46 protein-coding genes are annotated in these 45,488 nt (G+C 71.8%); 28 read left to right on the top strand and 18 right to left on the bottom strand.

Annotation, left to right across the window (positions count from 1 at the left end; translation table 11 throughout):
* Positions 1 to 275: 275 nt before the first annotated feature.
* Positions 276 to 833, top strand: coding sequence for a maleylpyruvate isomerase family mycothiol-dependent enzyme (locus tag VGX25_RS30180; RefSeq protein WP_326921335.1), 558 nt, complete (start codon positions 276 to 278; stop codon positions 831 to 833).
* On the opposite strand, the gene VGX25_RS30175 is transcribed toward VGX25_RS30180, so the two are convergent.
* Positions 809 to 1,912, bottom strand: a complete 1,104-nt coding sequence (locus tag VGX25_RS30175) for a globin domain-containing protein (RefSeq protein ID WP_326921334.1) — start codon at positions 1,910 to 1,912, stop codon at positions 809 to 811. The genes VGX25_RS30180 and VGX25_RS30175 overlap by 25 nt on opposite strands.
* A 559-nt stretch (positions 1,913 to 2,471) precedes the next feature.
* On the opposite strand from VGX25_RS30175, the gene clpB reads away from it, so the two are divergent.
* From clpB to VGX25_RS30130, 9 genes are all read left to right on the top strand, one after another.
* Positions 2,472 to 5,078 (top strand): ATP-dependent chaperone ClpB, encoded by a 2,607-nt coding sequence (gene clpB / locus VGX25_RS30170; RefSeq protein ID WP_326921333.1) that lies wholly within the window; start codon positions 2,472 to 2,474, stop codon positions 5,076 to 5,078.
* Between the two features lie 54 nt (positions 5,079 to 5,132).
* Positions 5,133 to 5,840, top strand: coding sequence for a hypothetical protein (locus tag VGX25_RS30165; protein WP_326921332.1), 708 nt, complete (start codon positions 5,133 to 5,135; stop codon positions 5,838 to 5,840).
* Positions 5,841 to 5,871: 31 nt separating this feature from the next.
* A complete protein-coding gene (locus tag VGX25_RS30160) occupies positions 5,872 to 6,651 on the top strand; it encodes an SDR family oxidoreductase (protein ID WP_326921331.1) in 780 nt (259 codons plus the stop codon).
* A 9-nt stretch (positions 6,652 to 6,660) separates the two neighbouring features.
* On the top strand, positions 6,661 to 7,326 hold the full coding sequence (locus tag VGX25_RS30155) for a DUF3137 domain-containing protein (protein ID WP_326921330.1): 666 nt from the start codon (positions 6,661 to 6,663) through the stop codon (positions 7,324 to 7,326).
* Between the two features lie 62 nt (positions 7,327 to 7,388).
* Positions 7,389 to 7,958 (top strand): orotate phosphoribosyltransferase, encoded by a 570-nt coding sequence (gene pyrE, locus VGX25_RS30150; RefSeq protein WP_326921329.1) that lies wholly within the window; start codon positions 7,389 to 7,391, stop codon positions 7,956 to 7,958.
* 114 nt (positions 7,959 to 8,072) lie between these two features.
* A complete protein-coding gene (abc-f, locus tag VGX25_RS30145) occupies positions 8,073 to 9,677 on the top strand; it encodes a ribosomal protection-like ABC-F family protein (RefSeq protein WP_326921328.1) in 1,605 nt (534 codons plus the stop codon).
* 12 nt (positions 9,678 to 9,689) lie between these two features.
* Positions 9,690 to 10,334, top strand: a complete 645-nt coding sequence (locus VGX25_RS30140) for a LemA family protein (RefSeq protein ID WP_326921327.1) — start codon at positions 9,690 to 9,692, stop codon at positions 10,332 to 10,334.
* A gap of 9 nt (positions 10,335 to 10,343) precedes the next feature.
* Complete coding sequence (locus VGX25_RS30135) at positions 10,344 to 10,715, top strand: DUF2784 domain-containing protein (RefSeq protein ID WP_326921326.1); 372 nt, start codon at positions 10,344 to 10,346, stop codon at positions 10,713 to 10,715.
* A complete protein-coding gene (locus VGX25_RS30130) occupies positions 10,712 to 11,359 on the top strand; it encodes an RNA methyltransferase (RefSeq protein ID WP_326921325.1) in 648 nt (215 codons plus the stop codon). The genes VGX25_RS30135 and VGX25_RS30130 overlap by 4 nt, the downstream gene beginning before the upstream one ends.
* Here the strand turns inward: VGX25_RS30130 and VGX25_RS30125 are convergent, their stop codons facing one another.
* The 5 genes from VGX25_RS30125 to VGX25_RS30105 form a co-directional block, all read right to left on the bottom strand.
* Positions 11,360 to 12,007, bottom strand: a complete 648-nt coding sequence (locus tag VGX25_RS30125) for a hypothetical protein (RefSeq protein WP_326921324.1) — start codon at positions 12,005 to 12,007, stop codon at positions 11,360 to 11,362. It lies immediately after the preceding gene.
* A gap of 55 nt (positions 12,008 to 12,062) precedes the next feature.
* Positions 12,063 to 12,755, bottom strand: coding sequence for a response regulator transcription factor (locus tag VGX25_RS30120; RefSeq protein ID WP_326921323.1), 693 nt, complete (start codon positions 12,753 to 12,755; stop codon positions 12,063 to 12,065).
* A gap of 98 nt (positions 12,756 to 12,853) precedes the next feature.
* Entirely contained in the window at positions 12,854 to 14,788 is a 1,935-nt protein-coding gene (locus VGX25_RS30115) for an ATP-binding protein (RefSeq protein ID WP_326921322.1), read from the bottom strand.
* A gap of 59 nt (positions 14,789 to 14,847) precedes the next feature.
* On the bottom strand, positions 14,848 to 15,174 hold the full coding sequence (locus tag VGX25_RS30110; RefSeq protein ID WP_326921321.1) for a hypothetical protein: 327 nt from the start codon (positions 15,172 to 15,174) through the stop codon (positions 14,848 to 14,850).
* A 220-nt stretch (positions 15,175 to 15,394) separates the two neighbouring features.
* Positions 15,395 to 17,569, bottom strand: coding sequence for a molybdopterin-dependent oxidoreductase (locus VGX25_RS30105; RefSeq protein WP_326921320.1), 2,175 nt, complete (start codon positions 17,567 to 17,569; stop codon positions 15,395 to 15,397).
* Between the two features lie 138 nt (positions 17,570 to 17,707).
* Here VGX25_RS30105 and VGX25_RS30100 point away from each other — a divergent pair, with 138 nt between their 5' ends.
* The 4 genes from VGX25_RS30100 to VGX25_RS30085 all read left to right on the top strand — a co-directional run bounded on the left by VGX25_RS30100 (position 17,708) and on the right by VGX25_RS30085 (position 20,656).
* Positions 17,708 to 18,790, top strand: a complete 1,083-nt coding sequence (locus VGX25_RS30100; RefSeq protein WP_326921339.1) for a glycoside hydrolase family 76 protein — start codon at positions 17,708 to 17,710, stop codon at positions 18,788 to 18,790.
* Positions 18,791 to 19,540: an SDR family oxidoreductase gene (locus VGX25_RS30095; RefSeq protein WP_326921319.1), complete on the top strand. Its 750-nt coding sequence runs from the start codon at positions 18,791 to 18,793 to the stop codon at positions 19,538 to 19,540.
* A complete protein-coding gene (locus tag VGX25_RS30090; RefSeq protein ID WP_326921318.1) occupies positions 19,537 to 20,160 on the top strand; it encodes a nucleoside/nucleotide kinase family protein in 624 nt (207 codons plus the stop codon). The genes VGX25_RS30095 and VGX25_RS30090 overlap by 4 nt, the downstream gene beginning before the upstream one ends.
* An 85-nt stretch (positions 20,161 to 20,245) precedes the next feature.
* Positions 20,246 to 20,656, top strand: coding sequence for a VOC family protein (locus VGX25_RS30085; protein ID WP_326921317.1), 411 nt, complete (start codon positions 20,246 to 20,248; stop codon positions 20,654 to 20,656).
* Here VGX25_RS30085 and VGX25_RS30080 read toward each other — a convergent pair.
* On the bottom strand, positions 20,649 to 21,269 hold the full coding sequence (locus VGX25_RS30080) for a DedA family protein (RefSeq protein WP_414636033.1): 621 nt from the start codon (positions 21,267 to 21,269) through the stop codon (positions 20,649 to 20,651). The genes VGX25_RS30085 and VGX25_RS30080 overlap by 8 nt on opposite strands.
* Positions 21,270 to 21,380: 111 nt before the next feature.
* Positions 21,381 to 22,376 (bottom strand): alpha/beta hydrolase, encoded by a 996-nt coding sequence (locus VGX25_RS30075; protein WP_326921315.1) that lies wholly within the window; start codon positions 22,374 to 22,376, stop codon positions 21,381 to 21,383.
* Between the two features lie 167 nt (positions 22,377 to 22,543).
* Here VGX25_RS30075 and VGX25_RS30070 point away from each other — a divergent pair, with 167 nt between their 5' ends.
* Positions 22,544 to 23,944: an FAD-binding oxidoreductase gene (locus VGX25_RS30070; protein WP_326921314.1), complete on the top strand. Its 1,401-nt coding sequence runs from the start codon at positions 22,544 to 22,546 to the stop codon at positions 23,942 to 23,944.
* On the opposite strand, the gene VGX25_RS30065 is transcribed toward VGX25_RS30070, so the two are convergent.
* From VGX25_RS30065 to VGX25_RS30050, 4 genes are all read right to left on the bottom strand, one after another.
* Entirely contained in the window at positions 23,907 to 24,542 is a 636-nt protein-coding gene (locus tag VGX25_RS30065) for a DedA family protein (protein ID WP_326921338.1), read from the bottom strand. The two genes, VGX25_RS30070 and VGX25_RS30065, sit on opposite strands and share 38 nt — an antisense overlap.
* Positions 24,543 to 24,594: 52 nt before the next feature.
* Positions 24,595 to 24,903 carry a hypothetical protein gene (locus tag VGX25_RS30060; protein ID WP_326921313.1) on the bottom strand — a complete coding sequence of 103 codons (309 nt, stop codon included), beginning with the start codon at positions 24,901 to 24,903 and terminating at the stop codon, positions 24,595 to 24,597.
* Positions 24,904 to 24,913: 10 nt separating this feature from the next.
* Entirely contained in the window at positions 24,914 to 26,062 is a 1,149-nt protein-coding gene (nagA, locus tag VGX25_RS30055; RefSeq protein ID WP_326921312.1) for an N-acetylglucosamine-6-phosphate deacetylase, read from the bottom strand.
* A 96-nt stretch (positions 26,063 to 26,158) separates the two neighbouring features.
* Positions 26,159 to 26,758: a SigE family RNA polymerase sigma factor gene (locus VGX25_RS30050; protein ID WP_326921311.1), complete on the bottom strand. Its 600-nt coding sequence runs from the start codon at positions 26,756 to 26,758 to the stop codon at positions 26,159 to 26,161.
* Positions 26,759 to 26,792: 34 nt separating this feature from the next.
* Here VGX25_RS30050 and VGX25_RS30045 point away from each other — a divergent pair, with 34 nt between their 5' ends.
* Complete coding sequence (locus tag VGX25_RS30045; protein ID WP_326921310.1) at positions 26,793 to 27,077, top strand: YciI family protein; 285 nt, start codon at positions 26,793 to 26,795, stop codon at positions 27,075 to 27,077.
* On the opposite strand, the gene VGX25_RS30040 is transcribed toward VGX25_RS30045, so the two are convergent.
* On the bottom strand, positions 27,071 to 27,535 hold the full coding sequence (locus VGX25_RS30040) for a pyridoxamine 5'-phosphate oxidase family protein (RefSeq protein WP_326921309.1): 465 nt from the start codon (positions 27,533 to 27,535) through the stop codon (positions 27,071 to 27,073). The genes VGX25_RS30045 and VGX25_RS30040 overlap by 7 nt on opposite strands.
* Positions 27,536 to 27,674: 139 nt before the next feature.
* On the opposite strand from VGX25_RS30040, the gene VGX25_RS30035 reads away from it, so the two are divergent.
* The 3 genes from VGX25_RS30035 to VGX25_RS30025 are packed head-to-tail and all read left to right on the top strand — an operon-like array spanning position 27,675 to position 30,206.
* Complete coding sequence (locus VGX25_RS30035; protein ID WP_326921308.1) at positions 27,675 to 28,664, top strand: alkaline phosphatase D family protein; 990 nt, start codon at positions 27,675 to 27,677, stop codon at positions 28,662 to 28,664.
* On the top strand, positions 28,648 to 29,316 hold the full coding sequence (locus tag VGX25_RS30030; protein ID WP_326921307.1) for an alkaline phosphatase D family protein: 669 nt from the start codon (positions 28,648 to 28,650) through the stop codon (positions 29,314 to 29,316). Before VGX25_RS30035 ends, VGX25_RS30030 begins: the two co-directional genes overlap by 17 nt.
* A gap of 38 nt (positions 29,317 to 29,354) precedes the next feature.
* The gene (locus VGX25_RS30025; protein ID WP_326921306.1) at positions 29,355 to 30,206 is read left to right on the top strand and encodes an LLM class F420-dependent oxidoreductase; all 852 of its coding nucleotides are present in this window, start codon (positions 29,355 to 29,357) and stop codon (positions 30,204 to 30,206) included.
* On the opposite strand, the gene VGX25_RS30020 is transcribed toward VGX25_RS30025, so the two are convergent.
* Positions 30,196 to 30,480 carry a DUF427 domain-containing protein gene (locus VGX25_RS30020; RefSeq protein WP_326921305.1) on the bottom strand — a complete coding sequence of 95 codons (285 nt, stop codon included), beginning with the start codon at positions 30,478 to 30,480 and terminating at the stop codon, positions 30,196 to 30,198. The two genes, VGX25_RS30025 and VGX25_RS30020, sit on opposite strands and share 11 nt — an antisense overlap.
* A gap of 77 nt (positions 30,481 to 30,557) precedes the next feature.
* On the opposite strand from VGX25_RS30020, the gene fbaA reads away from it, so the two are divergent.
* Both fbaA and VGX25_RS30010 read left to right on the top strand, forming a co-directional pair.
* A complete protein-coding gene (gene fbaA / locus VGX25_RS30015; RefSeq protein WP_326921304.1) occupies positions 30,558 to 31,592 on the top strand; it encodes a class II fructose-bisphosphate aldolase in 1,035 nt (344 codons plus the stop codon).
* Positions 31,592 to 31,999, top strand: coding sequence for a DUF3151 domain-containing protein (locus tag VGX25_RS30010; protein ID WP_326921303.1), 408 nt, complete (start codon positions 31,592 to 31,594; stop codon positions 31,997 to 31,999). Before fbaA ends, VGX25_RS30010 begins: the two co-directional genes overlap by 1 nt.
* Positions 32,000 to 32,011: 12 nt before the next feature.
* Here the strand turns inward: VGX25_RS30010 and VGX25_RS30005 are convergent, their stop codons facing one another.
* On the bottom strand, positions 32,012 to 32,581 hold the full coding sequence (locus VGX25_RS30005; protein ID WP_326921337.1) for an HNH endonuclease family protein: 570 nt from the start codon (positions 32,579 to 32,581) through the stop codon (positions 32,012 to 32,014).
* A 207-nt stretch (positions 32,582 to 32,788) separates the two neighbouring features.
* On the bottom strand, positions 32,789 to 33,427 hold the full coding sequence (locus VGX25_RS30000; RefSeq protein ID WP_326921302.1) for a hypothetical protein: 639 nt from the start codon (positions 33,425 to 33,427) through the stop codon (positions 32,789 to 32,791).
* Between the two features lie 70 nt (positions 33,428 to 33,497).
* Between VGX25_RS30000 and VGX25_RS29995 the strand changes: the two genes are divergently transcribed.
* On the top strand, positions 33,498 to 34,787 hold the full coding sequence (locus tag VGX25_RS29995) for an adenylosuccinate synthase (RefSeq protein ID WP_326921301.1): 1,290 nt from the start codon (positions 33,498 to 33,500) through the stop codon (positions 34,785 to 34,787).
* 52 nt (positions 34,788 to 34,839) lie between these two features.
* Here VGX25_RS29995 and VGX25_RS29990 read toward each other — a convergent pair whose 3' ends face one another.
* On the bottom strand, positions 34,840 to 38,058 hold the full coding sequence (locus VGX25_RS29990; RefSeq protein ID WP_326921300.1) for a tetratricopeptide repeat protein: 3,219 nt from the start codon (positions 38,056 to 38,058) through the stop codon (positions 34,840 to 34,842).
* Positions 38,059 to 38,095: 37 nt separating this feature from the next.
* Positions 38,096 to 39,199 carry a glycerophosphodiester phosphodiesterase gene (locus VGX25_RS29985; RefSeq protein ID WP_326921299.1) on the bottom strand — a complete coding sequence of 368 codons (1,104 nt, stop codon included), beginning with the start codon at positions 39,197 to 39,199 and terminating at the stop codon, positions 38,096 to 38,098.
* A gap of 97 nt (positions 39,200 to 39,296) precedes the next feature.
* On the opposite strand from VGX25_RS29985, the gene VGX25_RS29980 reads away from it, so the two are divergent.
* From VGX25_RS29980 to VGX25_RS29955, 6 genes are all read left to right on the top strand, one after another.
* Positions 39,297 to 41,348, top strand: coding sequence for a TRAP transporter permease (locus VGX25_RS29980; protein ID WP_414636031.1), 2,052 nt, complete (start codon positions 39,297 to 39,299; stop codon positions 41,346 to 41,348).
* Positions 41,335 to 42,408 carry a TAXI family TRAP transporter solute-binding subunit gene (locus VGX25_RS29975; protein WP_326921298.1) on the top strand — a complete coding sequence of 358 codons (1,074 nt, stop codon included), beginning with the start codon at positions 41,335 to 41,337 and terminating at the stop codon, positions 42,406 to 42,408. Before VGX25_RS29980 ends, VGX25_RS29975 begins: the two co-directional genes overlap by 14 nt.
* Before the next feature lie 29 nt (positions 42,409 to 42,437).
* Positions 42,438 to 43,703 (top strand): phosphoribosylamine--glycine ligase, encoded by a 1,266-nt coding sequence (gene purD, locus VGX25_RS29970; protein WP_326921297.1) that lies wholly within the window; start codon positions 42,438 to 42,440, stop codon positions 43,701 to 43,703.
* Between the two features lie 111 nt (positions 43,704 to 43,814).
* Positions 43,815 to 44,219 carry a PE domain-containing protein gene (locus tag VGX25_RS29965; protein WP_326921296.1) on the top strand — a complete coding sequence of 135 codons (405 nt, stop codon included), beginning with the start codon at positions 43,815 to 43,817 and terminating at the stop codon, positions 44,217 to 44,219.
* Positions 44,167 to 44,850, top strand: a complete 684-nt coding sequence (locus tag VGX25_RS29960; RefSeq protein ID WP_326921295.1) for a DUF3558 domain-containing protein — start codon at positions 44,167 to 44,169, stop codon at positions 44,848 to 44,850. Before VGX25_RS29965 ends, VGX25_RS29960 begins: the two co-directional genes overlap by 53 nt.
* Positions 44,851 to 44,860: 10 nt before the next feature.
* On the top strand, positions 44,861 to 45,488 hold a 628-nt coding region (locus VGX25_RS29955; RefSeq protein WP_326921294.1), incomplete at its 3' end, for a PPE domain-containing protein.

The raw sequence follows: 45,488 nt of genomic DNA, 5'->3' as shown, positions 1-45,488 counted from the left end.
GCTTCGGATGGATGGTCGGGTTGCGCCGGCGGCTGGCGGTTGGCGGGGTGGTTGGGCGGGGTCCCGCGTTCGGGTAGGCGTGTGACGCGTTCGCGCGGGTGGGTCTCATGGCCCGGCGGTGGCGCTTGGATGTGGGGGTGGGCGGTGGGAAGGGCGATCATGGGGGTATGACGTATCGGGATGTGCGGCGGAATGTGATGGGGTTGTTGGGGGATCGGGCGGATGCCGGGGGGTTGGGGGTGCCGCAGTGTCCGGGGTGGATGGTTCGGGATCTGGTGGGGCATCTGGTTGAGGTGTGCCGGATCGTGCTGGACGGTCGGGGGTCGCCGATCGATGCGGGGGTGGGGGATCCGGGGGTGGATGTGGCCGGGTTGCTTGCGGAGTGGGAGGTGGTCGGCGAGGCGGTGGACCGGCTGATGGCGAGCGGTGGGACGCGGTGGGCGGGGCCGTTGGTTCTGGATGCGTTTACCCATGAGGTTGATCTGCGGTATGTGTTGGGGGAGCCGGTTTCGGCCGAGCATCCGGCGTTCGAGTGGTGCTTCAAGCTTGCGGTCGGTGGGTGGGGCAGGTCGTTGAGCGCGCGGGGGTTGCCGGCGGTCCTGGTGAGCGTGGCGGGGATGGAGCGGGTGGCCGGGGAGGGGGAGCCGGCGGTCAGGGTGCGTGGCGAGCGGTTGGACGTGTACCGGGCGTTGGTGGGGCGGCGGACGTATGGGCAGATTGCCGCGCTGGACTGGAGTGGGGATCCGGGGCGGTGGTTGGGGTGCTTCGAGTGGGGGCCGTTCACGCCGCCGGAGCGGGTGGTCGAGGGTCAGTCGACGGTGAAGGGGTCGTAGCTGATCCGGTCGAGCGGGGTGCCGGCGACGAGCATGCGGGAGACGGTGGAGCGAATCATGGCGGGGGAGCCGGAGACGAGCACGTCGCGGTCGGCCCAGGCGCCGTAGCGGGTGACGACGTCGGCGAGGGTGCCCTGCTGCATGGTGGCGGGGTCGGCCTCGGACTCGAGGACCGGGACGACGGTGAGCCAGGGGTTGGTGGCGGCGATGGCCAGGAGGTGACCGAGGTCGTAGAGGTCGGCGCGGACGCGGCCGCCGTAGAACAGGTGGACGTGGGGATTTTCGCCCCATTGAGCCAGGTCCTCGATGATGGCGCGCATGGGGGCCAGGCCGGTGCCGCCGGCGATCATGACGACGTCCCGGCCGGAGGTGCGGTCGACGCGCAGCCGGCCCATGGCGGGGCCGATCCGCCACACGTCGCCGACCTGGGCCTCGGCGACGATCGCGCGGCTGACCCAGCCCGAGGGCACCGCGCGGACGTGGAACTCGAGCAGGCCGTCGGAGCGGGGCGGGGTGGCCGGCGACAGGTAGCGCCACAGCCGCGGGCGCTGCGGGATCTCGACGGACAGGTACTGGCCGGGTTGGTAGGGGACCGGGTGGTCGGGCTGGAGGCGGACGATGGCCAGGTCGCGGGCGCGGCGTTCGTGCGAGACGAGGGTGGCCGACCACCAGGCGGGGCCGTCGTCGGCGGCCGCGGCGTCGAGCATGGCGCGGGCGACGATCGTGTAGGCCTCGGCCCAGGCGTGCTCGACCTCGACGGTCCAGGCCTCCCCGGCGTAACGCTTGATCGCCGCGAGCAACGCCATGCCGAGCGGCTCGTAGTGGCGGCTGACGACGCCGAACTTGCGGTGGTCGCGGCCGAGTTGGCGCAGGAACGGGACCAGCTCGTCCGGCCGGTCGATCATCTGGACGATGTGGACCAGCGCCCGCAGGAAGCGGGAGCGCTGGACCTGCATGTTCAGCGGGAAGAGCTCGCGGATCTCGGGGGCGATGCTGAACAGGTTGGCGTAGAACGTCTCGGCGACGTGGTCGGCCTGCGGTTCGACGACAGCAAAACTCTCGCGGACGAGTCGCACCATGGTTGCGACCGCCGCAGGCTGCTCATCGCTCTGCTGCGGAGTGGGGCTCACCAGCGCCTTGGGAGTCATCGTGGTCGGGGCACGCTGCCGGTTCTGCACTGCTCGGGCGCCCAAATCTAGACGCCGCGATGCTCGAGCAACTATCCCCCGACGGTGTGGATGTTAGACCGATTCTCGTCAATCGGAAGATCTTGATAGCACGTTCGTGTGACTTTCTGCTACGGAATGCGCGTGCGGCTAGGCCAGGTGAGTGGATGTTGGCAGACTCGATCAGGGCGGACACGCGGCGCCGGCGCCTACCCGGGCCATCGCTTGCGGGCCCTGGCTCACTCGAGTGGCGCTTGACAGTGCCCGAGCCCTCACGCTGTGGATACCGTGCGTCGGGCCCTGTGGATAGAGACCTGGGGATTGTGGACAGCAGGGCCGGGACTGTGGACAACCGGTTGGTACATCCGGGTGAGTTGGGCGCGAACTGGCGAGGGTTGAGCGGAACCGGCTCAACTTTTCTGCCGTTGTAGATGATGACGAGCGAGGAACCGGACGACCCCTGAGGTGAGGGATGGACGCTTTCAATCCGACCACGAAGACCCAGCAGGCGATCTCATCGGCCGCCCAGGCCGCGTCGGTGGCGGGCAACCCCGACATCAAGCCGGTGCACCTGCTCGGCGCGCTGCTGGCGCAGAGCGACGGATTGACCGTTCCCCTGCTCACCGCGGTCGGGGCCGACCCGAACCAGGTCCGCAAGGAGGTCGACCAGCTGGCCAACGCGCTGCCGTCGGCGACCGGTGCCACGGTCTCCGCGCCCCAACTCGACGGGCAGGCGCTGCGCTCGGTCACCCACGCGCAGAAGCTGGCCACCGAGCTCGGCGACGAGTACGTCTCCACCGAGCACCTGCTCGTCGGCCTGGCCGCGGAGGGTGGCCAGGTCGCCGACCTGCTCCGCCGGCAGGGCGCGACGCCGGACGCGCTGCGCGAGGCGTTCGTCAAGGTGCGCGGCTCGGCCAGGGTGACCAGCCCCGACCCGGAGGGCACCTACAAGGCGCTGGAGAAGTACGGCGTCGACCTCACCGACCGGGCCCGCAAGGGCGAGCTCGACCCGGTGATCGGCCGGGACGCCGAGATCCGCCGGGTGGTCCAGGTGCTGTCCCGGCGCACCAAGAACAACCCGGTGCTGATCGGCGAGCCGGGCGTCGGCAAGACCGCCATCGTCGAGGGCCTCGCCCAGCGGATCGTGGCCGGCGACGTGCCGGAGTCCTTGCGCGGCAAGCGGGTCGTGGCGCTGGACCTCGGCTCGATGGTGGCCGGCTCGAAGTTCCGCGGCGAGTTCGAGGAGCGGCTCAACGCCGTGCTCAAGGAGATCACCGACTCGGCCGGCCAGGTGATCACGTTCATCGACGAGCTGCACACGATCGTCGGCGCCGGGGCCACCGGCGAGGGCTCGATGGACGCCGGCAACATGATCAAGCCCATGCTGGCCCGCGGTGAGCTGCGCATGGTCGGCGCCACCACGCTCGACGAGTACCGCAAGCACATCGAGAAGGACGCCGCGCTCGAGCGGCGCTTCCAGCAGGTCTTCGTCGGCGAGCCGTCCGTCGAGGACACCGTCGGCATCCTGCGCGGCCTCAAGGAGCGCTACGAGGTGCACCACGGCGTGCGGATCACCGACAGCGCGCTGGTCGCCGCGGCCACCCTGTCCGACCGCTACATCACCGCCCGGTTCCTCCCGGACAAGGCCATCGACCTGGTCGACGAGGCCGCCTCCCGGCTGCGCATGGAGATCGACTCCCGGCCGGTGGAGATCGACGAGGTGGAGCGGGCCGTGCGCCGGCTGGAGATCGAGGAGATGGCGCTGGCCAAGGAGGACGACCCGGCCTCCAAGCAGCGGCTGGCCGCGCTGCGCGCCGAGCTGGCCGAGAAGCGCGAGACGCTGTCCGCGCTGACCGCCAGGTGGCAGAACGAGAAGGGCGCCATCGAGCGGGTCCGCGAGCTCAAGGAGCAGCTCGAGCAGCTGCGCGGCGAGTCGGAGCGGGCCGAGCGCGACGGCGACCTCGGCCGGGCCGCCGAGCTGCGCTACGGCCGGATCCCGGCGCTGGAGAAGGAGCTGGAGAAGGCCGAGAAGTACACCGCGGCCACCTCCGAGGCGCCGGTGATGCTCAAGGAGGAGGTCGGCCCGGACGACGTGGCCGACGTCGTGTCGTCCTGGACCGGCATCCCGGCCGGGCGGCTTCTGGAGGGCGAGACCGCCAAGCTGCTGCGCATGGAGGACGCCCTGGCCGAGCGCGTCGTGGGCCAGGCGGAGGCGGTCCGCGCGGTGTCCGACGCGGTGCGCCGGGCGCGCGCCGGGGTGGCCGACCCGGACCGCCCGACCGGCTCGTTCCTGTTCCTCGGCCCCACCGGCGTCGGCAAGACCGAGCTGGCCAAGGCGCTGGCCGAGTTCCTGTTCGACGACGCGCGGGCCATGGTGCGCATCGACATGAGCGAGTACTCCGAGAAGCACTCGGTGGCCCGGCTGGTCGGCGCGCCGCCCGGTTACGTCGGTTACGACCAGGGCGGGCAGCTGACCGAGTCGGTGCGCCGCCGCCCGTACAGCGTGGTGCTGCTCGACGAGGTGGAGAAGGCCCACCAGGACGTGTTCGACGTGCTGCTGCAGGTGCTCGACGACGGTCGGCTGACCGACGGCCAGGGCCGGACCGTGGACTTCCGCAACACGATCCTGGTGCTCACGTCGAATCTCGGCTCTTCGGCGTTCGCCGAGAAGAACGCTGTCAACCTCGACGAGCGGCAACAGAAAGACGTGGTGCTGTCGGTGGTGTCGCGGCACTTCAAGCCGGAGTTCCTCAACCGGCTGGACGACGTCGTGGTGTTCCACCAGCTCAGCACCGAGGAGCTGACCTCCATTGTGGACATTCAGGTGGGCAGGCTGAGCCGCCGGCTGGCCCAGCGCCGGCTCATCCTGGACGTCACCCCGTCGGCAAGGGACTGGTTGGCGCTCAACGGCTTCGACCCGATCTACGGCGCCCGGCCGCTGCGCCGGCTGGTCTCGTCGGCGATCGGCGACCAGCTGGCCAAGGGCCTGCTCGCCGGGGACATCCGGGACGGGGACACCGTGCTGGTGGACGTCACCGACGACAACTCCGCCCTCGTGGTGTCCCGGGTGGCCGCGTAAGACTCGCGCCCCGGCGATCTTGGTTTGCGCGCCGGTACGACTACGCTGCCCACCGTGGGAGTTCCCGCCTGGGTCTGGTTCACCGTCGCGGCGGTCGCGGCCGTGCTCGGCGGCGCCTTCCTGCTGCGCGATCGTGCCCGGCTGACCTCGCGAAACCGGGAGCGGCAGCGCTGGGCGGCGTTGCGCGGCTGGCAGTTCGCCGAGACCGACCACGTCCTGCCCACCCAGTGGACCAGCGGCGCCATCGCCTACTACGGCGGCGGCATCGCCCGCGACGTGGTGGCCGGCTCGACGTTCACCGCCGACGGGCGGCGCCGGGTGTACGTGTTCGACCTCGACACCGGGGGAAAGATCGGCGCGGTGATCGCCGCGGTGCAGTGCCGCCGGGTGCACCCGGTCGTGGTCGAGCTGTGGCTGCCCAACGTGCCGTTCCAGCGCGAGCACATGCCCGAGCTGCTCGGCCCGGTCGGCCAGCGCTACGCGTTCGTCTCCGACATCACCACCGCCCGCGGCCTGATCACCCCGGACCTGGTCGACGCCACCGAGGACATCGGCGGAGACATCACGGTGGCCTGGATCGAGGGCGGCTGGGTGCTGGCCAGCGCCCCGCCAAGCGCCGGCCCGTCCCGTCTCGAGCGGCTGCTGCGCGGCATCGGCGAGCTCGCCGACGTCATCGACCCGTTCGACGCCGAGGTCGACCCGGTCGGCGAGCACGAGCCCGAGCACGAGCATCCCACCGGCCGGCACGGCGAAACGACCTGAAGCCGCGGCGACGATCCGATAGCGTCGCGGCATGTCGACCGCTCTTGTCACCGGGGCCACCGCGGGCATCGGCCTCGCCTTCGCCCGCCGGCTCGCCGCGGAGGGCTACCACCTGGTCGTGGTCGCGCGCACCAGGGAGCGGCTCAAGGAGGTGGCGGCCGAGCTGACCGCCGCGCACGGCGTGGACGTCCAGGTTATGGTCGCCGACCTGTCGACGGCGCGGGCCCGCAAGCGGGTCGAGGAGCGGCTCGCCGACCCCGACAACCCGATCGACCTGCTGGTCAACAACGCCGGCTTCGGCACGGCCGGCACGTTCGTCGACACCGACATGGAGCTGCTGCAGGCGCAGCTCGACGTGAACGTCACCAGCGTGCTCCGGCTGACCAGAGCCGTGCTGCCGGGCATGGTGGCCCGGGGACACGGCGACGTGATCAACGTGTCCAGCGTGGCCGGGTTCTTCCCCGGCCCCGGCCCGACGTACGCCGCGACCAAGTCCTGGGTGACCACGTTCTCCGAGGGTATGGCGATCTCCCTGCGGGGAACCGGGGTTCGGGTGGTGGCGCTGTGCCCCGGCTTCACGCACACCTCGTTCCACGAACGGGCCGACCTGGGCGAGCCGGACGTGCCGGCCCGGTTCTGGTTGGCGGCCGACCGGGTGGTCGCCGACTGCCTGACCGACCTGCGGCGCGGCCGGACGGTCTCGGTTCCCGGCCGGCAGTACAAGGCCCTGGTCGGTGTCGGCCGGCGGCTGCCCCGCCGGCTGGTGCACCGGCTGGTGGCCAAGGCCGCCGCCGGGCGCGACCGCACCTGAGGCGGACCCGTGGACTTCTGGGTGCTGTTCGCGCTGGCCGCGGTCGGCCTCGGCATCTGGAGCGTGGTCAAGTGGCGCCTACGCAAGCAGAGGATCGGCGAGCTTTCGGCGTTCGCCGCGCAGCGTGGCTGGCAGTACGAGGAACGCGACGACTCACTCGCCGACCGCTACACGGGTACGCCGTTCGGTCGGGGTTCGAGTCGCAGGGTCAGGCACGTGCTGTCCGGGCAGCACCGCGGTCGGCGGGTGACCGCCTTCGAGTACAGCTACACCGAGGGCAGCGGGGACAACTCGACCACCTACACGTTCACGGTGGCCGCGCTGGCCACGCCGGCGCACCGGCCATGGCTCGAGGTGAAGCGGGAGGGCCTCGGTCGCAAGCTGCTCGGCCTGATCGGGGTGCGGGACCTGCAACTGGAGAGCGACGAGTTCAACGAGAGGTTCCACGTCGACACGGCGGACGCGAAGTTTGCCTATGACGTCCTGCATCCGCGCATGATGGAGTGGTTGATCGGGGACCGGCGCGCCGCCGACCTCGGCTGGGCGTTCCGGTTCGAGCAGGGTGACCTGGTCACCTGGGCCAAGGGACCGCTGGAGATCGACAAGCTGATGGGCATGCTCGACTACCTGGGCGAGATCCTCGAGCAGGTGCCGAGCTTCGTCTGGAAACCCTAGTCCGCCTCACCGGGCGTTTCGCGCGCGGTGCCGGGGCGGCCGGTGTGCCAGGCTGGGAACTTGTGCGGACTGGAGCTGTTCCCGGAGTCGATCTCGGCGCGAAGCGTGAGCTGGCCCGGCTGGTGACCGAGCTGGCCGTGCTGCACGGCCGCTTCGTGCTCGCCTCCGGCAAGGAGGCCGACTACTACATCGACCTGCGCCGGGCGACGCTGCATCATGCCGCGGCCCCGCTGATCGGGCGGCTGCTGCGGCAGCTCACGGCCGACTGGCGCTATGTGGCGGCCGGCGGCCTGACGCTCGGCGCGGACCCGGTGGCGTGCGCGATGATGCACGCCGCGGCGGCCGCCGGCGAGGTGCTCGACGTGTTCGTGGTGCGCAAGAGCACCAAGGAGCACGGCACGCAGCGGCGGATCGAGGGCATCGAGGTGGCCGGGCAGCGGGTGCTCGCGGTCGAGGACACGTCCACCACCGGCAACAGCGTGCTCACCGCGGTCGACGCGCTCACCGAGGCCGGCGCCACGGTCGTCGGGGTGACCACCGTGGTCGACCGCGACACCGGCGCGCGCCAGGCGATCGAGGCCCGCGGCCTGCCGTACCGCTACCTGCTGGACCTGTCCGACCTGGGTCTGTAGCGCCACGTCGAAAATCCGGTGCGCAGGCGCCGGGGTCCGTGGCATGGTGGAGGTATGCGCCTCTGACGGCATTCCCATGAGTCCTCTGTGGAATGACCGATCGGGGGTTTCGCCATGTCTACCCAGTTGACGCTGCGTGTCGTCAGCAAGTCCTACGGCGACCGGCGCCTGTTCGACGCGGTCTCGCTCACCGTGCGTCCGGGCGAGCGGGTCGGCATCGTCGGCGAGAACGGCGCCGGCAAGTCCACGCTGCTGCGCCTGCTCGCCGGCTTCGAGGAGCCGGACGACGGCGAGGTCGTCGTGGTCGCGGGCAGCCTCGGCCACCTCGCCCAGACGCCCACCCTCCCTCCACATCGGACAGTGCGGGACGCGGTCGACCGCGCCCTTGCCGACCTGCGCCGGCTTGAGCACGAGCTGCGTGCGGCCGAGGCGCGACTCGCCGAGGTCGGACCGGCCGGACTGGCCAGGTACGGCGACCTGCTCACCGAGTTCGAGCTGCGCGGCGGGTACGACGCCGACGCTCACGTGGACCGGGCGATGCACGCGCTCGGCCTGACCGGCGTCGGCCGGGACCGGACGCTGGGCAGCCTGTCCGGCGGGGAGCTGGCCCGGCTCGGGCTGGCCTGCCTGCTGGCCGCGCGGCCCGAGGTGCTGCTGCTCGACGAGCCGACCAACCATCTCGACGCCCACGGGTTGACCTGGCTGGAGGATCAGCTGCGCGGGCACCCCGGAACGGTCGTCGCCGTCTCGCACGACCGGCTGTTCCTCGAGCGGGTGGCGACGGCGATCGTCGAGGTGGACGGCGACCGGCGCACGCTGGCCCGGTACGGCGACGGCTACGCCGGCTACCTGGCCGAGAAGGCCGCGGCCCGCCGCCGCTGGGAGCAGGCGCACCGGCGGTGGACCGACGAGGTCCGCCAGCTCACCGCGTACGCCGCCACGACGGCGCACCGGGTGGCGCCGGACCGGCCGATGAAGGACCGCAACAAGCCGGCCTACGACCGGGACCGGGAGCGGGTGCAGAGCTCGATCTCCATGCGGGTGCGCAACGCCCAGGAGCGGCTGCGCCGGCTGCGCGAGGATCCGGTGCCCCGGCCGCCCGATCCGCTGCGCTTCGCCGCGCGGCTGTCCGGCGGCACGGCCGAGCCGGTAGTGGCGGCGCGCGGGATCCTGGTCGCCGGCCGGCTCCGCGTCGAGGAGCTGACCGTCGGCGGCCGGGACCGGCTGCTCGTGTACGGGCCCAACGGCGCCGGCAAGACCACGCTGCTGCGGGTGCTCGCCGGCGACCTGACGCCGGACCGGGGCGAGGTGCGCCGGCGCGGGCGGATCGGGTACCTGGCGCAGGAGATCCCGGTGGGACGGCCCGACCGGAGCCTGCTGTCCGCGTACGCCGAGGGGCGGCAAGGGGATGCCGACGAGCACGCGGCCGCCCTGCTCCAGCTTGGCCTGTTCCGGCCGGACGACCTGCGGGTGCCGGTCGGGGCGCTGTCCGCGGGGCAGCGCCGGCGGCTGGCGCTCGCCCGGCTGCTGAGCACCGAGGTTGACCTGCTGCTGCTCGACGAGCCCACCAACCACCTGTCCCCGGCGCTGGTCGAGGAGCTGGAGGAGGCGCTCGGCGGGTTCGCCGGCGCGGTGCTGGCCGTCTCGCACGACCGCCGGCTGCGGCGCCGGTTCGCCGGAACGCAGCGCGAGCTGCGGGCGGGCCACCTTGCCAGGTAGTAGCCTTCCGTCGTGGATGCCGTGCTGATCGTCCTGCTGATCGTCGTCGCGCTGATCGTGCTCGCGGTGCTCGGCTTCATCGCCAGCTACAACAAGTTTGCCCGGCAGCGCAACACGATCGAGGAGTCCTGGCGGCAGATCGACGTCGAGCTGCAGCGCCGGCACGACCTGATCGGCAACCTGGTCGAGGTGACGGCGGCGGCGGCGAAGTTCGAGCAGGCCACGCTGACCCAGGTGACCCGGGCGCGGGCGCAGGCGGTGGCCGCGCACGGCGCCGGCCCGGCCAGGCAGGGCCGCGCGGAGCAGGCGTTGAACGGCGCGCTGGCCGGCTTCTTCGCCGTCGCCGAGTCGTACCCGGACCTCAAGGCCAACCAGGACTTCCTCTACCTGCAGACCCAGCTGGTCGAGTGCGAGGACCGGATCGCCGCCGGGCGCCGGTTCTACAACGGCAACGTGCGCGCGTACAACACCCGGTTCGACACGTTCCCGTCCAGCGTGGTCGCCAACGTCGGCAAGTTCGTCAAGCGGGAGTACTACGAGGTGGACGACCCGGGCGTGCGGGCCGCCCCGTCGCTGCGCGGCGCGCTCAACGGCCTCAACGAGCCGGTCACCCCGACGCCGCCGATGGGTCAGCAGCTGCCGCCGGCACAGAGCTAACCTGGGCCTATGGCCGGGTTTCTCGCCGCAGCGACGGTGGTCGTGCACTTCGCCGCCCTGCTCTACATCGGGCTCGGCGGCTTCCTGGCCTGGCGCTGGCCGAAGTCGATCTTCGTGCACGTGTTCTTCGTGGTGTGGGGGGTCGCGGTCAACGTGGTGCCGGGGCTGCCCTGCCCGCTGACCACGCTCGAGGACCACTTCCGGGCCCGGCAGGGGCTCGGCCCGCTGCCCGGCGGCTTCAACGAGTACTACATCTACGACGACCTGATCCCGCGCGGCCTGCTCCCGGCGTTCACCGTGGCCGCGGTCCTCGTGCTGATCTTCTCCTACGCCGGCGCGTACCTGCTCTGGAAGCGGCGCCGGCTCGTGGCGACGCATTGACCGAGCAGGGGCCGACCGAGTGGGAGTTCGGCGAGCCGGTCGGCGTCGGCCCGTGGCCGGGCGAGTGGCCCGACGACCCGCGCTACGACGCAGAGCTGCTGGCCAACGGCGACCGCCGCAACGTCGTCGACGCCTACCGCTACTGGCGCCGCGACGCGGTGATCGCCGACCTCGACCGGCGCCGGCACGACTTCCACGTGGCCATCGAGAACTTCCGGCACGACCACAACATCGGCACCGTCGTGCGCACCGCCAACGCCTTCGCCGCCCGCGCCGTGCACATCGTCGGCCGCCGCCGCTGGAACCGCCGCGGCGCCATGGTCACCGACCGGTACCAGCACATCGTCCACCACCCCGACGTCGACTCGCTGCTTTCCTTCGCCGGCAAGGAGAACCTGACGCTGGTCGCGGTCGACAACACCCCGGGCGCCACCCCGGTGGAGACCGCCGCCCTCCCCCGGCGCTGCGTCCTCCTCTTCGGCCAGGAGGGCCCCGGCCTCACCGACGCGGCCCGCGCCGCGGCCCCCCTGATCGTGTCGATCGCCCAGTTCGGCTCCACCCGCTCGATCAACGCCGGCGTCGCCGCCGGCATCGTCATGCACGCCTGGATCCGCCAGCATGCCGACCTGGCCACGGCGTGGTGATCATCTCCGGGTGGCGCAGAGCCTCGAGGAGGAGATCAGGCGGATGCGCGCCTGCGTGGATCCCGGCAGCTGTAGCCAGCCGCCCTGCCACGTGTTCGCGACCCGCAGACCGACAAGGGGCACGAACGACCGGGGATCGATGCCGTCGTATCCGTGCCGAACGACCGATGTGTACAGCTCACCGGAGATCACCAGCACGAGCGGTGCGCTGGTGTGGCCAAGCGCCCGCTTGAGCTCGGCAGCGTCGAGCAATCGAAACGCGACATCGAGCGTCTCGCCGAACGGAGCCCTGTCGTCGTAGTGCACCTCGCCCGCGTGCACGACGGCGCGCAGCCGGAGCGGGTCATCGGGATGCCGCCCGTTGTGCAGGCTCAGCAGCCCGGTGAGGACCGGAATGACCGCGCTCAGCAGCAACGTCTTCGGCACCTGGTCGGCCGGCTGGATCAACACGAGCAGCCCGTCACCCCGGTCGATGAACGGATCGTGGTGCTGCCGCCCGATCCCGCTGGCCGCCATGGCCTCGGCGACGAGGCCGTACATCACGTCGCGCGCCCGCGCCTTCGCGCGGTTGGTCCTGGTGGTGGAACCCTCGATGTCGACCGCAAGGACGGTGCGGTAACGCGGTTGTTCGGCAGATCGGGGAATCATGGATAGCAGCCTCCACCACCCGCCTTCCCGGGAGATAGGTAGATTGCCGTCCCGATTATTCGGGAGACTCCCCGTTCTGCGGCCGGCCGAGCCCTCGAGCCCTGGCCAACTCGCCCGCCTTCTTGCGGTCCGTTACGCCGAGCTTGCTGATGATGGTGGAAACGCCGTTCGCCACGGTTTTCTCCGCCACGTCGAGCCGCCTGGCGATCTCGGCGTTGGTCATCCCGCGCGCGACCAGGTCGAGCACGTCGTGCTCGCGGTTGGTCAGCTGACGAAATGGGCGGATGCCATTCGACACCTCGGGCACCAGGGCGGGCAGAAGCCTCCTGATGGGCGAGCTGAACACCCCGACGCCGTTGGCCGCCAGCCGCATCTTCTGCACGAAGTCCGTGGGATCGTCCTGTTTCAGGAGGTATCCGCACACGCCCGCCGAGATGACCTCGCGCACCAGTTCCGGCTCGCTGTAAGAGGTCACGACCAGGATGCCCGCGTCGGACCAGCGGTGCCGGATCTCCCGAATGGCGGTGACACCGCAAAAGGTGGCCTCCGCGCCGGCGCGCTCGGGCAGCGTCAGGTCCATGAGCGTCACCGACGGCTTCAGCTCGGGTACCGCTTCGATCGCCGCGTCCGCCGTGATGAATTCGCCCACTACTTCGATATCGTCGTATATCGCGAACTGAGCGCGTAAGCCACTCAGAAAGATGGGGTGATCATCCACGATCACCACTCGAAGCAGTTGATCATGCACGATGCATGCTCCTAGCAGCTGATCACGTGCTGAGCTCCGAAGTTTACTGCCGGTCTCGCCGTGTTCAACTGCCGGTCGGCATTGATCGCCGAAAACGATCATTCGGGCGGGAGCGGAAGGCGAGCCGTGATCTGGGTTCCCTGAGGCAGGGACGTGATGGTGAACGTTCCATTGAGATCTTCACAGCGCCTGCGCATCGAGTCCAAGCCGATTCCCGGAGCCGCGTTCGGAGCGATCCCGTCGCCATCGTCGACAATGGTCAATTCCAGGACATCGGTCCGCCTGATGACAATCCGGCACGAGCAGGCGTTCGCGTGCCGGCTGACGTTGGCCAGTGCCTCGCCGACGATCCGGTACGCCGCCATCTCGACGGCCGCGGGCAGGTCCCGCAGCGTGCCGTCGGCGATCACGCGCACGGCGAGGGAGCTGCGGAACCGCTCCGCCTGCCAGCGCACCGCCTCGAGCAGGCCCAAGTGGAGCTCCCGCGGCGGAATGTTCCTGATCAGCTCGTGCACCTGGGACGAGATCGAGGTCAGGTCGACACTCACGAGATCGAGATGTTCGCGAATCCGGGGCGTGTCGCTCGCCAGCTTCCGTGCGGCATCGACCTTCAACCGGATGCCCGCCAGGCTCGGCTTGATCCCGTCGTGCAGATCCCTCGTGATCCGTTGCAGATCCTCTTCCCGCTCCTGTTCGAACTGCCGGTTGATCCGGTCGAGGTCGCGCATGAGCCGCACGGACTGCGCCGCGGGCGCCGCCTGGCGGGCCAGGTCGGCGAGCAGGCGGCGTTCGCGGCGGCCGAACCTCTCCTCCGGCGACCGGTTCTCGGCGACGATCTGTCCGACCTGGACGCCGCCGTGCGTCATCGGCACCCGCAGCGGGTGCCAGTCGTGCGCGCGCCCATACCTGGCAAGCAGCTCCGGTTGCCCGTCGGTGTCCAGGTAGATCGCCACGTACGGCAACTTGAGCGCCGTGCCGACGGACTCGGCGACGGCCGGGAACACCTCGTCGGGCCGCAATGGGTTCGCCAGCTGCTCGCCGAGCTGCGACAGCGCACGGTACGGATCGGCGCGATGCCCGTAGAGCCAACGGTCCAGCCGGACCCGCAGCAGCCGGTGCAGCGGGGCGAGCACCACCACCACGGCAACGGTGCCGATCACGCTGGCCTGGGCCGGCAACGGCCTCGTGGCGATCAGCACGACCAGCGTGTAGACGGCGGTCAGCGCCACCGTGAGCAGTCCGTACAGCACGGTGCGGTGGATGAGGAGGTCGATGTCGTAGAGACCGAAGCGAAGGATCGCGATCAGCGCCGCGACCGGGAACGCCGCGAGCACGACCCAGGCGCCCCACAGCGCTCCCAGAGTGTCGAACACGAACGCGGGAATCATCAGCGCCGTGCATGCGGCGGCCCACACCAGCAGCCGGCGTTGCGTCCCCGCGGCCCGGCGCAGCCGCACGAACAGCGACGCGACCGCGCCGACCAGGCTGGCGACGAAGCAGGCGAACCCGGTCAGCACCAGCAGAAGCGGGGTACCGCGCCGGGCCGCGCCATGCAGGACGTCCTGCCAGAAGGTCGCCGGGCTGGCCCAGGCCGCCCAGCCGATGCCGACCACCGGAAGCAGGACTCCGGCCACGGCCGGGACGAGCACCGGCCACCATCGCGCCGACAGCGGCCGGCCGTTGGGAAAGATCAGAATGGCGATCGGCAGCAGGGCGAATGCGGGCCAGGGCGACCAGGTGCTGATCCACGCCCACCAGTACATCGTGGACCAGGTGTCGGCGCCGACGGTGACGGCCCCACACATCCCTATGCCGAGGATGAGCCAGCCGACGGCATTTCTCCTGGTATAGGCGATGATGCGCAATCCGAGCAGGGAACATGCCACCGCGATCACCCAGTTGCGCGGATGGGATGCGTGCACCGCGTGCGGTGCCAGCGCATGTGCGGTGGCGGCCGCTACCAGAAATGCCGCCGCCACCGACGCGAGGAGGCGAGAGACCACGACTTCCCCGTCGAACCGCAGCCTTCGCACCGCGGCTTTCGTGTTGGAATACATCCGCCCCCCTCGAAGTCGAGGTCTCGCCGCAGTGGTTAGTCGTGGTCTCCGTGAATCCAGTGCCAGATCATGTGGCAGATGGATCCCTCATGGTACGGGCCGACCGGCACCTTCCCTTCGAGAATGGACTGCAGCTGCTCCACCGTGTGCGGCGGCTGCGCCTCGATTTCAGCCGCGTGATCCTGGAGAATCTGCCACACGCGGTCCAGGGTGGCCGGCGCCTCGACATGCGCCCCGTGGAAATCGGCGCCATTCACCGCCGCCGCGGCCGCGTACTTCTCGAATGTCGAGTACCAGACGGTCAGATCCCCGAGGATGGGATGTATCCATTGTTGCCCCCGGTCACCGTTCGGTCCGGACATTGGTCACTCCTTTGTGGGTTGGGTGGATGAGGCCTTGCGGCGTAGAGCCTCTCCCGCCCGGAATCCCGGGAGCCAGGGGACCGATGTCCCAGCTTCCCGGGCGTCACGACCCGATACGCATACCGAAGGTGGGCGCGTTCGTCACATGGTCGGGTCGCACTGTAACTAAACCCACGAGCACCGAAAAGGACAATTCTTGGACGACTTTGGACGGTGCGGGCTACTGCCTGCCGACCGCCCTTGCCGGCTCGACCTCGATGGGGATGCCGTTGAGGACGGAGGTTCCGGAGGGGGCGTCGAGGAGGGTGTCGTCGGCGAGGAGGTTGGTGTTGGCGCCGGGGTGGGCGGCGGCGACCGAGGCGCGGATGCCGTCGACGTCGTGGCCCCAGCCGTGCGGGATGCTGACCACGCCGGGGCGGATGGCGTCGGTGATCTCGACGGGGATCTCCACCTTGCCGGCCCGGGAGCGAACGATGGCCAGGCCGCCGTCGACGAGGCCGAGGCGGGCGGCGTCGTCCGGGTGGACCTGGGCGGTGCACCGATTCTGCCCGCGCACCAAGGGTTCCAGGTTGTGCATCCAGGAGTTGTTGGAGCCGAGCTGGCGGCGGCCGATGAGCAGCAGCGCCCCGTCGGGCGCGCGGTCGAGCTCGGCGCGCAGCCGCGGCACGTCGGCCGTGATCGGCTCGGGGGCCAGCTCGATCAGGCCGCTTGGCGTGCCGAGCACGTCCGGGACCCGCGGCCGCAGCGGCCCGAGGTCGACGCCGTGCGGCGCGGCCTCGAGGTCGGCCAGCGTGAGGTCGTACGGGCCGGCGCGCAGCATCAGGTCGATCAGCCGGGCCGGTCCGGTGCGGCCCGCGGCGAGCGCGGCGTCGGTGCCGTAGCGCGCGGCGATCTGCCCGGCCACGAAGTCGTCGAGCGCGGCGACGTCGGCGTCGGGGCCCTGGCCGGTGACGATCCCGGTCAGCCGCAGCAGGGTCTGCCACTCCTGCGGCAGCTCGGTGGGCAGCGCGGCCGGGGTCCAGTTGGCCACGTTGCGCACCGCGAGCTGGTAGAGCGCGATGTCGTAGTGCGGGCGCTCAAGCGCGGTCGGCCCCGGCAGGATCACGTCGGCGTGCCGGGTGGTCTCGTTGAGGTAGATGTCCAGCGACACCATGAAGTCCAGCTGCCGCAACGCCTCGGTGAGCCGGCCGGCGTTGGGGGTGCTCAGGCACGGGTTGCCGCACACCGTGATCAGCGCCCGCACCTGGCCCTCGCCCGGGGTGAGGATCTCGTCGGCGAGCGTGGCCACCGGGAGCTCGCCGATCACCTCGGGCAGGCCGCGCACCCGGCTGCGCCACCGGCCGTGCGTGAACCCCTTGCGGCGCCCGGGTTTGGCGTTCGTCTGGCCGGCGGCGGCCAGCGGGAACATCGCGCCGCCCGCCCGGTCCAGGTTGCCGGTGAGCACGTTGAGCACGTCCACCAGCCAGCTGGCCAGCGTGCCGAACGCCTGCGTGGTGGTGCCGATCCGGCCGTACACCACGGCCCGCTCCGCGGCGGCCAGCTCGCGGGCCATCCGCCGGATCTCGCCGGCGTCCAGCCCGGTGACCGGCGCGACCGCCTCCGGGGTGAACGGCTCGGCCAGCTCCCGGACCACGTCCACCCCGGTCACGTGGTCGGCGAGGCGGCCGAGATCGACCAGGCCGTCGGCGAACAGCACCCGGACCATGGCGAACAGCAGCAGGGCGTCGGTCCCCGGCCGGATCGCATGGTGCTCGTCGGCCAGCTCCGCGGTCCGCGAGCGCTTCGGGTCGACCACCACGATCTTCCCGCCGCGCTCCCGGATCGCCCGCAGCCGGCCCCGCGCGTCCGGCACGGTCATCAGGCTTCCGTTGGACACCAACGGGTTCGCGCCCAGCATCAGCAGGTGCCCGGTCCGGTCGAGGTCCGGCACCGGGATGCTCAGCACATGGCCGAACAGGTAGCCGGCGGAGAAGTGCTTTGGCAGCTGGTCGACCGTGCTCGCGGTGTAGAAGTTCTTGGTGCCCAAGGCCTTGAACAGCACCGGGCCGTACAGCGCGGTCGACGTGTTGTGCACGGAGGGGTTGCCGGCGTAGACCGCCACCGCGTCCCGGCTGTGCTCGTCCATGATCGGCCGCAGCCGGGCGTCGATCTCGGCGAACGCCTCGTCCCAGCCCACCGCGACCCACTCGCCGCCGCGCTTGACCATCGGCTCGCGCAGCCGGTCGGGGTCGTGGTGCAGGGCCCCGAGCGAGGCGCCCTTGGGGCAGATGAAGCCGTGCGAGAAGACGTCGTCGGCGTCACCGCGCACCCCGACGACCCGGTCGCCCTCCATGGTCACCGCCAGCCCGCAGGTGGCTTCGCACAGGGGACACGTGACGTGCGCGGTGGTGGTCATGAGGTCCACCTTGACACAGCCCGGTGACATTCGCGGTGTGCCTCAGGCGTCCGGAACGATCCAGCGCGCACGATGGATGTCGTGACACGAGGCACCGAGCCCGCGGAGGGCACCGCCGACCCCGAGCAGTCGCCGACGCTGTGGGCGGCGCGGGCGGCCGTCGCCGAGCAGGCCGTGGTGGCCCGGCACCTGCGCCGGGTCTGGGCGGTGCCGCGAACCGCGCTGGCCAGGGCCGGCTGGCCGGCGAGCCTTGGGCAGCGGCTGCACCTGCACTGGAACTACTGGTGGCAGGCGCACCTGCTGGACTGCCTGGTCGACGCCCAGCTCCGGCAGCCGAGCTCGGCGCGCGCCGCGTCCATCACGCGGCTGGCCCGCGGGATCCGGATGCGCAACATCGGCTCATGGACCAACAGCTACTACGACGACATCGCCTGGCTGGGGCTCGCGCTGCTGCGCGCGTCGGAGGTGGTCGACCTGCCGGTGGACCGCGCGATGGTGCGGATCGCCGCCCGGCTGCGGGACGGCTGGACCGACCACGGCGGCGGCGGGATCTGGTGGCGGCGCCGGGACAGCTTCAAGAACGTGCCGGCCAACGGTCCCGCGGCGATCCTGCTGGCCAGGTGGTCGCGGGTCGGCGGCGAGCGGGCCGACCTGCAGCGGGCGCGCGCGATGGCCGAGTGGATGGACCAGCAGCTGCGCGACCCCAGGACCGACCTGCTGTGGGACGGGCTGTACGTCAACGAGGACGGCTCGATCCGGGAGGTCGTGCAGGTTATCTACACCTACTGCCAGGGCGTGTTCCTCGGCGCCTGCGTCGAGCTGATCGAGGGCGACCCGACCGGCGAGTGGGCGCGGCGGGCCGAGCGGACGGTCGTCGCGGTGGCCAGGCGGATCGCCGAGGACGGCGTGCTTCCCGGGCAGGGCGCGGGCGACGGCGGCCTGTTCGCCGGGATCCTGGCGCGGTACCTGGCCCTTGCGGCCTTGCGGCTGACCGGGTCCGGCGCCGAGCTGGCGGCCGGGCTGGTGCGGTCCTCCGCGGAGTCCGCCTGGCGCAACCGGGCGCTGGCCCGCGGCGGGCCGCTGTTCGGCCCGGAGTGGTCGCAGCCGGCGGTCAGCCCGCGCTCGGCCCGCGACCCCCGGCTCGAGCGCGACCTGTCGATCCAGCTCTCCGGCTGGATGCTGCTCGAGGCCGCCGCGGCCCTGGAACGGCATGATGCGTAGGTGCGCAACGGTGTCGTAGTGGTGACCGGCGGCGGGCGGGGGATCGGCGCCGCAGTGTGCCGGCTGGCCGGGGCGGCCGGGTACGACGTGGTGGTCAACTACGCGGCCGACCGGGCGGCGGCGGACGGTGTCGTGGCCGAGATCGAGGCGGCGGGCGGGCGCGCGGTCGCGGTGGGCGCGGACGTGGCGGACGAGGCGGAGGTGGACCGGCTGTTCAAGGCGGCCGACGAGCTCGGTGTCCTTGCCGGGCTGGTGAACAACGCCGGGATCACCGGCAACACGCCCGGCCGGCTCGACGAGCAGGACGTCGACGTCGTGCGGCGGATGCTCGACGTCAACGTCACCGGGGTGTTCCTGTGCGCGAGGGCGGCGGTGCGGCGGATGTCCATCCGGTACGGCGGCCCCGGCGGCGCGATCGTCAACGTCTCCTCGGCGGCCGCGCGGCTCGGTGGCCCCGGCGAGTGGGTGATGTACGCGGGCAGCAAGGCCGCGGTGGAGACGATGACCGTGGGGCTGGCCAAAGAGGTTGGTACCGAAGGGATCCGGGTGAACGCGGTGTCCCCGGGCGTGGTCGAGACCGACCTGCACGCCGCGGCCGGGCTGCCGGACCGGCCGAGCCGGCTGGCGCAGCTGATCCCGATGGGCCGGCCCGGCCAGCCGGTGGAGATCGCCGAGGGGATCCTCTGGCTGCTCTCGCCTTCGGCGTCCTACGTCACCGGCGCGGTGCTGAACATCTCCGGTGGCCGATGACCTCGTTCGACGATCTGGTGGCCAGGGCGCGGCGGCTGGCCGTGCCGGGTGAGCGGCACCTGCTCGGCCTCTGCGGGCCGCCCGGCGCCGGCAAGTCCACGCTGGCGCAGCGGCTGGTCGACGCGCTCGGCGAGCCGGCGGTGTACGTCGGGATGGACGGCTTCCACCTGGCGCAGGTGGAGCTGAACCGGCTCGGGCGGGCGGAGCGCAAGGGCGCCCCGGATACCTTCGACGCGGCCGGCTACGTGCACCTGCTCGCCCGGCTGCGCGCGCACCGGGCCGGCGAGGTGGTGTACGCGCCCGAGTTCCGCCGCGAGATCGAGGAGCCGATCGCCTGCGCGGTGCCGGTGCCGCCGGAGGTCCCGCTGGTGATCACCGAGGGAAACTACCTGCTGCTGCCCGATCCGCCGTGGTCGCGGGTGCGGCCGCTGCTTGACGAGGTGTGGTTCCTCGCGCCCGACGAGGACCTGCGCATCCGCCGGCTGATCGAGCGGCACCGGGCGTTCGGCCGGTCGCTTGAGGCGGCAAGGGGCCGCGCGCTCGGGTCCGACCAGGCTAATGCCGACCGTGTCAACCCGACCGCGCACAGTTCCGATCTCGTCCTGCGAAAGATCCCGTAACGGCTCCGGTCGGGTCGGGCCGACTGCGGCAGTATGGCGGAGTCTCCTGCCCCGAATGGTCCTTCGAATACCGAGAGGACGCGCCATGCCCGACCTCACCGGCGTGCACCATGTCGCCCTCACCGTGACCGATGTGGACCGCAGCGTTCCCTGGTACGAACGGGTGCTCGGGTTCAGCACGATCGGCAGGGACGACGGTGAGCACGGCCTGCGCAAGGTGTTCCTGCGCGGCCCGGGGTTCGGCATCACGCTGACCCTTGTGCAGCATCCGGTGGCCGGCGGCGCCCTGTTCGACGAGCGCAGACCCGGCCTCGATCACCTGACGTTCTCCGTGCCCGGTGTGGACTCGTTGAAGGAGTGGACGAACCGGCTGGAGGAGCACGGCGTGACGTTCTCGCCGATCGCCGAGGAGCCGACGGCGCCGGGCGCCGAGGTGATCGCGCTCCGCGACCCGGACGGCATCCAGCTCGTGCTCTGGGCGGAGAAGGCTAGTTGACCCCGACGCGGACGCCGACGCCGACCTCGATCCGCTCCGGCGGGCGGTGCATCTCCTGCCGGTAGCGCCAGATCCCGTACACCGTGCCGACCACGAAGAAGGCGACGCTGCCCCACAGCGCCACCGTCTTGAGCCACGGCAGGCCGCCGACCAGCCCCGCCCCGTAGTAGCCGAGCAGCACCAGCGTCGGCACCCAGGCGACCCCGCCGAACGACGTGGCCAGCAGGAACCGGCGCGAGTCCATCCGGGCGGCGCCGGCGATCATCGGGGCCAGCGTGCGGATCCACGGGATCCACCTGGCCAGCACGATCGCCCAGAACCCGCGGCGGTCGAGGAAGCACCTGGCCCGGTCCAGGTTCTCGTGGTTGAGCACCCGCCCGCCGCGCCGGGCGATGATCGCGTGCCCGGTCCTGTGGCCGATGTAGTAGCCGAGCATGTTGCCGACGATGGCCGCGGCCGTGGCGACGACCGACAGCGCCCAGGCGTTCCCCTCGTGATCATGTTGGGCGAGCACCACGCCGGCGGCGAACAGCAGCGAGTCGCCGGGGAGGAACAGGCCGATGATGAACGCGCACTCGGCGAACACGAAGCCAAGCACGATCGCCCACACCATCACCGGACCGGCGGTGCCGAGCACGCCGGTCGCCAGCGCATTCGACTCGGCCAGCTCCAGGGTCACCGGGGTAGCGTACGTGGCCCCGTTCCGCGGCGGGACGGTAAGCCGCTAAGCGGTCGCCGCGACCGGCTCGGCGGTTACCTGCCGGAGGAAGGCGGCCACGTCGCGAATGGCACGGCGGCCCTCGGGAATCAGCGGGTAGAACGCCTGGAACACGTGCACCTGACCGGGCCATACCTGCAACTCGCAGTGGCCGCCGGCGGCGTTGACCGCCTCGGCCAGCCGCTCGGAGTCGCCGAGCAGGCATTCGGTGTCGCCCACCTGGACCAGGATCGGCGGCCAGCGGCGCTTGTCGCCGCGCAGCACGTCCAGCCGTCTGTGGCCGAAGTCCAGCTTGCCGGCGTAGGCGAGGCCGCATTCGCGGGCCCGTGCCGGCGGCACGAACGGGTCCCGCCGGGCGGCGTCCCTTGCGTCCAGCTCGGCGCCGGTGAGGTCGAGGAACGGGGAGAACAGCACCGCGGCCGCGGGCATCGGCCGCCGCTTGCGGTGCAGGTCGGCCAGCAGGCCGGCGGCCAGGTGACCGCCGGCGGAGTCGCCGATCACCGCGATCCGGCCGGCCGGGAAGCCCTGGTCGAGCAGCCACCGGAAGCCGGAGAGGGCGTCGTCGGCGGCGGCCGGGAACGGGTGCTCGGGCGCCCGGCGGTAGTTCAGCAGCAGGGCGGGCCGGCCGCATGCCGCGGACAGGGCGGCGACCAGGTGGCGGTGGGTGCGCGGGCCGCCGAAGACGAACCCGCCGCCGTGCAGGTAGAGGATCGCGCCGGCGGTCTCGTCGGCGTTGCGGGCGGCGATCCACAGGCCGCGCACGCCGTCCCCGGTGATCGCGTGCACCCGGGTGCCCCTGGCCAGCGGCGTGTAGCCGACCAGGTCGAACACCTCGCGCACCAGGCGCCGGTAGAGGACGTTCTGCAGCCGGGCCACGTCCCCGACCCGCCGCAGGCTGTTCATCAGCAGCTGCGCCAGCGCTCGGCTCTGCACGCTCGGCGTGGCCGGAACCGGCAGGCGCGCGGGCGCCGCGGACGCCACGGTCGTGTGTGCCAGGGTCATCTCCGCACACCGCCCTTCCGACCCGGTCCTCGTTGACGGAATGTCAACGAATGTAGGTCACCCGGATGTCGGTTCGGCTGCGATTGGCCATCGCCTTGCTGCAAGGACGGTCGGGATTCTGTCCAAGGGCGTTCAACTCCAGCTCAAGGAAGGGCTACGGTTCGATTGTGGGCACCGACAACGGGCTGTTGGCCCGGCTTCGCTCGGCGGTCGGCGACGACGCGGTGCTCGTCGATCCCGACGTGACGGACAGCTACCGGCGCGACATGATGCCGCTGGCCCCGCACGGCGCACCGCTTGCCGTGGTGCTGCCCGGGGACGCGGCGCAGGTCCAGGAGGTGGTGCGGGCCTGCGCGGCGGCCGGCGTGCCGATCGTGCCGCGCGGCGCGGGCAGCGGGCTGTCCGGCGCGGCCAACGCCATCGACGGCTGCGTGGTCCTGGTGACCACCCGGATGAACGAGATCGTCGAGGTGGACCCGGACAACCGGCTCGCGGTCGTGCAGCCCGGCGTGGTCAACCTCGACCTGCGCAACGCCGTGGAGAAGCACGGGCTGTTCTACCCGCCCGACCCGTCGAGCTACGACTGGTGCACGATCGGCGGCAACCTGTCCACCAACGCCGGCGGGCTGTGCTGCGTGAAGTACGGCGTCACCACGGACTCGGTGCTGGGCCTTGAGGTCGTGCTCGCCGACGGGGAGCTGCTCAAGACCGGCCGGCGCACGGTCAAGGGGGTCGCCGGCTACGACCTGACCAAGCTGTTCATCGGCAGCGAGGGCACCCTCGGCGTGATCACCCAGGCGACGCTGGCGCTGCGCCCGCTGCCGCAGGCGCCGGGCACGATGGTGGCCGCGTTCGGCTCGGTCAGCGCCGCCGGCGCGGCGGTCAGCCGGGTGGTTCGCGAGGGGATCGTGCCGTCCCTGATGGAGATCATGGACGCCGCCTCGATCACCGCCGTCGAGGAGTACCTCAAGACCGAGCTGGGCGCCGGAAAGGGTTGCGCCGCACTGCTGATCTGCCAGTCCGACTCCGGCGGCGAGGCGGCACGGCGGGAGCTGTCGGCGATCGAGCAGGTGTGCGCCGACACCGGTGCGGAGCTGGTGCACACCACGTACGACCTGGCCGAGGGTCAGATGCTGCTCAAGGCCCGGCGGGCGGTGCTGATGGCGCTTGAGGTCTACGGCGCCTGGCTGACCGACGACGTGTGCGTGCCGCGCACCAGGATCGCCGAGCTGATCTCCGGCTGCGAGCGGATCAGCAAGGAGGTCGGGCTGCGCATCGCGGTGGTCGGGCACGCCGGCGACGGCAACATGCACCCGACGATCGTCTACGACCCGACGTCGGAGTCCGAGTTCGCCCGCGCGCACCAGGCGTTCGACGACATCCTCGAGGTGGGCCTCGGCCTCGGCGGCACGGTCACCGGCGAGCACGGCGTCGGCAAGATCAAGCGCGAGTGGCTGGCCAGGGAGATCGGCCCGGTCGGCCTGCGCGTGCACCGCGCGATCAAGGCCGCGCTCGACCCCGGCAACCTGTTCAATCCCGGCTCGATGTTCTCGCTCGCCGCGCCCTGACCATCTCGATGGCGATCGGGATCAGCGAGATCGCCACGACGAGCACCAGGATCGCCTCGATGTTCTCGTGCACGAACGGGATCTGGCCGAGGAAGTAGCCGAGCACGGTGACCCCGCTGGCCCACAGCACGCCGCCGATCGCCGAGTACACGAAGTACTTGCGGGGATCCATCCGGCCGACGCCGGCGATGGCCGTGATGAACGTGCGCACGATCGGCACGAACCGGGCGAGCACGATCGCCCGCGCCCCGTACCGCTCGAAGAACTCGTGCGTCTTGTCCACGTGCTCCCGCTTGAACAACCGGGAGTCCGGCTTGTTGAACAGCGCCGGGCCGATCTTGGCGCCGATCCAGTAGCCGCACACGTTGCCGGCGAACGCGCAGACCGTGAGCAGCACGCACAGCAGCCACAGCGAGGTCGGGATCCAGTCCTTGGCCACGAACAGGCCCGCGGTGAACAGCAGGGAGTCGCCGGGCAGGAAGAACCCGAGGAGCAGGCCGCACTCGGCGAAGATGATCAGGCACAGCACCGGAAGCAGGTACGGCCCGAGGCCGCGCAGGATCACCTCGGGGTCCAGCCAGGACGGCAGGATCGACATCGCGGTCACCGAAAGCGCGTGCGTCACCCGGAGAACGTAACAAACGGCTGGTTCACAGCAGCGTGAGCAGTCCGGCCACGGCTCCCGCCGCCAGCCCCAGCACGGCCGCCAGCAGCAGGATCGCCAGCACGGACACCCGCCGGTCGGGCTCGAGCCTCCTGGTCGCCTGCCCGGCCGGCGCCGGCGCCGGCGGCGGAACCAGGGGCAGATCGCTGCCGGACAGCAACCCGTAGCCGCTGCCCGCCAGCCCGAGCCCCGGCGCCGCGCGCACCTGGGTGGCCTCGGCGTCCGGCAGCGGCGTGCGCGACGCCTGCGCGCGCAGCGCCTCGGCGATCAGCCGCTCCGGATCCTCGTCGCCCACGTGGATGACGTTAGTCCTCGACCCACTCACCCCGGTACATCACCGCGGCCGGCCGCAGGCTCTCGTCCATGATCACCAGGTCGGCGGCCAGCCCCTCGGCAAGCTGCCCGGTCACCTTGGACAGGCCGAGCAACTCGGCGGGCCGGGTCGACGTGGCCGCCACCGCCTCCAGCATGCCCAGCCCGCACCCGCGCACCAGGTTGCGGAACGCCGCGTCCATGGTGAGCGTGCTACCGGCCAGCGAGGCGCCCCCGGCCAGCGTGGGCACCCCGTCGGTGACCGTGACGGCCAGGCCGCCGACGTCGTACACCCCGTCGCCGACCCCGGCCGCGGCGATCGCGTCGGTGATCAGCACGGTCCGTTCGGGCCCGGCGTGCCGCGCCGCCATCCGGATCACGCTGGGGTGCACGTGCACCAGGTCGCAGATCAGCTCCACGGTGACCCGCTCGTCGTTGAGCAGCGTGCCGATCGGGCCGGGCTCGCGGTGGTGCAGCGGCCGCATGCCGTTGAACAGGTGCGTGGCCACGGTCGCCCCGGCCTCGATCGCCGGCAGCACCTGCGCCTCGGTGGCGTCGGTGTGCCCGATCGCGGCCAGCACGCCGTCGCCGACCAGGCGCTTCACCGCCAGCAGCGCGCCGTCCAGCTCGGGGGCGACGGTGACCATCCGGATCGCGCCCTTGCCGGCGGCCAGCAGCGCGCCCACCGAGTCGGCGTCCGGGGGCCGCAGCACCGACGGATCATGGGCGCCGCACCGGGCCGCGGACAGGAACGGCCCCTCCAGGTGGATCCCGGTGAGCAGGCCGTCGCCGGTCAGCTCGGCCAGCACCGCGACCTGGTTGACCAGCTCGGGAATCGGCCGGGACACCAGGCTGGCCAGCATCGTCGTGGTGCCGTGCCGGCGGTGCGCCATGACCGCCCGGCGGACCCGCGCGGGGTCGGTGTCGGTGAACGACTCGCCCCCGCCGCCGTGGCAGTGGATGTCCACGAACCCGGGGACCACCCACCGCCCGGTCGCGTCCACTTCCATCGTCGGACCGCCGTCCGGCGGCGCCCCCGTGCCCAGCGCGCCGATCGAGCCGTTCTCGACCAGGACCCACCCAGGATCGAGGACGCCCCCGGCGGTCACCACCCTGCCCCCGGCGATCAACTGTCCCGTCATGCCGCACCCACGTTCAGACCGTCGCTAGAGGGCCCTCGGGCCCATTGGTCTATACCATAGCGGGTCGAGCGGGGTGGGTGGGCGGGTTGAGCGGGGCTAGTGCGGGGAGTTCATGATCTTCTGTAGGGCTTCGAGGGCGCGGGACGCCGTCGACTTGACCGTGCCCTTGGAGATACCGGCGGCCTCGGCGATCTCGGCCTCGGTGAGGTTGCCGTAGTAGCGCAGCACGAGCACCTCGCGTTGGCGCGGCGGGAGGTGCGACAGCGCCCGAACGACCGACTGGTGCTCGGCCGTCAGCATGGCAAGGCTTTCCGCCGAGCGGGCGTTCACGGCGTGCGGCGGGTTGTAGTCGCGCGCGGTCTTCCGCCTGCGCAGCACGCTGCGCGACCCGTTCACCACGGCGGTGCGCAGGTAGCCGACGGCCGCGGCGGCGTCGCGCAGGTTGTGCCAGTGCCGGTGCAGGCCGGTGAACGCCTCCTGGACCACGTCCTCGGCCGTCGCCGGCTCGTCGACCAGCAGCAGCGCCAGCCGGATCAGCCGCATCCGGTGTGTGCGGTAGAGGTCCTCGAGGGTCAGCGGGGCCTGGGGCGCGACCGCGGGCACGTTGCCGGTGTCGATGGCGTGTAACCGGGACAGCGTGCGCTCCACGCTGCGTTCCGCGCTGCCCTCACTGCGGTCTGTACCATCCCCTGCCACGTCTGGAGGTTACCGGGGAGCAGGGAGGTTGCCCATGACCTGGTTCACCGTGGAGACCCGCTACACCGAGGACCGGGACCGGCTGGCGGCGGTCCGGCCCGGCCACCGGGACTACCTCGGCCGCCTGGCCGACGAGGGCAAGGTGCTCGCGGGCGGGCCGTTCGCCGACGACAAGTCGGGCTTGGCCGTGTACCGGGTCGCCGACGCCGACGAGCTGGACCGCCTGCTCGCCGAGGATCCCTACACCACGGAGGGCATTGCGGCCGAGCGCGTCGTGCGCGAGTGGAAGATCACGCTCGGGCCCTGGGCCACTCAGTAGGTTCCGCCCAGCTTGGCGTGATCCCAGCTGATCACCTTGGTCGGGGTGAACACCAGGCCGACCCGCTTTTCCGCCTGGGCCCGGACGAACTGGCTCGCCGACGTGGCCACCTCGGCGTCGTCGATCATCTGACGGGTGAGCTCCTGGCCGATCGCGGCGATCTGCTCGGTGTCGGTGAGGATCTCCACGTCGCACTCCATGGAGACGCCGCGCAGCTCGGCGTACTCCTCGCCGGACTCGACCAGCACCGTCGCCTCGGGCTGCCGGCGCAGGTTCTGCACCTTCTGCGACTTGGCGTACGTCCAGGTGGCCACGGCCTCGCCGCGGGTCACGTAGAACACCGGAACCAGGTGCGGCCGGCCGTTGGGCCCGATGGTCGCGACGTGCGCGGTGCGTTGGGACTCAAGGAAGGCCTTGACCTCCTCGGGCGTCATTCTGATCTCTGCGCGTCGCGACATGGTGCGTTTATAGCGCAGTCCTTCGGTCCCGGCCGCGCGCGGCGGCCCGGGCGCCGGGCCGATCATGCCGGACCGTACCGCGAGGTTCAGCCGATCGAACCTGGCGCGTTGACGCTGGGGTACGCCACGATCTCCGACCGTGACTCCCGTTCTTGATCGCCGCACCCTGCTCCGCGCCACGGGCGCCACCGTCACCGCCGGCGCCGTCGGGGCCGTCGCCGCCGGCGGCCTCGGCTCCGCGGCGGCCAGCCCGGCCGATCCGGTCTTCGCGCACGGCGTCGCCTCCGGTGATCCACTTCCGGACGCCGTGCTGCTGTGGACGAGGGTGACGCCGACCCCGGATGCGCTGCCCGGCTCCGGCCAGGGTCCGACCGTCGACGTGGTCTGGGAGGTCGCCACCGATCCGGCGTTCGCCGCGGTGGTCGGCGCCGGCACGGCCACCACCGGCCCGGAACGCGACCACACCGTCAAGGTGGACGCCACCGGCCTCGCACCGTCCACTGTGTACTACTACCGGTTCCGGCTCGGCGACGCCGTCTCCGCGGTCGGCGCCACGCGGACCGCGCCGGCCACCGACGCCGCCGTGCCGCGGCTGCGCTTCGGCGTGGTCTCCTGCTCGAACTGGCAGGCCGGGTACTTCGCCGCCTACCGCCACCTCGCCGAGCGCGGCGACCTCGACGCGGTCGTGCACCTCGGCGACTACCTCTACGAGTACGCGCCCGGCGAGTTCCCGGTGGGCAGCACGGTCCGCCCGCACGCGCCGGCCGCCGAGATGCTCACGCTCGCCGACTACCGGACCCGGCACGCCCAGTACAAGTCCGACCCGGACCTGCAGCGGCTGCACGCCGCCTGCCCGTGGATCGTCACCTGGGACGATCATGAGGCCGCTAATGACGCCTGGTCGGGTGGCGCGGAGAACCACCAGCCGGGTGAGGGTTCCTGGGTGGACCGGCGGGCCATCGCCAACCGGGCGTACTTCGAGTGGATGCCGGTGCGCAACGCCGGCGACCGGCCGCTTTATCGGAGACTGCGGTTCGGCCGGCTGGCCGAGCTGTCCATGCTCGACCTGCGCAGCTACCGCTCCCAGCAGGTGAGCGCGCTGTCCGGCGAGGGTGGACGATCCCAATAGGACGATCACCGGCGTCGAGCAGCTGAGCTGGCTGACCAGCGGGCTGATCGGCAGCGCGGCGCAGTGGAAGCTGGTCGGCAACCCGGTGATGATCTCCCCGGTGCTGGTCCCGCCGCTGCCGGCCGAGCTGACCGGGCCGCTGCTCAAGCTGCTGGGCCTGCCCGAGGAGGGTGGCGCGGTATTCACCGACCAGTGGGACGGCTACACCGCCGACCGCCGCCGGGTGCTGCGCGCCCTGCGCGACAACGGCGTGCGCGACACCGTGTTCCTCACCGGCGACATCCACTCCTCCTGGGCCTGCGACCTGCCGTGGGACGCCGCGCTCTACCCGTTGCTGTCGCCGTCGCTGGCCACCGAGCTGGTGACCACCTCGGTCACCTCGGACAACCTCGACGACCTGCTCGGCGTGCCGCCGCGCACGGTCTCACCCGCCGTGGAGACCGCGCTCATGGCTCTCAACCGGCACGTGCGCTGGGTGGAGTACGACTCGCACGGCGCCGCGGTGCTCGAGGTGACCCCGGCCGCGGTGCAGATGGACTGGTACTTCCTGGCCAACCGGGCCGACGCGGCCAGCGCGCTCAGCTACGCCCGCTCCTACCGGGTGCGCGCCGGAACCCAACGGGTGCAACGGGTCGGCACCCCGATCGCCTGATCGGGACTAGATGGGGCGCCCAACGGGTTGCCACCGACATGGCGATCGAGATCGGTGGGATCGGGGTGTGGACGGTCCCGCGGGCATGGGCCCACGGGGCGCTGCCGGAGGTGGCGGCCGAGCTGGAGGATCTGGGCTTCGGCGCGTTCTGGCTGGGTGGCTCGCCCGGCGGTGAGCTGCGGCAGATCGAGGAGCTGCTCGAGGCCACCAAGCGGATGCCGATCGCCACCGGCATCGCGAACGTGTGGAACGACCCGCCCGAGACGCTCGTGGCGGCCTACCACCGGTTGACCGCGGCCCATCCCGGCCGGTTCCTGCTCGGCATCGGCGCCGGGCACCACGAGCGGACCGGCCGGTACGCCTGGCCGTACCGGCGGCTGGTCGAGTTCCTCGACGCGTTCGACGCCGGCGGGGTGCCGGTGGAGCACCGGGTGCTGGCCGCGCTCGGCCCGCGGGTGCTGGCCCTGGCCGCGCGGCGCGCCGCGGGCGCGCATCCGTACCTGGTCACCCCGGAGCACACCCGGCGGGCCAGGGTGGTGCTCGGCCCCGACCGGCTGCTCGCGCCCGAGCAGAAGGTGCTGCTGGAGACCGACCCCGGCCGGGCCCGCGCCGCCGCGCGCGAGAGCCTGGCGCTGTACCTGCAGCTGCCGAACTACACCACCAACCTGCGCCGGCTCGGCTACGCGGAGGAGGACCTGGCGTACGGCGGCAGCGACCGGCTCGTCGACGACCTGGTGGCCTGGGGCGACGAGGACGCCATCCGGGCCAGGATCGCCGCGCACCACCGGGCCGGCGCCGACCACGTGGCCGTTCAGGTGCTCAACCGCGGCAGCGAGCGCCTGCCTGCGCACCGGACCCTGGCGCCCGCGCTGCTCGACCTCAGGCGGTGACCTCCACCCCGCGCCAGAACGCGACGTGGTCCTTGATCTGCGCGGCCGCCCGCTTCGGCTCCGGGTAGTACCAGGCCGCGTCCTCGTTGCGGTCGCCGTCCACCTCGAGCGTGTAGTAGCTGGCCTCGCCCTTCCACGGGCAGGTGGTGTGCGTCTCGGAGGGCTTGAGGTACTCCTGGTGGACCGACTCGATCGGGAAGTAGTGGTTGCCCTCCACGATCGTGGTTTTGTCGCTCTCGGCGATGACCTTGCCATTCCAGCGTGCGGTTGCCATACCTCCAGTCTGCACCCATGGGCTAATAGGATCCTGTAAGACGACAGCGCCGTGCGGCTCCGAGGAGGACGTGTCCCATGCCCATCGCCACACCCGAGGTCTATGCCGAGATGCTGGACCGGGCCAAGGCGAACGAGTTCGCGTACCCGGCCATCAACGTCACGTCGTCCGAGACGCTCAACGCCGCGCTGCGCGGGTTCGCCGAGGCCGAGAGCGACGGAATCATCCAGGTGTCCACCGGCGGCGCGGAGTTCCTCTCCGGCACCAAGGTCAAGGACATGGTCACCGGCGCGGTGGCCCTCGCCGAGTTCGCCCACGTGGTCGCCGAGAAGTACCCGGTGAACGTGGCGCTGCACACCGACCACTGCCCCAAGGACAAGCTGGACGGGTTCGTCCGGCCGCTGCTGGCGATCAGCGCGGAGCGGGTGGCCGCGGGCGGTCAGCCGCTGTTCCAGTCGCACATGTGGGACGGCTCGGCGGTTCCGCTCGAGGAGAACCTGGAGATCGCCGCCGAGCTGCTTGACGCCACCGCCAAGGCGAAGATCATCCTCGAGGTGGAGATCGGCGTCGTCGGCGGCGAGGAGGACGGTGTCGCCAACGAGATCAACGAGAAGCTGTACACCACCGAGGACGACTACCTCAAGACGATCGACGCGCTGGGCGCCGGGGAGAAGGGCCGCTACATCCTGGCCGCCACGTTCGGCAACGTGCACGGCGTGTACAAGCCGGGCAACGTGAAGCTGCGGCCCGAGGTGCTCAAGCGGGGCCAGGAGGTGGCCGCCGGCAAGCTCGGGATGCCGGCCGGGTCCAAGCCGTTCGACCTGGTCTTCCACGGCGGCTCCGGCTCGCTGCTCGAGGAGATCCACGAGGCGCTGTCCTACGGCGTGATCAAGATGAACATCGACACCGACACGCAGTACGCGTTCACCCGTCCGATCTCCGACCACATGTTCAAGAACTACGACGGCGTGCTCAAGATCGACGGCGAGGTCGGCAACAAGAAGACCTACGACCCGCGCAGCTACCTCAAGGCCGCCGAGCAGTCCATGGCCACCCGCGTCACGCAGGCCTGCGACGACCTGCGCTCCGCCGGCCGGATGCTGGCCGGCTGATGACCAACCTGCTCGGACCCGAGCCCACCCGGCTGCCGGAGCGGCCCGAGGCGCAGGCGGCGATGGACGGCGGCCGGGATCCGGCCGAGGTGGCCCGGTCCTGGCCCGACTTCAGCGAGGCCTGGGCCGCGCTGGCCGAGCGCGCGCTGACCGCGGGCGAGGACCTCGCCGGCTACGCCTACGCCCGCACCGGCTACCACCGCGGCCTTGACCAGCTGCGCCGCGCCGGCTGGCGCGGCGCCGGCCCGATCCCGTGGGAGCACCGGCCGAACCAGGGCTTCCTGCGCGCGTTGGCCGCCCTCGCCCGCGCCGCGCAGACGATCGGCGAGCCCGAGGAGGCCGAGCGCTGCACCCAGTTCCTCGCCGACGCCGACCCGAAGGCACCGGCCCAGCTCGGCTTTTCCTAGCCCGGCAAGGAGTCAGCAGCGGTTGAGCATGTCGGTCAGCGCCGACTTCTCCGCCGAGTTGATCGTGAGCGCGTACCGGTACTTGGTGTGCGTCCACATCTTCGCGTAGGTGCACCAGTACGTGGTGCGCGGCGGCTTCCAGGTGGCCGGCGTCTGGTCGCCTTTGGACTGGTTGACGTTGTCGGTCACCGCGATCAGCTGCGGGTTGGACAGATCGTTGGCGAACTGCTGACGCCGTGCCGTCGTCCACGACGAGGCGCCGGTCCGCCAGGCGTTGGCCAGCGGCACGACGTGGTCGATGTCCACATCGGACGCCTGGCTCCAGGTGGCGCCGTCGTACGGGCTGAACCAGCGCCCGGACACCGCCGCGCACGCCGAGTCGGTGACCACACCGGTGCCGTCCCGCTTGAGCACGGTCTCGCGGGTGTTGCAGGTCCCGGAAACCGTGCTCCAGTGCGGGAACATGTCCCGCGAGTACCCTGAGCTCGATCCGTCCGGCGCCACCCGCAATGCGGCCAGCTCGGACCGGGCGGTGGACTCGCTCGGAATGTTCGGCGGCTCGGCGGCGGCGATGCCGACCATTCCGACGGTGAAACCTGTGATGAGCAACAGACATGCGGCGATAGCCCGCCATTCCCCGACATGTTGCCTCCGTGTGCAGGGACCACGTTGGAACATCACCAACGAATCTGAGCCACGGAGGTGAACGGAGCAATATCTCCCGATGTACGTCCGACGGAATGCGGACGACTGCCGTGTGGTCCGGACGTTCGAACGCGGCCGAACGGTCTAGCCCCGCACCCCGGGCACGGCGACTGCACGCAGGTCCTCGGTGTGCCGGTACCAGGTCCACCGGCGTACCGGCCGGGGATGCTCGACGCCGTCGGAGGTGACCGTCGTGGGATGGCAGCCGACCTGGAAGGCCCGGCCCCGGTAGGACCGCACCCGCCGCAACAGTCCACCGTGGACCACCCGGCCGTGCACGCCGCCGCCGGAGTCGGGCGTGACCTCGATGGCCGCGGCGCGACCGCGCAGGGCGAGCTGATCGTCGCAGTACGCCTCACCGTCCACCGGTCCGATCCGGCCGCGGCCGACCAGGACCCCGCCGGAGTCGTCGCGTACCAGGGGGATCGGCACCGGATCGCCGTCGACGGCGAAGTCGAGCGCGTCCCTCGGCAGGCCCCACAGGCCGGCCACCGCGGAGCGCCGCCGATCCGCCGGGACGAAGCCGACCGCCCGGTCGAGCCGCTCGGTGCGCAGCAGCCGCAGCACCACCGCGGCCAGGTCGGCGTCCGTGCCGACCACCACCACCCGGTCCGGCGCGGTGGCGAGCAGCGGGTCGAGGTCGGACTTTCCGGGCATCGCCGGCACCTCCCGCCACCCCGGCCGGGTGGCGGTAATCCCGCAGGCCAACACCACTACGGCCACCGCGCCTCCCTGGTCTACGCTCGATCCCCGGCACATCGCCTGAACGATCCAGTCCACCGGGGAGTGTCACATGCCGGCAATCGTGCTCATCGGCGCCCAGTGGGGCGACGAGGGGAAGGGCAAGGCGACCGACCTGCTCGGCGAGCGCGTCCAGTGGGTGGTGCGCTACCAGGGTGGCAACAACGCCGGGCACACCGTGGTGCTGCCGGACGGCCAGGACTTCGCGCTGCACCTGATCCCGTCCGGGATCATCAGCCCGCACGTGTGGAACGTGATCGGCAACGGGGTGGTGGTCGACGCCGGCGTGCTGCTCACCGAGCTGGCCGGGCTGGAGGACCGCGGCGTGGACACCACCCGGCTGCTGATCTCCGCCGACGCGCACCTGCTCATGCCGTACCACGTGGCCATCGACAAGGTCACCGAGCGCTACCTGGGCAAGCGGAAGATCGGCACGACCGGGCGCGGCATCGGCCCGGCCTACCAGGACAAGGTGGCCCGCGTCGGGGTCCGCGTGCAGGACCTGCTGGACGAGAAGATCCTCCGGCAGAAGGTCGAGGCGGCCCTGGACATCAAGAACCAGATCCTGGTCAAGGTCTACAACCGCAAGGCGCTCGACCCGGTGCAGGTGTCCGACGCGATGCTCGCCCACGGCGAGAAGTTCGCCCACCGCATCGCCGACACCCGGCTGCTGCTCAACCAGGCCCTCGAGCGCGGCGAGATGGTGCTGCTGGAAGGCTCGCAGGGCACCCTGCTCGACGTCGACCACGGCACCTACCCGTTCGTCACCTCCTCCAACCCGACCGCGGGCGGCGCCTGCGCCGGCTCCGGCATCGGCCCCACCCGGATCGACTCGGTGATCGGCATCCTGAAGGCGTACACCACCCGGGTCGGCTCCGGTCCGTTCCCCACCGAGCTGCACGACGAGATGGGCGAGCGGCTGCGCAAGTCCGGCGGCGAGGTCGGCGTGACCACCGGCCGGCCCCGGCGCACCGGCTGGTTCGACGCGGTGATCGCCCGGTACGCCGCGCGGGTCAACGGGATCACCGACTACTTCCTCACCAAGCTCGACGTGCTGTCCGGATTGGACACCGTTCCGGTCTGCGTCGCGTACGAGGTGGACGGACGAAGGGTCGACGACATGCCGATGACCCAAACCGACCTGCACCACGCCATCCCGGTCTACGAGGAGCTGCCCGGCTGGTGGGAGGACCTCTCCGAGTGCCGCCACTTCGACGACCTGCCCGGCAACGCGCGCCGCTACGTCGAACGCCTCGAGCAGCTGGCCGGGGCCCGCATCTCCGCCATCGGCGTCGGTCCCCGCCGCGACCAGACCATCGTCCGCCACGACCTGGCCCCCTGACCCGGCGAGTCGTACGCTCCGGCACCCGAGTCGTACGTCTCCGGACCGGGTACTAGCCCGCCGCGAGCAGCTCGCGCACCGCGTGCTCTTCCGGGGCGCCGATCTCGGTGAAGATCGTCAGCGCCGCCCGCCAGTGCGCGCGGGCCAGGTCGGTGTCGCCGGTGGCGCGGTAGGCAAGGCCGAGCACGTGCAGGGCGCGGGCCTCGATGAGCCGTTGCCGGCGGCGGCGCACCACGTCCAGCGCGCGCTGAGCGTGCGCCGCGGCCTGCTCCACCTCGCCGAGCTCCAGGTGGGCGTAGGCCAGCTCGGCCAGCACCCGGCCCTCGAACAGGTGGATGCCGCGATCGCGCATGACGGCCAGCGCCTCCTGGCAGTGCGCGATCGCCTCGGCGGGCCGGCCGGTGCTCCGCCGGACCCGTGACAGTCCGATGAGGACAGACGCCTCGGCGTAGGAGAAACCGATCTCCCGAGCCAGCCGCAGTGCCTCGGCGAAGTAGCGCTCGGCCGCCTCGTGCGAGCGCGCCTTCCACATGATCAGGCCGAGGCTGTTGAGCGACCGGGCCTCGACGTGCCGGTCGCCGATCTCCCGGCTCAGCCGCAGGGCCTGGCTGGAGTGCGCGTACGCGGTGTCCGGCTGGCCGAGGACCAGCGCGGCCGAGCCGATGTAGTTGAGCGCGATGGCCTCGCCGTGCCGGTCCCCGATCCGCCGGTTGATCTCCAGCGCCCGCTCGTGGAACCGGGCCGCGCGGGCCGGCTGACCGAGGTGCGCGCACGCCCGGCCGAGGTTGTGCAGGGAGCTGGCCTCGGCGCTCGGGTTGCCGATCCGCCGGTTGATCTCCAGGGCGTTGGTGTGACACGCCATGGCCAGCCGGAAGTCGCCGAGGTTGTAGTGGATCAGCCCGAGCACGTCGTGCGCCGACGCCTCGCCGGCCTCGTCGCCCATGCGCTCGGCCGCGCTCAGCGCCGCGGCGCACACCGCAAGCCCGTCGCCGCCGAGCCCGCGGCTGATGAAGTAGCCGCGCAGCGTGTCGGCGATCCGCCACGCGTAGCTCGGCACGCCGTACTCGGATCCGGGCACCGCGGCCGCGACGAGGTTGGCCCGCTCGGCCTCCAGCCAGTCGAGGGCCGCGCTCTCGGTGGCCGGCTCGGCCGGGCCCGCCCCGCCCTCGGCGGCCGGCCGGGCCAGCCGCAGCACGTGCGGGTAGAGCAGGCGCGTGGCCTGGTCGGCCGTGCGCAGGTAGAAGTCCAGCAACCGTTCCACGGCCGCGTGGCACTCGTCGGCGTCCTCCCGGCGGGCCGCCTCGGCGGCGTAGTCCCGGAGCAGGTCGTGGAACTGGTAGCGGCCGGCCACCTGCTGCTGCACCAGGTGGGCGGCGGCGAGCTGGCCGAGCGCCCGCCGGGCGTCCTCGATCGACCCGCCGGCCAGCGCCGCCGCGGCCTCGTGCGTGAAGTCCGGCCCGGGAACCAGGCCGAGCAGCCGGAAGAGTCTCCTCGTGCCGGGCTCCAGCCTGGCGTAGGACAGGTCGAACGCGGCCCGCACCGGGCCCCGGTCCTCCCCGTCGATGGTCAGCCCGCCGAGCCGGCCGTGGTCGCGCAGCTCGGCGGTGTAGTCGGCGATGCCCCGCGCCGGGGCGGCGAGCAGGTTCGCCGCGGCGATCCGCAGCGCCAGCGGCAGGTGCGCGCAGATGCGGCCCAGCTCCTCGACCGCGTCCGGCTCGGCCAGCACCCTGGCGTCGCCGAGCATCCCGGCCAGCAGCGCCCGGGAGTCGCCGGCGTCGAGCACGTCGAGGCCGATCCGCCGGGCGCCCTCCTTGGCCACCAGGCCGGTCAGCCGGTCGCGGCTGGTCACCACCACCATGCAGCCCGGGCTGCCGGGCAGCAGCGGGCGCACCTGCTCCGCCCCGGCGGCGTCGTCCAGCAGGATCAGCGTCCGCCGGTCGGCCAGCCGGGTGCGGTACAGGTTGGCGGCCTCCTCGGCGTCCACCGGCACCCGCTCGGCCGGCACCCCCAGCGCGCGCAGGAAGTGAGTCAGCGCCTCGAGCGGCGGGGCCGGCGGACCGCTGGCGCAGCCGCGCAGGTTGACGTAGAGCTGACCGTCGGGGAACCGGTCCCGCACGCGGTGCGCCCAGTGCACGGCCAGCGCCGTCTTTCCCACCCCGGCCGATCCGGTGACCGTCGCGATCATCACCGCGGTGTCCCGCCCGGCCCGCGGCAGCAGCCGGTCGAGCCGGTCGAGGTCCTCGGACCGGCCGGCGAACCCGGCCACGTCGGCGGGCAGCTGCGCCGGCACCGGCCGCCGCGCCGCGGCCGCCCGCACCGGCCCGCCCTGCCGGACGATGCGCAGATGCGCGGCCCGGATCTCGGCCCCCGGCTGGACCCCCAGCTCCTCGCCGAGCCGCCGGCGCAGCTCGGTGAACAGCCGCAGCGCCGCGGCCTGCTGGCCGGACCCGGCCAGCGCCAGCATCAACCGGGCGTGCAGGCCCTCGTGCAGCGGCTCCTCCCTGGCCAGCGCGCGCAGCTGCTCGACGAGCTGCTGGCCGGGCGCGCCCACGCTCAGCGCCAGGTCGGCGTAGTCAAGCGCGGTGGTCAGCCGGCGCGCGGTGACCGCAAGCGCGGCCGGATGATGCCGCACCCCGGCGGGCAGGTCGGCCAGCAGCGGACCGCGCCAGCCGTGCAGTGCCTCCTGGTACAGGCCCACCGCCGCCCGCGGCGGCGCCTCCCTCGCCCGTCCCAGCAGCCGGTCGAACCGCAGCAGGTCAAGCTGGTCGGCCTGCACCGCCAGCAGGTAGCCGCCGCGCTGCGCGGAGATCAGCGGCACCGGCCCCGGCGCGATCGCCTTGCGCAGCCGCGAGACGTAGGTGTGCACGAGGTTCTGGCAGCTGTCCGGCGGATCGTCCCCCCACAGCACGTCGATGATCTCCGACCGGGTGACGACCTGGTTGGCGTGCAACGCGAGCAGGCCGAGCAGGGACCGCTGCTTGAGCGTCCCGCCGTCCACCGGCCGGCCCCCGTGCACCACCTCGAGCCGGCCGAGCACCCCGATCCACAGCCGGTCCGTGCCCCGCTCCGGCCACCGCTCGACGCTCAGCCCGAGCGCCGCGCCCAGCCGCCGCACCGAGTCGGCCCTCGGCCGGGCCACCTTGCCCTGCTCGATGTACCGCACCGCGCGCACGCTCACGCCGGCCCGGTCGGCCAGCTCCTGCTGGGTCAGCCGGGCCCGCACCCGCCGAGCCCGCAGCTCCTCGCCGAACGACGCCGAACCCGAGCGCACGCCCCAAATCCTCGCACGCGCGGCGACGGCCGGTGGATCAGCGGGCGGCGACCCCGATGTCCGGGTTGTCGGTGAACACCCCGTCGACGCCGGCGGCGAAGAAGGCCTCCAGCTCGGCGAACAGGTTGCCGTAGTCGGCGAGGACGGCCGAGGAGCGCAGGTTGGTCGGCAGGAAGTTGTTCTCCGCCCGGAAGGTGTACGGGTGCACCCGCAGGCCGGCCGCGTGGGCGTCGCGCACCAGGGCGGTCGGCGCGGTCAGGTTGCCGGCCGCGTCCCGCGGGATGACCTGGTTCTTGTCCGGGCCGAGGCCGTCGGCGTAGCCGGCCACCTCGCGCAGGCCGGCCGCGGTGACCAGGTCGGCGTAGGTGCGCGGGTCCCCGGTGTCGACGAAGTCGAACGGGGCGCCGGTGGCCGAGGTCAGCTGCACCAGCGGGACGCGCAGCTGCCGGTCGAGCGCCTTGAGGTTGGACACCTCGAAGGACTGCACGAACACCTTGGCGCGCCGGTGGTTGAGCCCGTTGCGGTCGAGCGTCTCCACCAGCCTCGGCTCAAGCGGCAGGCCCTGCTTGCGGAAGTACGTGGGGTGCTTGGTCTCCGGGTAGATCCCGATCTCCCGGTGCAGCTCGCGGGAAAGCCGCTTGGCCAGGTCGATGACCTCCTGCAGGGTGGGCACCCGGTCGCGGCCGTTGAAGATCGTGTTCTCCTGGCGGAACTGCGGGATGCGCTCGGTCGCGCGCAGCGTTCGCAGCTCGGCCAGCGTGAAGTCCTCGGCGAACCAGCCGGTGGTCGGCGTGCCGTCGAGGTTCTTGGTGGTGCGCCGCGCGGCGAACTCGGGGTGGGCCGCCACGTCGGTGGTGCCGCCGATCTCCGGCTCGTGCCGGGCGATCAGCACCCCGTCCTTGGTGATCACCAGATCGGGCTCGATGTAGTCGGCGCCCATCCGCGCGGCGAGCTCATAGGAGGCCAGCGTGTGCTCGGGACGGTAGCCGGAGGCCCCGCGGTGGCCGATCACCAGCGGTCCGGCCGCGTGCCGCTCGTCGGTGTCCGGCGCGGCCGGCTCGGCGATCACCGCCGACGCGCCCCCGACCAGAGCCAGCGTCGAGGCCGCGATCACGGCGAGCCGCAGGATCTTCTCGCGCATTCCAGGTCCCTCCCGTGAGGTCACGTTGCGGTAACGCCCGATGACGATACGTACGAAAGAGTCTCCGGGACAGGGGCCACGGGTAGGTTGCCGATTGATGATCGAGGGCACACGGCCCGGCGAACTGGCGTCGCGGCCGGACGTCATGGACACGGTCGGCGCGCACGACGAGGAGCGTCCGGCGCGCCGCCTCGGCCCGCGCTGGGACCGGTTCGTCCGGGTGGCGGCGATCGCCGTCGCCCTGCTCGTGCTGTGGCAGGTCTTCTGGCCGCTGGCCCAGGGCCTGACCTACTACCTGGTGATCTTCCTCGGGCTCACCCTTCCGATGGTCTACCTGTGCTATCGGCCGCTGGCCCGCCGCCGCGACCCGGCCGCGCCCGACAATCCCGGCATCGCCGACTGGGTGCTCGCCGCGCTGGCCCTCGTCGCCGGCCTGTACCCGATCCTGGTCGGCTACAACGCCTTCCTGGACCGTGGCGGCCAGTTGTCCACTATGGACATAGCGGCCGGCACCGGGCTGCTGCTGCTGATCATCGAGGCCACCCGGCGCACCACCGGCCTGGTGCTTCCCGCCGTGTGCCTGGTGTTCATCGGGTACGCCTACTACGGCGGCTACCTGCCGCAGAACTGGGGCGTCGCGCACGCCGGGTTCGACTACAGCCAGATCATCAACGGGTTCTTCAACGACGCCAGCGGGTTCTACGGCATCCCGCTCGGCGTCGCGGCCACCTACATCGTGCTGTTCACCATCTACGGCGCCGTGCTGAACTCGTCGGGCGCCGGGAAGTTCTTCGTGGACTTCAGCTTCGCGCTGTTCCGCAAGTCCCGCACCGCGCCGGGGCGGACCGCGGCGACGTCCGGTTTCCTGCTCGGCACGGTGTCCGGCTCGGGCACCGCGACCACCGTCACGCTCGGCGCGATCACCTGGCCGGTGCTGCGGAAAGCCGGCTACCCCAAGGAGAGCGCCGGCGGGCTGCTCGCCGCGTCCGGCATCGGCGCGATCCTGTCCCCGCCGACGCTCGGCGCCGCCGCCTTCATCATCGCCCAGTACCTGGAGGTCTCCTACCTCACCGTCATGGTGTGGGCGATCGTCCCCACGGTCCTGTACTACCTGGGCATCGTGCTCGCCGTCGAGATCGACGCGCGGCGGTTCGGCGCGCGGGCGGTCGACGTCGACGTGCCAAGCACCTGGCAGGTGCTCAAGCGCGGCATCCACCACTTCGCCTCGCTGGCGATCATCGTGGTGTTCCTCGCGCTGGACATCCCGGTGTTCAGCGCGGTGGTCTACGCCTCCGGCGTCGCCGCCCTGTTCGCCCTGATCGCGCGGCTGGTCGAGTCCCGTGGCGCGCCGGGCGCCGCGCTCCTGACCTGGATCCGCTCGCTGGCCGACGCGCTCGCCGAGGGCATCCGCGGCGCCCTGCCGGTGATCGCGGTGTGCGCCGCGGCCGGCGTGATCACGTCGGTGATCACCAAGACCGGGCTCGGCCAGGTGCTGGCCGACTCGCTGGTCCAGCTCGCCAGTGCGGTGTCGTCCAACGCCACCGTCGTCCTCGTGCTGACCGTGATCTTCGCCGCGGTCGCGGTGAGCGTGCTCGGCCTTGCCGTCCCGGTGACCGCGTCGTTCATCATCGCCTGGGTGGTGCTCGGGCCCGCGCTGCTCGACCTCGGCGTCGAGCCCGCCGAGACCGCGATGTTCATCTTCTACTACGCGGTGCTGTCCGAGGTCACCCCGCCGACCGCGCTGGCCGCCGTCGCCGCGGCCGCGATCACCGGCGGCTCCGTCATGCAGACCATGTGGCAGACCTGGAAGTACACCCTGCCGGCGTTCCTGGTGCCGATCGCGTTCGTGCTCACCGACAACGGCTCGGCCCTGCTGCTTCAGCGCGGCGCCGTCGACGTGCTGTGGGTGACCGCGGTGTCCGCGCTCGGCGTCGCGGCGCTGGCCGTCGTCACCGGCGGCTGGCTGCTCGGCCCGGCGAACTGGCCGGAGCGGGCGCTGTGCCTGCCGGCCGCGCTGCTGCTCCTCTACCTCCAGCCGATCACCGTCGGCATCGGCCTCGCCTGCCTCGCGGCCGCGGTCGTCGTGCACGTCGCGACCCGGGGCCGCACCCTTGAACAGGACAAGGAGACCAATCGTGCGCACGCGTAAGACCACACTGCATACCTGGTCGCTCCCGCGCGGCCACTGCCGCCCACCCACCCTGCGGCCGCGCTTCCGCTCCGGTCTGGCCGCCGCGCTGACCGTCGGGCTGATCGCCACCGGATGCGGCGGCAAGCGCGACGACGCCCCGTCGAACCCGGGCCAGGGCAACCAGGGCCAGCAGGTCGCCTGCGAGGCCGGCGACGGCCGGATCACCATCGCCACCGGCAACACCGGCGGGGTCTACTACACACTCGGCGGCGGGCTCGCCCAGCTGATCAGCGGCAACACCAAGCTCAAGGCCACCGCGGCCGAGACAACCGCCTCCGTGCAGAACATCCGCCAGCTGTCCGCCGGCGACTACGACGTGGCGTTCTCGCTCGCCGACACCGCCGCGGACGCCGTCGAGGGCAAGGGCAGCTTCGACGGCAAGCCGCAGAAGATCACCGCGCTGGCCCGGATCTACTCCAACTACACCCACGTGGTGGTCAGGGCGAGCAGCGGGATCAACAGCGTCGCCGACATGCGCGGCAAGAAGATCTCCACCGGCTCGCCGAACTCCGGCACCGAGGTGATCGCCAACCGGCTGCTGCAGGCCGCCGGCCTCGACCCGGCCAAGGACATCTCCGCCCAGCGACTCGCGCTGCGGCAGACCGTGGACGGCATGAAGTCCGGCCAGCTCGACGGGCTGGTCTGGTCCGGTGGCCTGCCCACCCCGGAGATCACCGACCTGACCACGTCCCAGCGCGACCAGGTCAAGTTCATCGACATCACGCCGCAGCTGGACGCCATGAAGAAGATCAACGCGGTCTACGACCGGGGCAGCATCCCGTCGGCCACCTACTCGCTGCCGTCCGAGGTGCCCACCATCGTCGTGCCCAACGTGCTGCTGGTCCGCGAGGACTTCCCGGCCGGCAATGCCTGCGCGATCACCAAGCTGATCTTCGACAAGCAGCCCGACCTGGTCAAGGTGCACCCGTCGGCCAAGGAGCTCAGCAAGGACACCGCCACCAGGACCGACCCGGTCCCGCTGCACCCCGGCGCCAAGCAGGCCCTCGGCGCCGGCTGACCGGGGCCGGCAATCTAGGCTCGTTCACCGTGCGTGTCCTAGTGATCGGGTCCGGCGCCCGCGAGCATGCCCTGCTGCTCGGGCTCGCGCACGACCCAGCGGTGACCGCGCTGGCCTGCGCGCCGGGCAACGCCGGCACCGCGGCGCTCGCCGAGTCCTACGGCGTGGACGTGACCGCGCCCGCGTCCGTCGCCGCCCTGGCCGGCGAGTGGCGGGCCGACCTGGTGGTCATCGGCCCGGAGGTGCCACTCGTGGCCGGCGCCGCCGACGCGGTCCGCGCCGCCGGCATCGCCTGCTTCGGCCCGTCCGCGGCGGCCGCCCGCATCGAGGGCTCCAAGGCGTTCGCCAAGGAGATCATGCGCGACACGCACGTGCCGACCGCGCACGCCGAGATCGTCGACAACCCGGCCCGCCTGGACTCCGCGCTCGGCAGGTTCGGTCCGACCTGGGTGGTCAAGGACGACGGCCTGGCCGCCGGCAAGGGCGTCGTCGTCACCCCCGACCTCGCCGCCGCCCGCGCGCACGCCATGACCCTGCTCGAGGCCGGCCACCCCGTGCTGCTCGAGTCGTACCTCGACGGTCCGGAAGCCTCCCTGTTCTGCCTCGTCGACGGCGGCACGGTCGTCCCGCTGCTGCCCGCCCAGGATTTCAAGCGCGTCGGCGACGGCGACTCCGGCCCGAACACCGGCGGCATGGGCGCCTACGCCCCGCTGCCCTGGGCGTCGCCGGATCTGGCGGCCGAGGTCGTCGACCGCATCGTCCAACCCGTCGTCGACGAGTTGGCCCGCCGCGGCACCCCGTTCACCGGCCTGCTCTACGCCGGGTTGGCGTTGACGTCCTCCGGCCCGCAGGTCATCGAGTTCAACTGCCGTTTCGGCGACCCCGAGACCCAGGCCGTCCTCGCCCTGCTCCGCACCCCGCTCGCCGGTCTGCTGCACGCCACCGCCACCGGCACGCTCGCGGCGCACGGTCGGCTGGACTGGGCCCCCGGCTACGCCGTCACCGTCGTCATCGCCGCCGAGGGCTACCCCGGCCGCCCCCGCACCGGCGACGTCATCACCGGCGCCGAGGCCGACGGCGTCCTGCACGCCGGCACCCGCCGCCGCGACGACGGCGCCATCGTCTCCTCCGGCGGCCGCGTCCTTTCCGTGGTCGGCACCGGCCCCACCCTGGAGTCCGCCCGCGCCGACGCCTACCGCAAGGTCGCGCAGGTCCACCTGCCCGGCTCCCACCACCGCACCGACATCGCCCTGCTCGCGGTCCGCGGTGACGTCGGCATCCCCGCCACCCGCTGAGGGAACCGAACACCCACCCGGATCGTCCAAACTGAGGTGGGCCATACCCTCGGATTGGTAGCCTACGAAGCGAGATCGACCGGTCACAGTGAGTGGGGAGAGCGAACGGGGATGGAGCTTCTCGGCGACATCGGCCGCGGCGTCCAGGAGGCGTTCGCCCAGGTCGACACCTACAACACCACGATGGCCAAGACCTCAGGCACCTTCACCGTCACCAAGGACAACGTCCTGGCCGCCGCTCAGATCATCAGCACCCAGGCCGACGCGCTGGACGACAAGTTGCGGGCGGCATTCGGTGATCTCGAGGTCGCGCCGCCGGGCGATGACGATGTCAGTACTCGAATTGCGCCGGCCTGGAATGACCTGCTCATCTACAACGAGGATTCGTACGCCAATCGGATAAAGGCGTATATCGACGGTCTACGTAATCTCGCTCGGCAGTGCGCGGACAGTGCGAAGGCCTATGGTTACACCGATGAGGCGATCGCGGTCGCTTTTGGGGCCGAGCGTGAATAGTCGCTTGGCGGCAATGGCACTGGTAGCACTATTCGCCGCGGGGTGCACGCAGGGAGAGGCAGGTCGAGCGGCACCCGCCTCGACCACCGCGCCAGTCTCGGAGACCGGCGGCCCGTCGTCGAGCGGACCGCCGTCCAGCGGGACGCCGACGGTGACCATTCCACCCCGGCCAAGGGAGCTGAAGCTGGATGGTGTCGATCCGTGCGCGCTGTTCACCAAGGCCCAGCTCGACGAGCTGAAGATGGATCGGGCGCGCAAGACCACCAACGGTTCCCGGCAGTACAAGGGAATGGCGGAGTGCGTTCTCAACATGTTGCAAGAGCCACCGTATTTTACCTACACGGTGACCGCGGCAACCAATGAAGGTATCGAGGCCTGGTTGACGGGTGACCGTAATGTCGAGGCGTGGCTCCGCTCGGTGGCGGATTTTCCGGCCGCAACGTATTGGATCCGGGGATCCAACGGTCGCAATGCGGCGGCATGCGATACGGCGGTCGATGTGGCGCAAGGCCAGCAGCTCATGGTCTCGTCGGACAACGACAGCGGTCGATCGCTCACGCTCGAGCAATTGTGCCAGCGCGCCGAGGCTGCGGCGGCGATGGCGGTGCAGACTTTGCAGACGTTGAAGTGAGGACGGGGATATGGACGGCGATTACGGGCTCAGCGATCTGCGCTTTGCGGGGTATTCGAATGAGGAGCTGGCCACGCAGGTGGACGGGCTGCGGAATGGGCAGGGGTCGGAGAGCCTGCACAACGCGGCGCGGGCGCTGGTGAGCTTGGCCGCGGGGTTGGCGGAGACCGATCGGGTGTTGCGGGAGCAGCTGCGGGAGATCGGGGTGTCCTGGGAGGGGCAGGCGGCCGAGGGGGGCGCGCAGGCGACCCAGGACGCGGCGGTGTACGCCGACGAGGCGGTGGGTCCGGTCGGCGACTCGGCGGCCGGGGTGTCGACCCAGAGCGGGTCGTTCTCGCACACCCGCAACAGCGCGCCGGACTCGGGGACGCTGCGCGGGCCGACGGAGCTGAGCGGATTCGACCGGTTCGCCGGGGCGTTCGGGCACACGACGGATCACGCCAGGGCGGTGCGGGACACGAGCGCGGCGCGGGAGCAGGCGGTGGCCGGGATGGACGGCTACCAGCGCAGCAGCGTGGACAGCCTGGGCCGGGCCCGGACGCTGCCGGTGCCGCCGGGGATGGACCTGGTGACGCAGCCGGCCGACACCGGCACGCAGGTCGGCGGGGTGGGAGCGCCCGGGGTCGGCGGTGCGACCG

This window comes from Actinophytocola sp. (genome assembly GCF_035942955.1).
In the GTDB taxonomy this organism is placed as follows: Bacteria; Actinomycetota; Actinomycetes; order Mycobacteriales; family Pseudonocardiaceae; genus DASYTH01.
This window is presented reverse-complemented; position numbering and strand designations above follow the sequence as displayed.

Excerpts from the sequence above, each read along its gene's own strand:
- VGX25_RS30025 (WP_326921306.1), top strand. The coding sequence starts at position 29,355 with ATGGCGATCGAGATCGGTGGGATCGGGGTGTGGACGGTCCCGCGGGCA.
- fbaA (WP_326921304.1), top strand. The coding sequence starts at position 30,558 with ATGCCCATCGCCACACCCGAGGTCTATGCCGAGATGCTGGACCGGGCC.
- VGX25_RS30065 (WP_326921338.1), bottom strand. The coding sequence starts at position 24,542 with ATGTCGATCCTGCCGTCCTGGCTGGACCCCGAGGTGATCCTGCGCGGC.
- VGX25_RS30110 (WP_326921321.1), bottom strand. The coding sequence starts at position 15,174 with ATGTCCGGACCGAACGGTGACCGGGGGCAACAATGGATACATCCCATC.
- VGX25_RS29995 (WP_326921301.1), top strand. The coding sequence starts at position 33,498 with ATGCCGGCAATCGTGCTCATCGGCGCCCAGTGGGGCGACGAGGGGAAG.
- VGX25_RS30020 (WP_326921305.1), bottom strand. The coding sequence starts at position 30,480 with ATGGCAACCGCACGCTGGAATGGCAAGGTCATCGCCGAGAGCGACAAA.
- VGX25_RS30175 (WP_326921334.1), bottom strand. The coding sequence starts at position 1,912 with ATGGTGCGACTCGTCCGCGAGAGTTTTGCTGTCGTCGAACCGCAGGCC.
- VGX25_RS30005 (WP_326921337.1), bottom strand. The coding sequence starts at position 32,581 with ATGGTCGGCATCGCCGCCGCCGAGCCGCCGAACATTCCGAGCGAGTCC.
- VGX25_RS30125 (WP_326921324.1), bottom strand. The coding sequence starts at position 12,007 with ATGATTCCCCGATCTGCCGAACAACCGCGTTACCGCACCGTCCTTGCG.
- nagA (WP_326921312.1), bottom strand. The coding sequence starts at position 26,062 with ATGACGGGACAGTTGATCGCCGGGGGCAGGGTGGTGACCGCCGGGGGC.
- VGX25_RS30160 (WP_326921331.1), top strand. The coding sequence starts at position 5,872 with ATGTCGACCGCTCTTGTCACCGGGGCCACCGCGGGCATCGGCCTCGCC.
- VGX25_RS29980 (WP_414636031.1), top strand. The coding sequence starts at position 39,297 with ATGATCGAGGGCACACGGCCCGGCGAACTGGCGTCGCGGCCGGACGTC.
- VGX25_RS30010 (WP_326921303.1), top strand. The coding sequence starts at position 31,592 with ATGACCAACCTGCTCGGACCCGAGCCCACCCGGCTGCCGGAGCGGCCC.
- VGX25_RS30045 (WP_326921310.1), top strand. The coding sequence starts at position 26,793 with ATGACCTGGTTCACCGTGGAGACCCGCTACACCGAGGACCGGGACCGG.
- VGX25_RS30080 (WP_414636033.1), bottom strand. The coding sequence starts at position 21,269 with ATGGTGTGGGCGATCGTGCTTGGCTTCGTGTTCGCCGAGTGCGCGTTC.
- VGX25_RS30040 (WP_326921309.1), bottom strand. The coding sequence starts at position 27,535 with ATGTCGCGACGCGCAGAGATCAGAATGACGCCCGAGGAGGTCAAGGCC.
- VGX25_RS30090 (WP_326921318.1), top strand. The coding sequence starts at position 19,537 with ATGACCTCGTTCGACGATCTGGTGGCCAGGGCGCGGCGGCTGGCCGTG.
- clpB (WP_326921333.1), top strand. The coding sequence starts at position 2,472 with ATGGACGCTTTCAATCCGACCACGAAGACCCAGCAGGCGATCTCATCG.
- abc-f (WP_326921328.1), top strand. The coding sequence starts at position 8,073 with ATGTCTACCCAGTTGACGCTGCGTGTCGTCAGCAAGTCCTACGGCGAC.
- VGX25_RS29965 (WP_326921296.1), top strand. The coding sequence starts at position 43,815 with ATGGAGCTTCTCGGCGACATCGGCCGCGGCGTCCAGGAGGCGTTCGCC.
- VGX25_RS29985 (WP_326921299.1), bottom strand. The coding sequence starts at position 39,199 with ATGCGCGAGAAGATCCTGCGGCTCGCCGTGATCGCGGCCTCGACGCTG.
- VGX25_RS29960 (WP_326921295.1), top strand. The coding sequence starts at position 44,167 with ATGGTTACACCGATGAGGCGATCGCGGTCGCTTTTGGGGCCGAGCGTG.
- VGX25_RS30135 (WP_326921326.1), top strand. The coding sequence starts at position 10,344 with ATGGCCGGGTTTCTCGCCGCAGCGACGGTGGTCGTGCACTTCGCCGCC.
- VGX25_RS30105 (WP_326921320.1), bottom strand. The coding sequence starts at position 17,569 with ATGACCACCACCGCGCACGTCACGTGTCCCCTGTGCGAAGCCACCTGC.
- VGX25_RS30075 (WP_326921315.1), bottom strand. The coding sequence starts at position 22,376 with ATGACCCTGGCACACACGACCGTGGCGTCCGCGGCGCCCGCGCGCCTG.
- VGX25_RS30085 (WP_326921317.1), top strand. The coding sequence starts at position 20,246 with ATGCCCGACCTCACCGGCGTGCACCATGTCGCCCTCACCGTGACCGAT.